Origin of the sequence: Rhodococcus sp. C-2 (assembly GCF_027854095.1) — a bacterium.
Taxonomy (GTDB): domain Bacteria; phylum Actinomycetota; class Actinomycetes; order Mycobacteriales; family Mycobacteriaceae; genus Rhodococcus_F; species Rhodococcus_F qingshengii.
The window spans coordinates 114,078-170,641 of sequence record NZ_JAQGFI010000013.1; the positions used below are offsets into that span (position 1 = coordinate 114,078).

Genomic DNA, 56,564 nt, shown 5'->3' on the forward strand with positions numbered 1-56,564 from the left:
ATTGCATGCCGCACACAACCCGGCACCGTTGGCTGCGCTGGTGAGGCCACCCCTCGAGTGATCGCGAATGTGGTCGCGGTGGCGAACCGGCGCGTCGCACCACGGAGTACGGCAGCTTCGATCACGGAGTTCGATCAATCGCGCCAACCCCTTCGGGAAGGTTCTCGCCGTGGATTCCATTGCGGTCAGTGCGCCCGTATCGGGGCGTGCGTAGAGCTTTCGGAGCGTTGCCACCGTTTCGGAGTCTTCGCTGGCCTTGGTGATCCATTCGCGTGCAATAGCGGCTGGTACAGGTCCGTACCCGTGGACGTACGCCGGGTCGGAATTTTCGCCCAACAATGACTGGTCGGAGACAACCAGATTCACGGTGACGGGTGTCGGTGTGGCGCGGCCGATTCCGGTAACTCGCTCGACCAGGAGATCAGCCATGATTTGCGCTCGGGTGCGCTTGTCCCCGCCGGCAAGTACGGAATCTGCGTCGCGCCTGAGCGTGGCGTGCACGGCGATACCTTCGGCCACGGGAAGAAATACATTGAGCCAGCACATCGTGTCGGGCGCAGGCCGTGACGTCACTCGTCTGTCTCCCACGGCTTTGCGTGCTCGTCTGGCAACACTGTCGGAGTCTATTTCGGCAGTGCGTGCGCGGATTCTTTGTGTCAGTTGGTGGTTGCCGCATCCGTCCAAGATTGCAGCGTCGCAGCAGAACTCGCGATCCAATGTAGCGCGATCCTGGGCGGTGAGACATGAAGTCTCGCGCATGAGGATCGTCGCTTGATGCTCACTGATGGAGCCGTCGACGAGTAGTCGAAGTGTGTGAGGCATCTCGTCGTTCAGTGCGCGGGCCAGGTTCAGATGCTGAGTTCCGAACCAAGCCGACTCTCGCCGTGCGAGGGCAATCTGCGCGTTGATTCCACGGCCTTGGTATGCGCGCGGCACTCCCCGTTCGCCGCGGTCGTTGCGGGTGAACGCGTCGAGATCGGCAGCCAGCAATGCCTGGGCACCAGCGCAACTGGCCTTCAACTCTTCCAATGCGCGCAGAAGATCCACGCGTGCTGCGTTGTCGATGGATCGATCCATGCTGGCGAGTGATGCCCGGAATTGTCCGATGGTCTCTGCGGATATCGCCTGTTTGGATATCGCCTGTTCAGATACTTGCGTCGTCACTTTTACCCCCCGGTAGTGTCGAACGTACATTCGATACTAGCCTCGACAGCGAACGGACGCAACGCCTTTCTCCGTTGGCGTCTGAAAGTTCCGACAGTTCGGTTTTCGTGGTTGACTGGTCCTCATGATCGAGCTGAGGGGATTGACCAAGGTTTACGGACCGACGAAAGCGGTGGACGATTTGTCGTTCACGGTCAAGCCGGGCATCGTGACGGGCTTCCTGGGCCCGAACGGTGCCGGTAAGTCGACGACGATGCGGATGATCCTGGGTTTGGATCAGCCGACGTCGGGTGCGGCGTTGATCGAGGGCAAGCCGTACCGGGAGCTCAAGACGCCGTTGCGGACGGTGGGTGCGTTGCTGGATGCGAAGTGGGTGCACCCCAATCGCAGTGCGCGGGCGCATCTGCAGTGGATGGCTGCTTCGAACGGGATCCCGAAGTCCCGCGTCGACGAGGTGCTCGGGTTGGTCGGATTGTCCGAGGTGGCGGGCAAGAAGGCCGGCGGGTTCTCGCTGGGTATGTCGCAGCGTCTGGGGTTGGCGGGTGCGTTGTTGGGGGATCCGAAGGTGTTGTTGTTCGACGAGCCGGTCAACGGTCTCGATCCGGAGGGCATCGTCTGGATTCGTAAGTTCATGCAGCGGTTGGCGGCCGAGGGCCGCACGGTGCTCGTGTCGAGTCACCTCCTGTCGGAGATGGCGCTCACGGCGGAGCAGTTGGTGGTGATCGGTCGGGGTCGGTTGATTTCGGATTCGACGGTGGCGGAGTTCGTGGATCGTTCGTCGGAGTCGACGGTGCGGGTGCGTAGTCCTCAGCTCGATGCGTTGCGCAGTGTGTTGCTCTCGCAGGGGTTGACGGTGCGTGAGGACGGTTCCGGTGTTGCCCCGGCATTGGTGGTGGTGGATTCGACCACCGATGTGATCGGTGGGTTGGCTGGTTCGCAGGGAATCGTGTTGTACGAGTTGGCTTCTCAGCAGGGGTCGCTCGAGGATGCGTTCATGAAGTTGACCGGGGACGATGTCCAGTACCACGCATCCGGTATCGATCCGGGTGTCGGTGCCCACCACGCAAATACACAGCAGGCAAACACGCAGCAGGCTATGGGAGGTGCACTGTAATGGCTGTTCTCAGTGCGGAACGTATCAAGATCACCACGACCAAGTCGCCGCTGTGGTGCACGATCATCATCATCGTGCTCGGGTTGGGACTCGCTACCGTTTTCGGACTGAGCGCCAAGTCGTCGCTCAGCAACCCCAACGGTGCAATGATGCCGACAGTTTCGGGGGCACTCAGTGGAGTGACCGGCTTCGGTGTGTTGGTTCTGATGATCATGGCGGCTCTCGCGATCACCAGCGAATATCGTTTCGGGACCATCCGCACCACCTTCCAGGCGGTTCCGAACCGCGCCTCGGTGCTCATCGCCAAAGCGGGCCTCATCGGTGGGTTCGGAGCGGTGCTGACTCTCGTGTTGTCGTTCGGCGCCTTCGGCCTCACGAAGGCCACATCAGGTGACGCCGGAAGATTCCTGACTCTGTCCGGTGACGAGAACTGGCGGGTCGTCTACGGAACACCGATCTACGCGTTCTTCTGCGTAGTTCTAGCAGTCGGAGTGGGCGCGTTGCTCCGGCAGTCTGCAGGTGCGATCGCGCTTCTGCTGTTGTGGCCCTTGCTGATCGAGAATCTTTTCAACCTGTTCGGAAGTATCGGCGCGAAGATCATGCCGTTCCTGCCGTTCATGAACGCCAACAACTTTCTCGGTTCCAGCGGTGGCGTCGATTTCCACTGGGGACCCTGGGGCAGCCTGATCTACTTCGCCCTCTTCGTGCTCGTCGTATTCGGTCTCAGCATCGTCGTCGTGAACAGGCGGGATGCATAGGCACACGGATCAGGCGGGCTGATTCTGCTTACGCCAACGGGCGTTGAGGAAACCCAATGCCGCGATCACGAGGAACAACACGGTGGTCGAGATCAACTGTGCACGGGCATCGGCGTCGAAGAGCATGAGGACGACGAACACACCGAGCATCGCGAGTGTCGCGTAGCTCAGATACGGGAACAGCCACATCCGAACCGTCAGCTTGCCCGACGCTTCGAGTTGTTTTCGCAGTCGCAGATGCGAGACGACGATGAAGATCCAGATGACGAGCAGCGCAGCGCCGACTGCGTTGAGCAGGATGCCGAGCAGGTCGTCGGGGAGCAGCCAGTTGAGCAGGACGCTGACGAAACCGAAGAACACCGACAGCAGAACGGCATTGGTCGGAACTCCGGTGCTCGACAGTTTCGCCATGAAGGCGGGTCCGTCGCCGCGGCGCGAAAGTGAGAACGCCATGCGAGAGGTGCCGTAGATGTTGGCGTTGAAGGCGGAAAGCAACGCCACCACTACGACGAGTTCCATGAACCCGGCAACGCCTGGAATGTTCGCCTTGTTCAGGACGGCCACAAACGGGCCGCTCTCGAGTTCGGGGTCGTTCCAGGGCAGCACCAGAACCATGATCGAGATGGCGCCGATGTAGAAGACGCTGATGCGCCACACGACGCTCCGGACAGCGACGGCGATGGAGCGTTCCGGATTCTCGGATTCGGCTGCGGCGATGGTGACGATCTCGATCCCACCGAAGGCGAATGCCACGACGAGAAGTCCTGCGGCTATGCCGGACAATCCATTGGGCATGAAGCCGCCCTGCCCGAACAGATTGCTCGTACCGACCGGATCGGTATCGGGGAGGATGCCGAACACCAGCAGGACGCCGATGACGAGGAAGGCGATGATGACGGTGACTTTGATTGCGGCGAACCAGAACTCGAACTCGCCGAAGTTGCTGACCTTGGCCAGGTTCACCACGGCGAAGAACACCACGAAGACCAGGGCGACAACCCATTGCGGGATCGACGGCACCCAGTCGTTCACGATCGCCGAAGCCCCGGTGATCTCGGCGCCCAGCACCATGATCAGCATGAACCAGTAGAGCCAGCCCATCACGAAGCCGGCCCACTCGCCGATCCCCAGGCGCGCGTAGTGAGAGAAGGAACCGCTGGCCGGGATCGCGGCGCCCATCTCGCCGAGCATTCGCATCACGAACACCACGACGGCGCCCGCAAGGATGTAGGAGATCAGGACGGCCGGCCCGGCCTTGGCGATACCGACGCCGGTTCCGAGGAACAGGCCGGCGCCGATGGCCGAGCCCAAGCCCATCATCGTCAGATGGCGGACCTTGAGACCGTGGCCGAGAGCAGTGGTTGTTCCGTCGGAGACGTCGGTGCTACTCATCAGTCGTTAGCGTGCAAAGCAGCGTTCAGTTCGACGCCGGTGCCCTTCCACGGCACGACCTCGACGGCACCCGAGACCGAGTTACGACGGAAGAGAAGGTTCGACTTGCCGCTCAGTTCCTTGGCCTTGACGACGGTTCCGTCCGGGCCGGTGACCTTGGTGCCGGCGGTGACGTAGAGGCCCGCTTCGAGGACGCAGTCGTCGCCGAGCGAAATGCCGAGGCCGGCGTTTGCACCGAGGAGGCAGCGCTTGCCGAGGGAGATCGTTTCCTTGCCTCCACCGGAGAGGGTGCCCATGATCGAGGCGCCGCCGCCCACATCGGATCCGTCGTCGACGACGACGCCCGCCGAGATGCGACCTTCGACCATCGAGTTGCCGAGGGTGCCGGCGTTGAAGTTGACGAAGCCCTCGTGCATGACGGTCGTTCCGCTGGCGAGGTGTGCACCAAGTCGGACACGGTCCGCGTCACCGATGCGAACTCCGGACGGCACGACGTAGTCGACCATGCGGGGGAACTTGTCGACGCTGAACACGGTCACGACGCCGCGGATGCGCAGACGCGAGCGAACCTGCTCGAAACCTTCGACGGCGCACGGGCCGAAGTTGGTCCACACGACGTTGCTGAGCAGGCCGAACTGGCCGTCGAGGTTGACACCGTGGGGTGCGACTAGACGGTGCGAGAGGAGATGGAGGCGCAGGTAGACGTCATGTGCGTCGACCGGCGCCTTGGAGAGATCGGCGATGGTGGTGCGCACGACGACCTGCGATACCTCGCGAGCGTCATCAGTGCCTGCCAGCAGTGCAAGATCGGAAGGAATATCTGTTCCCTCGACGTTCTCGGTACCGGTCTTGTCGAATGTTCCCAGCTCCGGTGCCGGGAACCAGGTGTCGAGGACGGTTCCGTCCGCGGTCACGTTGGCGATACCTACTGCTGTTGCTCCCTGTGCGCTCACGGGACTAGAGATTACTGGGTGGTGGGTGCACCGGCCTAGGCTGGTGCGTGTGAGCATCCTCGATCTTGCTTCGGACCCCATCGACTTGACGGCCGCCCTGGTCGACATCCCCAGCGTCTCGCACGACGAATCCGTCATTGCGCAGGCTGTCGAGGATGCGCTGCGTGAGCAGACTTCGGGCTTCGAGATCATCCGCAACGGCAATGCCGTGTTGGCGCGTACGTCGCGTGGTTTGCCCAGTCGGGTCATGCTCGCCGGACATCTGGATACGGTGCCGATCGCGGACAACGTTCCTTCGCGGCGTGACGGCGACATCCTGCACGGCTGCGGGACCGTGGACATGAAGTCGGGCGACGCGGTCTTCCTACACCTTGCGGCCACCATCGAGAACCTGGCCCACGATCTGACCCTCGTCTTCTACGACTGCGAAGAGATCGCCGCAACGTACAACGGCCTGGGACGGATCGAACGCGAGATCCCGCAATGGCTCGCGGCGGACGTCGCAATTCTCGGTGAGCCGACGGCCGGTTTCATCGAGGCCGGGTGTCAGGGCACGATGCGGGTGCGGTTGACGGCTTCGGGAACTCGCGCCCATTCGGCCAGGTCCTGGCTGGGGGACAATGCCATTCACAAGTTCGGCGGAGCGTTGGAGCGGTTGTCGAGTTACCAGCCGCGCTCGGTCGACATCGACGGTTGCGGCTACCGCGAGGGCTTGTCGGCGGTGCGGATCTCCGGTGGCGTCGCCGGAAACGTCGTCCCGGACGAAGCCGAGATGGACGTCAACTTCCGATTCGCGCCCGATCGCAGCGAGGTACAAGCCGAGGCGCACGTGCGCGAAGTGTTCGACGGTCTGGGCCTCGGATTCGAGGTCACCGACTCCTCGCCCGGCGCGCTGCCCGGCTTGGCGAACCCGTCCGCTGCCGCCCTGATCGAGGCGGCCGGTGGTCAGTTCCGTGCGAAGTACGGGTGGACCGACGTGTCCAGGTTCTCGGCGCTCGGCATTCCTGCCGTGAACTACGGACCGGGTGATCCGAACCTCGCGCACAAGCGCGACGAGCACGTTCCGGTGCAGCAGATCACCGACGTCGCGGCCGTGCTGAGGAAGTATCTGTCGGCCTGACCGTTAGCCTTGCCGCATGGCACCAGAGAAGAATTCGGCTTCGAAGAAGCAGAGCTCGTCGATCAAGCACCGCGGGCCGGTTCAGCTTCGACGCAAGCGCAAGGACGAGAAGACCACGACGGATCAGCGCTTGCTCGACAAGCGCGGACCCACGGATTGGGTACACACCGATCCGTGGCGTGTGCTGCGTATCCAGAGCGAATTCATCGAAGGTTTCGGCGCACTCGCGGAGGTCCCGCGTGCGGTGACGGTGTTCGGTTCGGCCCGCACCACGGTCGATCATCCCGAGTACCAATCCGGGCGCGAGCTGGGAACGGCGTTGGCCGAGGCCGGGTACGCCGTCATCACCGGTGGTGGGCCAGGAGTGATGGAAGCTGCCAACCGCGGTTGCAGTGAGGCCGGCGGGTACTCGATCGGCCTCGGCATCGAGTTGCCGTTCGAGCAGGGACTCAACGAGTGGGTGGATCTCGGAATCAACTTCCGGTACTTCTTCGCACGCAAGACGATGTTCGTGAAGTACTCCCAGGCATTCATCTGCCTGCCGGGTGGCTTCGGAACACTCGACGAGCTGTTCGAGGCACTCACCCTGGTGCAGACCCACAAGGTCACGCGCTTCCCGATCGTCCTGTTCGGTACCGAGTACTGGTCCGGACTCGTCGATTGGATCCGCGGCACCCTCGAGCGTGACGGCAAGATTTCCGAAGGTGACGTGAACTTGCTGCACGTCACCGACAGTGTGGAAGAAGCAGTACGAATCGTCCTCAACGCCGACAAGGGCGTCGACGAGGCCGCAGATCTGGGGAAAGAAGAAGAATGGTGACCGATTCCGACAAGAAGTACTCGATCTGCGTCTACTGCGCGTCGGGTCCGGTGGACGAATCGTTCCTGGCGTTGGCTGCCGAGGTGGGAACCGCGATCGGTCGACGCGGATGGCAGTTGGTCTCGGGTGGCGGCAACGTGTCGATGATGGGCGCTGTCGCCGAGTCCGCTCGCGCGGCGGGTGCCTGGACCGTCGGCGTCATCCCGAAGGCCTTGGTGCACAAGGAAGTTGCCGACGTCGATGCCGACGAGCTGATCGTCACGGACACCATGCGCGAACGCAAGAAGCTGATGGAAGACCACGCCGACGCGTTCATCACGCTGCCCGGCGGAATCGGGACGCTGGAAGAGTTGTTCGAGACGTGGACAGCCGGCTACCTGGGAATGCACGAGAAACCTGTCGTGATGCTCGATCCCGTCGGCCACTTCACCGGCCTGCTCGAGTGGTTGAACAAGCTCGACGGGACCGGCTTCGTCGGGCGTCAGGCGCTGGACACTCTGCTGGTGAGGACGGACGTCGAGGCCGCGCTCGACGCGTGCGTCAAATCCTGATCAGACGCGTGCGTGAAACCCTGACCTGGGGCATGGCGGGCTTTATTACCGTGCAGTAAGGTGGCCGCAGACTGGGCGGCCGAATGGGCGCCGGATACGTGTTAGGGGAGCCATGAGTTCGGAAGCCCGTTCGACCGTCGGCCTGCTCGATCTGGCGGCAAAACTGCCGTCGATGATCACCGAGGTGCCGATCCTGGCGCGGGGGGCCGCCGGGCTCACCCGTAAGCCTTCGGCCAAGGAATCGATCGGGTTGATCTTCCAGAAGGCCGCGCACGCGCACCCGTCGCGCCCGTTCATCCGGTTCGAGGGCCACGCGACCAGTTACGCGGAAGCCAACGAACTGGTGAACCGCTACGCGGACGTTCTCCGTGGTCGAGGAGTCGACCGCGGAGACGTCGTCGGAGTGCTGGCAAAGAACACTCCCGAAGCGCTGCTGATCGCCTTGGCCGCGGTAAAACTCGGCGCGGCAGCGGGCATGCTGAACTACAACCAGCGCGACGACGTTCTGGCACACAGCCTTACGCTTCTCGATGCGCGCGTCCTGGTGGTCGCCGACGAGTGCGAAGAAGCCCTCGAATCGTTGCCCGCCGGATTTAGCGGACCGAACCAACTTCTCGTCAGCGAACTCGCGGATCTGGCGAAGACGGCTGATCCGTCCAACCCCGCGGTCACCGCCGAGGTGCTGGCAAAGGAGAAGGCGTTCTACATCTTCACCTCGGGCACCACCGGAATGCCCAAGGCCAGCTTGATGACTCACTTCCGTTGGCTGAAGTCGATGTCGGGCCTCGGGTTGATGGGCGTGCGCTTGCGCGGCTCGGACACCCTGTACTGCTGCCTGCCGCTCTACCACAACAACGCGTTGACGGTCTCGCTGTCCTCGGTGCTCGCGTCCGGTGCGACAATCGCGATCGGACGTCAGTTCTCGGCCTCGCGGTTCTGGGACGACATCGCACTGAACAAGGCGACCGCGTTCACCTACATCGGCGAACTGTGCCGCTATCTGCTCAACCAGCCGGTCAAGCCGACCGACAGCGACAATGCTGTTCGGCTGATGGTGGGTAACGGTCTGCGCCCTGAGATCTGGGCCGAATTCACCCAGCGGTTCGGCATACCCCGCGTCGCCGAGTTCTACGGTGCGAGCGAATGCAACATCGCGTTCGTCAACGCACTCAACGTCGACAAGACCGCAGGCATCTGCCCGTTGCCGCACGCCGTCGTGGAGTTCGACGAGGACACCGGAAAAGCGTTGCGTGGAGCCGACGGTCGACTCCGCAAGGTTTCCACGGGTCAGGTCGGACTCCTGCTGTCGAAGGTCACCGACCGGTCGCCTTTCGACGGTTACACCGACGAAGCGGCGAGCAACAGCAAACTGGTACGCGGCGGATTCAAGGACGACGACACCTGGTTCGACACCGGAGACCTGGTGCGCAAGCAGGGATGGGGCCACGTCGCCTTCGTCGACCGTCTCGGCGACACCTTCCGTTGGAAGGGAGAGAACGTCGCCACCACGGAGGTCGAGGGCGCGCTGAGTTCGCACCCGGCCGTCGAGGAAGCAGTTGTCTACGGCGTCGAGATTCCGGGCACCGACGGTCGCGCGGGCATGGCGGCGGTCAAGCTGCGGGACGGTCAAAGCTTGGAGGGAAGTGAAGTCGCGGCACACCTCTACGGCAAGCTCCCCAACTACGCGGTCCCGCTGTTCATCCGCATCGTCGACTCACTCGAACACACCAGCACTTTCAAGTCGCGCAAGGTGGAATTGCGCAACGAGGGTTACGACGTCGGCGCCGACACTCTGCACGTTCTCGAAGGCCGCGAGGGTGGTTACGTGGACTCGTACGACGAATACGTCGGAAAGGTCGCGGCGGGCTCGGTACCCAAGGGCTAGACCGAGTTCCGTCATGCCAGTATGAGTGGCATGTCTTCACTCCCCGGTTCTACCGCGCAGCCAGGTCCGGCGCCCACCCTGTGTGGGCGTCCGGTCGCGGTCGACCGTGCACTGGTGATGGCCATCGTCAACCGCACTCCCGATTCCTTCTACGACCAAGGCGCGACGTTCTCGGATTCGGCAGCGATGGCTGCCGTCGACAGGGCCGTCGACGAGGGCGCCGATCTGGTGGACATCGGGGGAGTGAAAGCTGGGCCCGGTGACCTCGTCGACGCCGACGAAGAGGTCAGGCGAGTCGTTCCGTTCGTCGCCGCGATCAGAGCCAAGTACCCCGAGCTGATCATCAGCGTCGACACCTGGCGGAGCGGCGTCGCGCGGTTGGCACGCGTCGAAGGCGCCGACCTGATCAACGACACGTGGGCGGGTGCGGATCCCGACCTCGTCCTGGTTGCTGCCGAGACTGGTGCCGGGATCGTCTGCTCGCACACGGGTGGCGCGGTTCCGCGCACCCGCCCGCATCGTGTCCGCTACGACGACGTCGTCGCAGATGTGGTCACCGAGGTCGTGTCGGCGGCAGAGCGCGCCCTGGCACTCGGGGTTCCGCGTGACGCGATCCTGATCGATCCCACCCACGATTTCGGTAAGAACACCTTTCACGGGCTCGAGTTGTTGCGGAAAGTGGACGTTCTTGTAAACACCGGGTGGCCAGTGCTGATGGCGCTGAGTAATAAGGACTTCATCGGGGAGACTCTTGGTGTGGAGCTTTCCGAGAGGTTGGAGGGAACATTGGCAGCGACAGCAATGGCCGCGGCGGGCGGCGCCCGGGTGTTCCGTGTTCACGAGGTGGCGTCCACCCGTCGAGTCGTCGACATGGTGGCCGCGATCCAGGGACGCCGTGCCCCGGTACGTACGGTTCGAGGTCTGGCATGAGCATCACCGGTGCGGGCCCGACCCGCGTATGGGCAGACGCCAACAGTTGGGACCATCCGAGTTGGACGGTCGCCGAGCTCGAACGGGCGAAGGGTGGCCGAACCGTCTCGGTGGTGTTGCCCGCACTCAACGAAGAGGACACCGTTGCCGCGGTGGTCGACACCATTCATCCGTTGCTCGGTGGCCTGGTCGACGAGTTGATCGTTCTCGATTCCGGTTCGACCGACAGAACCGCCGAGCGTGCTCGCGCTGCTGGAGCAACGGTGATCAGTCGTGAGAGCGCGGTCCCGTCCATCCCGCCGACTGCGGGCAAAGGTGAGGTGCTCTGGCGTTCGGTCGCCGCAACGACCGGTGATCTGATCGCATTCGTCGACTCCGATCTCATCAATCCCGATCCGGCGTTCGTGCCCAAACTGCTGGGGCCACTGCTCACGGTTGACGGCATCCATCTGGTGAAGGGCTACTACCGCCGTCCGCTGCGCGTGAGCGGCACGGAGGATGCCAACGGCGGCGGGCGAGTCACGGAATTGGTTGCGCGGCCCATGTTGGCCGCGCTGCGGCCTGAACTCACGTCGGTACTGCAACCGCTTGGCGGTGAATACGCGGGCACCCGTGAGCTGCTGTCCGCTGTCCCGTTCGCGCCCGGCTACGGCGTCGAGATCGGTTTGCTGCTCGACACGTACGACACGTTGGGGCTGGCGGCGATCGGTCAGGTCAATCTCGGCGTGCGCAAGCATCGCAACCGGCCGCTCGCCGACCTCGGCGTGATGAGCCGGCAGATCATCGGAACGATGCTCAGGCGGTGCGGGATCGAGGATTCGGGTGCCGGGTTGACCCAATTCCTGGTCGACGGCGATTCTTTCGTGCCCGAGACCACCGAGGTTTCGCTACTCGATCGACCCCCGATGAATTCGATAGTGCGCACCGCGGGGGTCTGACCGCTCACACTCGGGTATGGGAGTATCGGTCCATGATGACGATCCTCCTGTACCTGATTGTCATGGCTCTGGTCGGCGCGATGATCTTCCTCGCCGCCAGCGCTGTGTTCGGGCGCTCGGAAGAGCTGCCGCCGCTGCCTCCTGGCACGACGGCGACCGTACTCCCGGCAGAGGACGTCACCGGGGCGGATGTCGACGCGCTGCGTTTTCAGCAGGTGCTGCGTGGCTACAAGGCGAGTGAAGTGGATTGGGCCCTGCATCGCCTCGGGTTGGAAATCGATTCTCTGCGTGCACAACTGGGCCATGACGAGCGGTCTGAGGTCCTGGTGAAAGCGGATGCTCCGGCCAAGGCAGAAGCATCGCAGGAGGAGCCTGAGACCGTATCCGAATCGAAGGATTCCCAGGGCTGATGGCCGACGGACTGGTTCGGTGCGGCTGGGTGGTCGAGACGCCCGGCGACACGCTCTACCGCGACTATCACGACGAGGAGTGGGGGCGTCCGCTGCACGGGCGCGACGAACTGTTCGAACGACTCGCCCTCGAAGCATTCCAATCGGGACTTTCGTGGATCACGATTCTGCGCAAACGCGAGGCGTTCCGCGAAGCCTTCGACGGGTTCGATCCGGACAAGGTCGCAGCGTACGGAGTTGCGGATGTCGAGAGATTGCTCTCCGATGCCGCGATCGTCCGCAATCGCGCGAAGATCGAGGCGACGATTTCCAACGCCCGAGTGCTCGTGAATTCGCCCGATCTGGACCTCGATTCGTTACTCTGGTCGTTCTCGCCGCCTCGACGCACCAGAAGACTGACATCAATTGCAGAGGTTCCCGCGGTCACTCCCGAGTCGACTGCCATGGCTAAGGAACTCAAGCGGCGCGGGTTCAAGTTTGTGGGTCCTACCACGGCTTATGCGCTCATGCAGGCCACCGGAATGGTCGATGATCACGTGGCTGATTGCTGGGTTCCGGCGCAGGTGTGACGGTCGACTGAACACCCCTAAATGTGACTCAGATTCCCGGTTCCCGCATCCATAGGGAACAATGGAGGGTACGAGCCTCGCTGATTGTTGGCGGGGCGCACCGTTAGTCGAGGCGCAGAGCAATGCAGCGCAGATCTGGAGGGAGCAGAGGATGGCGGCCATGAAGCCCCGGACCGGGGACGGTCCCCTCGAAGCAACCAAAGAGGGACGAGGAATCGTCATGCGGGTTCCACTCGAGGGTGGCGGACGCCTCGTCGTCGAGCTGACCCCGGATGAAGCTGCAGCGCTCGGTGTGGAACTCACGAACGTCACCAGCTAGTCGGGTCCAGGTTGTAGCAGTACGAACAACAGCACGTGATTGCACGCAGGCTCCGTATCCGTTTCGGTACGGGGCCTGAAGTGTGTGCGCACCGCCGGTAGCCGAAAGGACGGATCAATGCTTGCCGCCGTGATCGATCTTCTGTCCTGCCCGCAGTGTGCTGCTGATCTGGAATTGGTGGACGGCGCCGCCGAGTGCGACCGCGGACATCGATTCGATATCGCTCGTCAGGGTTACGTGAGCCTGATCAGTGGCGGTGCCACGAAGTTCACCGGCGACAGTGCCGAGATGATTGCCGCGCGTGCACGATTGCTCGGCGCCGGCCACTTCGGCCCGCTGATGGATGCCGTCACCCGGGCCTGCGCGACGACGGCGGGGTCGGACCCCGCGCGGATCGTCGAAATCGGCGCAGGCACAGGACAATACCTCGCACACGTCGTGGATTCGCTGCCTGATTCTCGGGCGATAGCGTTGGACGTGTCCAAGTTCGCGGCCCGGCGTACCGCGAAGGTCCACGAAAGAATCGGTTCGATCGTCGCAGACGTCTGGCAACCACTGCCCATTCGCGACGGAGCGCTCTCTCACGTGCTCTGTGTGTTCGCTCCTCGTAACGGTCCGCAGTCCCATCGAGTTCTCGCCGAAGACGGCGTTCTGGTGGTCCTGACGCCCACCGACAGGCATCTGCGCGAGCTGATCGACCTTCTCGCGATGGTCCGGGTCGACGACCGCAAAGTGGAACGTCTCGAATCGTCGATGGCCGGATACTTCGAGCGTGTGAGTAGCGACGAGGTCGAGTTCACGATGTCACTCTCACACCAGGACGTCCTCGACTTGGTGGGGATGGGACCGTCGGCGAGACACCTGACGCCCGCCGATCTGGCTGCCGCCGTGGCGAAGCTGCCGCAGCCGAGCACCGTCACCGCGTCGGCGACGGTCTCGACCTATCGCAAGATCTGACGCGGATCAGCGTCTCGTGACGGCGTCCGCGTAGACCTCGAGCGTCTGCTTGGCGATTTCGGCCCAGGAGAACTCGTCGATCGCACGGATCCTGCCCGCACGACCCATCGCGTCGGCGCCTTCTCGGTCGGCGACAACGGCATTGACGGTGGCCGCGAGCGATTCCTCGAATGCGTTCGGCTCGTAGGCGTTGTAGTGCACGAGTCGACCGGTGACGCCGTCGGCGACCACCTCGGGGATGCCGCCGACGTCGGAAGCGACCACGGCGGTCTCACACGCCATGGCTTCGAGATTGACGATCCCGAGGGGTTCGTACACCGAAGGGCAGACGAATACCGTTGCTGCCGAAAGTATTTCCCTGATCTGCTCGGTCGGGAGCATCTCGCGCACCCAGTAGACATTGCCCCGGTGCCGGGCGAGTTCGGCCACCGCCTTCTCCGTCTCGGCGGCGATCTCCGGCGTATCGGGAGCGCCGGCGCACAGCACGAGCTGAATCTCCGGGTCGAAGTGGTGGGCTGCCGCGACGAGGTGCCCGACGCCCTTCTGCCTCGTGATGCGTCCGACAAAGGCCACGATGGGTTTTGCCGGGTCGACGCCGATCGACGCGAGTGCGGACTGTGCTCCCGGCGCAGATCCCCCGGGATGCCATACCTCGGTGTCGATTCCGTTGCGGACTACGTGAACGCGACTCGGATCGACAGCGGGGTACGCGTCGAGGACGTCGAGTCGCATACCGGAACTGACGGCGATGATCGCGTCTGCGTGCTCGACGGCGTTGCGTTCGGACCACGACGAGATCCGATAGCCGCCGCCTAGCTGTTCGGCCTTCCACGGGCGTCTGGGCTCGAGTGAGTGCGCGGTGAGGATGTGCGGCACGTCGTAGAGAGCCGACGCGAGATGCCCGGCCAGTCCGGTGTACCAGGTGTGGGAGTGGACGATGTCGACACCGGCCGCGGCGTCCGCCATGCGCAGTTCGGTGGAGAGCGTCGTCAGGGCCGGGTTGGATCCGGCGAGAGCGGGGTCGGGGGAGTGGACGATCGCGCCTTCGCGCGGGGCGCCCATGCAGTGCACGTCGACCTCGCACAGCCGTTTCATCTGAGCGACGAGCTCGGTTACGTGTACTCCTGCGCCGCCGTAGATCTCCGGCGGGTATTCCTTGGTCATCATCGCGACTCGCACGCGCTAAACCTAACCGCCCGTGGTCGATCCGGCTACCGATCACGTTATCCCCGACCGTTCGGAGGGGGACACGATCGGACCTCTCGGACTGCTTCGCTAGCGGGAGTTCACCAGTGCGGATAGGTTAGCGGTGTGAGAAGCCAGCCGCATGTGCTTGGAATCGTGCTCGCCGGGGGCGAGGGCAAACGCTTGTATCCGCTGACCGCGGACAGAGCGAAGCCCGCAGTGCCCTTCGGAGGTGCATATCGACTTATCGACTTCGTGTTGAGCAACCTTGTCAACGCGGGATATCTGCGTATTTGTGTGTTGACGCAATACAAGTCACATTCACTCGACCGCCACATTTCGCAGACGTGGCGATTGTCCGGGTTCGCGGGTGAGTACATCACCCCGGTCCCGGCCCAGCAGCGGCTCGGGCCGCGCTGGTACACCGGCAGTGCCGACGCAATCCTGCAGTCGCTCAATCTCGTTTACGACGAGGACCCCGAGTACATCGTGGTTTTCGGTGCCGACCACGTGTACCGGATGGATCCGGAACAGATGGTTCAGCACCACATCGAATCCGGGGCAGGCGTGACGGTCGCGGGTATTCGTGTACCGCGAAGTGAGGCTTTTGCTTTCGGCTGCATCGACAGTGACGAGTCCGGACGCATCACCCAGTTCCTGGAAAAGCCCGCCCATCCTCCCGGGACACCGGACGACCCCAATTCGACGTTCGCGTCCATGGGTAACTATGTGTTCACCACCAAGGTACTCGTGGACGCCATCCGCGCTGATTCAGAGAATTCCGATTCCGATCACGACATGGGCGGCGACATCATTCCCGCCTTGGTCGCCGCGGGTGAGGCGTCGGTCTACGACTTCAAGGACAACGTCGTTCCCGGTGCCACCGATCGAGACCGCGGCTACTGGCGTGACGTCGGTACCCTCGACGCCTTCTACGACGCTCACATGGACCTGGTGTCGGTGCACCCGATCTTCAATCTCTACAACCGTCGCTGGCCCATCCGCGGCGCCACCGAGAATCTCGCGCCCGCAAAGTTCGTGAAGGGCGGACTCGCGCAGGAATCGGTCGTCGGTGCGGGGTCGATCCTGTCCGCGGCGACCGTGCGCAATTCGGTACTCAGTTCCAACGTGATGATCGAGGACGGTGCGACCGTCGAGGGCAGCGTGCTGATGCCGGGTGTGCGCATCGGCAAGGGTGCCGTCGTACGGCGAGCGATCCTCGACAAGAACGTCGTCGTCGGTGACGGCGAAATCATCGGCGTCGATCTCGAACGTGACCGCGAACGATTTGCCGTCAGTCAGGGTGGCGTCGTCGCCATCGGTAAGGGCGTCTGGATCTAGAGCTTGCTCGCGCAGAGGAGGCCGTCACCGAGGGGGAGGAGGACTCGAATGAGTCGCTCGTCCTCGGTCACGGCCTTTGCCGCTTCTCGGACCGCAACCGTTGTCGCGTCGCGTGCGGAGCTGTCTGCAACGCGGCCGTCGGCCAGGGCGTTGTGCAGAACGATGACACCGCCGGAGCGCAGCAGGCGGACACCTTCGCGGACGTAGTGCGGGTGGTCGATCGCGGCGCAGTCGACGAATACCAGGTCGTAGCCGCCGTCGGCGAGCCGGGGAAGCACGTCGAGAGCCCGTCCGTTGATCAGGCGAGTGCGTGCCGGAGCGATTCCGCTTTCGCGGAAGGTCAGCTTGGCGGCCCGCTGATGTTCGGGTTCGCTGTCGATCGTGGTCAGGACGCCGTCGTCGCGCATTCCGTGCAGAAGCCACAGACTGCTCACGCCGGCTCCGGTACCCACCTCGACGGCCGTCTTCGCGTCGAGCATCCTCGCGAACATCGCGAGCGTCGCACCGACGGCGGGCGTCACCGGATGGGCTCCGAGATCCAGCGCTCGATCTCGCGCCGCGGTCAAAATCTCGTCCTCGGAAACTACGTCCTCGACGTGGCGGAGTATCTGTTCGGCGTGGGTCACGCTCATGAGGTTATCGGGCGGTTCGGATTGTCGCTGCAAGGCGCGCAGTCACCAGGATTCTCAGGAATCCCTCAGGCTCCTCATATGGCGTGCACACCGCGATGAGAAAAGGTGTATACATCGCCGGATCGAAGATCGCACGGCGGTATCGATTTCTACCAAGTTGATCTTTCGCAGCTCGGTGATCGGGAACAAATCACAGCATCGGCTGGTTCTCCCGAATATCGCGCATCACGTGATTCGGACAACGCGGTGATCGAACTACGCGATCCCGAGCAGGAGGATCAACTTATTTACCAGGTCAACGACGAGCCTCGCCCTCGAGAGTCGGAAGTTTTGACGACGGAATCGGCTGTGGATTCCGAGTTGATTGGCACTGCTGTGTTCGATGCAACTGGTGAGAAGTCCTCCATGCCGTCTTGGGACGAACTCGTGCGTCAGCACGGTGACCGGGTGTACCGCCTGGCCTACCGGTTGTCAGGCGATGCCCAGGATGCCGAGGACTTGACGCAGGACACCTTCATCCGGGTGTTCCGCTCGCTCTCCGATTATCAGCCCGGAACTTTCGAGGGCTGGTTGCACCGCATCACCACAAACCTGTTCCTCGACATGGTTCGCCGACGCAATCGCATCCGTATGGAAGCTCTGCCCGAGGACTACGACCGCGTTCCCTCGCCCGGTCCCGACCCCGAGCAGATCTACCACGACGCGCGCCTCGACGCAGGTCTGCAAGCCGCACTGGACTCGCTCGCACCTGAATTTCGTGCCGCTGTCGTGCTCTGTGACATCGAAGGTCTGTCGTACGAGGAAATCGGTGCCACACTGGGAGTGAAGCTCGGAACGGTTCGTAGCCGTATCCATCGTGGGCGACAGGCGATTCGTGATCATCTGGCAGCGCAGCGCGCAGCCGAATCCGAACTCGTCGGTTTCTGACGGTCGGGTTCGAGCTACAGAGCGGGACGTGGTCAATCACCTGGAGGGACGAATGACGGAGGCGCGGGCACATCGCCAGTTCGGTTCGACCGAACATCTGGCCAGCGAGGCAATCGCTGCCTACGTCGACGGAGAACTCCGAATGCAGGCCTACTTGCGGGCCTCGCATCACATCTCGATCTGTGCCGAGTGCGCTGCGGCCGTCGATGCTCAGCAGCAGGCACGTGGTGCGCTGCGTCGAAGCGGCGAGATGACGATGCCGTTGTCCCTGGTGGGACTTCTCAGCCAGATTCCTTCGTGCAACAGTCCGACTACCGGGCCGAATTCGGAAAACGCCGACAGTTCCGTCGGTAATCAACCCGCCGGCTTCTCCACCATCAGCAAGAGGTTGTCCCGTCGCTGGCGCAAATGACGCCGCGCGCCAGCTTCCCGGCGCGGATCAGTGATACTGGACCATGTGACTGACGGAAAAAGGGGGCACTCCGGAGTGAGTTCGGATTCTTCGGCAAACGGTTCGGTGGACAGACCGGCAGATGCGCCGGTTCTCGACCCCCGTCCGGTCTATCGACCCCAGATCGATCCGGCCTCGCGCCAGGTGTTCGGTCGGCCGAGTGGAGTCGAGGGCTCGTTCACTCCGGTGGCCGCGCGATCGACTCCGTCCTCCGATGTCGTGATCGGGACTCCGGACCCGGTTCTGGCCGAAGCGTTCGGTCGACCCGCAGACGCCACCGAGTCGATCGGTCGCGATCCCGATGCGACGGCGAACAACACGCCCGACGAAGAACCGCCGCGTGATCCGTGGCGTGATCCTGAATCCGCCGTCTCGCTCGGCAAGCCCGCAGAGTCCGAGGCGCCGGTGCAGTTGCCTCCCGCCCAGAAACTCGACGTGCGTGAGCTGTTGTTCGGTCGCAAGGTCGCCCCCTCGGCACTGGCCGCGCTTGCGGGCATGGCGCTTGTCATCGCTCTCGTCGGTGGGTTGCTTGCCACTGTCATCACTGCCGATCGCAGTTCACTCACCAGCTCACGTGTCACGCTCGTTCAATCCGGCGGTGGGGAACAGCCGGAGTCTCAGGTGGCGAAGGTCGCCGACGCGGTACTGCCATCAGTGGTGTCGATTCAGGTCGCCGTCGGCGACCAGGGCAGCACGGGTTCCGGTGTGGTCATCGACGGCGCCGGATACATCGTCACCAACAACCACGTGATCTCCTCGGCCGTTCCGCCCGCTCAGGACGCGAAGATCCAGGTGATCTTCTCCGACGGAACCAAGACCGACGCCCAGATCGTCGGACGTGACGTCAAGACAGACCTCGCAGTGCTCAAGGTGTCGGCGAACAATCTGACGGTCGCTCAGCTCGGAAAATCCGAGGATGTTCAGGTGGGCGACGACGTCGTCGCGGTCGGCTCACCGCTCGGATTGAGCAAGACCGTCACCCGCGGAATCGTCAGTGCACTGAACCGGCCTCTGCGGTTGTCGGGTGAAGGCACCGACACCAACGCCGTCATCGACGCCGTCCAGACCGACGCGGCGATCAATCACGGCAACTCCGGTGGTGCGCTCGTCGACGATGAAGCCCGCGTCATCGGCATCAACACCGCAATGCTCAGTGAGTCCGGCGGTTCGGTCGGGCTCGGCTTCGCGATTCCGATCGACACGGTGACCGAGGTGGCGCAGACCATCATTCGCGACGGCAAGGTTCATCACCCCGACATCGGCGTGAATGCCCGCACCGCGGTCAACGACGCGACCAGTGGTGCTGCGGTGGCCAACGTGCGCGACGGCAGCCCAGCGCAACGTGCGGGGATCGTCGAGGGTGACGTCATCGTCAAGGTCGGTGACCGACCGGTGACAAGCGCCGACGAATTGGTGGTTGCGGTCAACGCGACGACCGTCGACCAACCCGTCAACGTTCAGTTGATCCGCGACGGACGGCAGGTCGACATTTCGGTCACGCCGGTGTCGGACTGATCGGACCCTGCGATCTTCCTGTGAGGTTGATCCGGACATGCGCGCACCGAGCGAGCACACAGTAGGCTGACCCTGTGTTTGGCAACATCGGTTGGGGCGAGTTCATGATCCTCCTCGTAGCGGCTCTGGTCATCTTGGGACCCGAGCGGCTTCCTGGTGCGGTCTCCTGGGTCACGAAATCCCTGAGGCAGGTGCGCGAATATGCTTCGGGCGCTTCCAATCAGCTCAAGGAAGAACTGGGCACCGATTTCGAGGATCTGCGTAAACCGCTCGCAGATCTGAACAAGCTGCGCGGAATGACGCCGCGCGCTGTGATCACCCAGCACCTCCTCGACGGCGACGACTCCATCTTCACGGGCAACTTCGACAAGAAGCCGCAGAGCGGAGTGCAGGAGCCGAAGACGCTGTCGAAGGACAAGCCACTCACCGCCGGCGAACGTCCTCCTGTGGACTTCGACGCCACCTAGATTCGACATACGCAAGGGCGCCTGTCACCGATCGGTGACAGGCGCCCTTCCGTATGAGGGGGTTCTACAGGTTGCGAACCGTGTTGATACCGAGCGACATTCCGGCCAGCCCGCGCTGACGGACGGCCAACTTGTCGGCGATGTCCTTGAGTGCGATGGCTGCGGGTGAATCGGGAGCGCTGAGGACGATCGGCGTCCCGGCGTCGCCTGCCTCGCGGACGGACGGATCCAGCGGGATCTGTCCGAGAAGCGGAACCTTGGCGCCGACGGCCTTCGTGAGGCGATCGGAGACGGTCTGCCCGCCGCCTTCGCCGAAGACGTCCATACGGGTGCCGTCGGGAAGTTCGAGCCACGACATGTTCTCGACGACGCCGGCGACGCGCTGGCGGGTCTGCAGGGCGATCGCGCCCGCGCGCTCGGCGACCTCTGCAGCAGCCTGCTGCGGTGTGGTGACGACCAGGATCTCGGCGCTCGGGATGAGCTGAGCCACCGAGATGGCGATGTCACCGGTGCCGGGCGGCAGATCGAGCAGCAGCACGTCCAGATCGCCCCAGAACACGTCGGCGAGGAACTGCTGGAGCGCGCGGTGCAGCATCGGTCCGCGCCAGACGACAGGTGTGTTGCCCTGGGTGAACTGCGCGATGGAGATCATCTTCACGTCGTGGGCGACGGGCGGCATGATCATGCGCTCGACCTGAGTCGGCTTGGCGTCAGTGCCGAGCATGCGGGGGATCGAGTGGCCGTAGATATCCGCGTCGAGTACACCCACGGACAGTCCGCGCGCGGCCATTGCTGCCGCGAGATTGACTGTCACGCTGGACTTTCCGACGCCACCCTTGCCGGAGGCCACGGCGTAGACGCGGGTGAGTGAACCTGGCTGGGCGAACGGGATGACGGGCTCGGCGGAATCGCCGCGAAGCGACTTGCGGAGCTCGGTTCGCTGAGCGTCGTCCATGACGTCGAGTTCGACGCGAATCGCACCGACCCCGGCGACATCGGCGACGGCCTTGGTGACGCGTTCGGTGATCTCGGTGCGCATCGGGCAGCCGGCGGTCGTGAGATAGATGCCGATGTCGACGCTGTTGTCACTGGAGAGGGAGATCCCCTTGACCATCCCCAGTTCGGTGATGGGTTTGCGGATCTCTGGGTCCAGAACTCGCGCGAGCGCGGAGCGAACGTCGGACTCGGTCAGTACAGACATGACTCCATGGTAAGTCCAGGTAGGTCAGTGGATGCGCGGCAGGTCCGATGCGGCGGGCACGATGCCGGTGGAGTACCCGAGCGACCAGGCCAGAACGTTGGCGACGTAGGCGGCCGAGTTGTTGTAGCGGTGGATCGCGGAGGCAACCTGGGTGACGTCCTGCATGTTGAGTCCGCCGTCGCACAGGTACTTGCCGGTGGTCAGTGCGGAGTCGAAAAGGTTCTGGGGGTCGGCGATTCCGTCACCGTTGCCGTCACCGGCGTATTGGTTCCACGTGGACGGGATGAACTGCATCGGGCCGACTGCGCGGTCGTAGACGGTGTCGCCGTCGAGGGCGCCGCCGTCGGTGTCCATGATGACGGCCTGGCCGGGGAGGCTGCCGTTGAGTGGCAGGCCGATCACGGGCTTGTAGAGGTTGCCGTTCGCGTCGGCGTCCTTGCCGTCGTTGGCGTGGCCGGATTCGACGCGGCCGATACCGGCGAGGAGCGTCCAGTGCATGTTGCAGTTGGGCTTCTCGACGGCGAGGATCCGCTCGGCGTTCTGGTAGGCGGCGACGCTCACGCTCGGGATTCCGAGTGCTCCCTCGGCCATGGACGCGGGGAGCGGGGGAGTGGCCTGCACGGGAGCCAGCGGCGCGGGTTCCGGCGCGGGGGCGGGAGCCGGCTCGGCGATTGCTTCGACGGCGGGCAGAATCTGCGCCTGCGGCTCCTGCGTGGCTTGTGCGGCGGTGTCCACCGTTTCGGCGGAGCTGGTGTTGAAGAACGGGACCTTGGGAGCGGCGCCGGCCGTGTTGGCTGCGGTGACGAGTCCGATAGGGATGAGTCCGGTGAGCGCGATGACCGAATTTCGACGGATGTGCGAATCTGTCTTCTTGCTGTGCCGACCCACTGTGTATGCCTCCTGAACCTCCGCGAGGAGGTTTTCCGTTCAACTGACGGAGTCGAGGCTACCTGATTTGTTGCGTTTCCGTTATTCAACCGTGATCTAGAAGGGCAGTTTGGGGCATATGCACTGTTCTTTCGTGATTTTCGGTTACAGAGCGGGCATGCCGGGCAGGCCTGGGAAGAACGGCACGAATGCCGGAGCCGGGGCCGGAGCGGGCTCCGGTGCGGGTGCGGGTGCCGGTGCCGGTGCGGGCTCCGGAGAGGGGGCGGCGGGTGGAGAGGATTCCGCGGGAGCCGCGTCGGTGGTGGCGGGTGCCGTGGCGGCCACTGCCATGCCCGGGATCGTGCACGGCAGAAGGATGCCGTCCTGCAAGGCGTCGAGGGCTGCGGGGTCCGGAAGGATCACACACATGTCGTCGGGCCAGCGCCATCCCTCGGCCGTCAGAATCGGCCACACGAGACCCCGTGAGGTGAGGACGGGGAGCGGGATGATCGGACCGGGAGCTGCGTTCCGGGCGGCGTTGGGTCCCGGAGCGGGGCTGGTCGGCATGACGCCCGGCGGGATCAGTGCCTGGATCTCGGGTGAGAGTGCAGGCATGTCCGGCAGACCCGGGAAGAGGGGAGTGGTGGTCGGGGTCGGCGTCGTCGACGCTGATTCCTTGTCGCCGGCCGCCGGATCGGTAGCCGCAGCCGCGGCGAGTACGGCCGAAGCGGCGGAGTCTGCCGAGGCGGCGGCGTTGATCGCGGAGCTGCCGGTGTTGATGCCCGAGGTGTACGGCAGCTGACCGGAAGGAATGACACCGTTCTTGTATGCCGTCGACCACATGATCACGTTTGCTGCGTAAGCGGCCGAGTTGTTGTATCGCAGAACAGCTTTGGTCTCCTGGGCGACATCGCGCAGGTTGAGTCCGCCGCTGCAGAGGTACTTCGCTGCCGAGAGTGCCGCATCGAAGACGTTGTTGGGGTCCTTGATTCCGTCCCCGTTGCCGTCGCTGGCATATCCGGCCCAGGTGGCCGGAATGAACTGCATCGGCCCGACGGCGCGGTCGTGAGTGGGGTCGCCGTCGATTGCGCCCTTGTCGGTGTCCCGAATGACCTCGTTGCCTGCCAGCCGTCCGTCGAGGACGGGGCCGAGGATCGGGGTGACCGTCGTACCCACCGAGGTCGTCTTGCCGCCGTTGGCGTGACCGGATTCGATGCGTCCGATGCCGGCCAGAAGATGCCAGGGGATTCCGCATCCCGGTGCCTCGGTCATCATCACCAGCTCCGCGGAGCGGTACGCGTTCAGGACGATCTCGGGGATGCCCAGAGAGGTGAGGACGACGGCCGCAGCGTTGGGCGCTGCCGGGGCGCCGGCGACCGTATCGCTGGGCGGGGCAGATCTTTGCGTTCGGACCGTGCGGGGCGTCGGGAGGAAGTCGACAGAGTCCGGCTGCGCAATCGAGGCGGAGCCCGCCAGTGCGATCGGAACCTGTGACCCTCCGGTCGGTGCGCTTCCGGCAGTGAGGGCCGCTGGACCTGTTACGACGAGCAGTCCCCCCACCAGTGTGGATGCTGCAATCATTCCGCGTACTCGCACGATTCCCCTTTGCTGGCGCTCCCGCTCCGGAGTACCCACCGTGATATCCATATTGCTGTGACTTACGTTACATATCGGTCACGGTGCGTGCAGCAAAACTCAGCGAACGCTCAGCTAGTTGTGACTTTGTTTCGCAGTATTCGAGTCACGGTGCTTCTTCTTCGGGGTCGGTTCGCCGTCGGCAGCAAGGATCGACTTGATCTCCTCGAGCTCCCGTCGCAGGTAGTCGCGGGTGGCAACCTCGCCGACGGCGATACGCAGAGCTGCGAGTTCTCGGGCGAGGAATTCGGTATCCGCCTTGGTTTGCTCGGCGCGTGAGCGGTCCTCCTCGAGCGAGACCCGGTCGCGGTTCTCCTGACGGTTCTGGGCCAGCAGGATAAGCGGCGCCGCGTAGGCGGCCTGGGTGGAGAAGGCCAGGTTGAGCAGGATGAACGGGTACGGGTCCCACTGCAGGGCCACCGCGAACACGTTGATCAGGATCCAGACGATCACGATGATCGTCTGGATTGCGAGATAACGCCCGGTGCCGAGGAAGCGGGCGATGCGTTCACTGACGCGCCCGACAGCTTCGACGTCGAAATCGAGATTGAACCGGCGGCTTCCGCGGGGCGTTTCCAGTCGTTGCCGTGCGGTCGTGCTCGACGCCCGTTCGCTCATCGGAGTAGTTCCTCGTCGTCGGAGTAATCCTCACGCCAGTCTTCCGGCAGGAGGTGATCGAGCACGTCGTCGACCGTCACGGCCCCGATCAGGTGGTTCTCGTCGTCCACGACCGGCCCGCATACCAAGTTGTACGTCGCGAAATATCGGGTGACCGACGCCAACGAGTCGTCCGGGGCCAACCGGGGCATGTCGGTGTCGAGTAGTCCGCCTACCAGGCTGGCGGGAGGCTCGCGGAGAAGCTTCTGCAAGTGGACGCAGCCGAGATACCGCCCGGTCGGAGTCGCCGTCGGCGGACGTACGACGAAGACCATGCTCGACAGCGCCGGGGTCACGTCGTAGTTGCGGGCGCGGGCAAGGGCCTCCGCGACCGTCGTCGAGGCCGTCAGTACCACCGGTTCGGGCGTCATCAGACCACCGGCAGTGTCCGGGGAATGCTCGAGCAGGCGTCGAACAGGTTCGGAATCCTGCGGGTCCATCAACTGAAGCAGTGACTCGGCCTCGGTTTCGGGCAGCTCGCCCAACAGGTCGGCGGCGTCGTCGGGATCCATCGCTTCGAGTAGATCGGCGGCGCGTTCGACTTCCAGGTGCATCAGCAGATCGGTCTGGTCGTCCGCCGGCAGTTCCTGCACGACGTCGGCGAGGCGTTCGTCGTCGAGCGCCACGGCCAGTTCGTGGCGGCGCTTCTCCGGCAGTTCGCGCATGGCGTTGGCCACATCGGCGGGTCGCATGCCTTCGTACTGGAGAAGCAGGTGAGCTACGCCCTGGCCGGGGAGTGAGAGATCGCTCTGGGTGAGGCCGGCGACGTGCTGCCAGTCGACGATGTGAATCGCCGCGCGTCGACCGAGGCGTCCGCGATGGCCGCGAACCGCGACCTTGGAGACCACCCAGTCTCGCGTCCGCGTCGATTCGATTCCGAGATCGACGACTATCGTGTCGACGCCGTGAAGCTCCTCGAGTTCCGGGTCGTCCACGCGCACATGCGAATCGAGTACCTGCGCCAGAGCGAGTACTTCGCCCGGGCGCTGGTTGAAGCGCCGCAGACTGACGTTGCCCGTCGTGAGGGTGACTGCACTCGGTTCGATGGCTGTCACACGCAACATCGGAACGAAAATACGTTTGCGCGTGAACATTTCGATCACCAGACCGAGAACCCGCGGTTGCTGGCGTCCGATACGGACTGTGATGACGACGTCGCGCACACGACCGATCGATTCGCCGTCCGGGCCGAGTACAACCAGGCCGGCAAGCCTGGCTGCAAATACCTTGCCTGCTGCTGCCATGATTGCAAGGCTAATTCGTCCAGCGTCAAAATCTGCAACGGCGCCACCGAAAATCGAGAAGGGCAGTCCGCAATGACTTCACGCAACCGTTCCCGTCGATCGGTATTGGCAGTTCCCGGCAGCAGTCGGAAGATGATCGACAAGGCGAAGGGATTGCCCGCCGACGAGATCTTTCTCGACCTCGAAGATGCGGTGGCGCCGCTGGCGAAGCAGGCGGCCAGGGAGTCGATCGGCGACGCGTTGGCCGAGGACGGGTGGGGCAAACAGGTCAAGGTCGTCCGGGTCAACGACTGGACCACCGAATGGACGTATGCCGACGTCGTGGAGGTGGTGGGCCGCGCCGGAGCGCATCTGGACGCCATTCTGCTGCCCAAGGTTCCCGATGCGAGTCACGTCCAGGCGCTCGATTTGTTGTTGACGCAGGTCGAGAAGGCCAACGGTCTCGAGGTCGGCAAGATCGGGATCGAACCGCAGATCGAGAACGCGATCGGCTTGACCAACATCGACGCGATCGCCACCGCGAGTCCCCGCGTCGAGGCGCTCGTGTTCGGCCCGGCCGACTTCATGGCGAGCTTGAACATGCGAACTCTGGTCGTCGGTGAGCAACCGGACGGCTACGACCGCGGTGACGCGTATCACCACATCCTGATGACCATCTTGATGGCCGCGCGGGCGCACGGCGTCCAGGCCATCGACGGGCCGTACCTGCAGATCCGCGACGTCGAGGCTTTCACTCGGTCGGCTGCGCGAACGGCAGCGCTCGGTTTCGACGGCAAGTGGGTTCTGCACCCCACGCAGATCGAGGCGGCCAACGAGGTGTTCAGTCCGCGCCAATCCGATTACGACCGTGCGGAACTCATCTTGGACGCGTACGCGTTCCACACCTCGGCCGCCGGGGGAAGGCGGGGCGCCGTCATGCTCGGCGACGAGATGATCGACGAGGCGAGTCGCAAGATGGCACTGGTGATTTCGGCCAAGGGCCGCGCCGCGGGGATGGCGCGCACGTCGGAATTCACGCCGCCCGAACACGCCTGACGCTCGCATAGCCGAACGAATCAGGTCTGTAAAGGGCACAATAGGGGGTAGATGTACTTGCGTCATCCGCGTGGATGACGTGCCCGAAAAGAGGAGCGCAGCCAGCCATGTCCAATCCGCTCGGTCAATCGTCGAATGGGTCGCGCCGTGGAGCGTTGCCGACACCGCCTTCGGGATGGCCCATCGGGTCGTACCCCACCTACGCCGAGGCGCAGCGCGCAGTCGATTACCTCTCCGATCAGGAATTCCCGGTTCAGGACGTCACGATCGTCGGCGTGAACCTGATGCAGGTCGAGCGAGTTCTCGGTCGGTTGACGTGGGCCAAGGTGATCGGTGGCGGCATCGTCTCCGGTGCTTGGCTCGGTGTCTTCTTCGGCCTGGTGCTCGGAATCGTCACCGGTGGTTTCCTCGCTCCGCTGATCGCGGGCATCGTGGGCGGCATCATCTTCGGTGTCATCTCAACGACGATTCCGTACGCCGCGACGCGTGGGCAGCGGGACTTCGCCTCGACGATGCAGTTGGTCGCCGGACGTTACGACGTACTGTGTGAGCCCAAGACGGCGGAGTCGGCGCGCGACCTGCTCGCCAAGCTCGCCATCTGACATTCTCGCTCGGGCTGCCAACTTGTGTGATCTCGGTTACTTTATGTACACGCGGGCGAGGTAGTACTCGCTTCCCGTGACCGTTTGCCGGACAAGGAAATAGGTCCCTTCTCCGGCAAAAGTGCCGATGTGTGGTGCGTCGGCCAGCCGTAACGACTGCGCCGTCTCGCCGCCCGAGGAGGACGGCTGTGCAGAACAAGAGATCGCGGGCGGGGCAGAACGAGAGATCGCGGGCGGGACAGAAGAAGAAATTGCGGGCGGGGCTGCTCGGCGCGGCAACATTGTTGTTGGCGCCCTTGCTCAGTGCGTGCGGATCGGACAATGACGACGGCGTGGTGCTGTCCTTCTACACCGCTGCCGACGGCGCCGAGCAGTATGCGGAGGCCGCCGCCAATTGTTCGGCGGCGTCGAACGGCGCGTACCGGGTCGAGCAGAAAACTCTGCCCAAGGGTGCCGACGACCAGCGACTTCAGTTGGCCCGGCGTCTGACCGGCAATGACAAGTCACTCGATCTGATGACGCTCGACGTGGTGTGGACTGCCGAATTCGCCGAAGCGGGATGGGCATTGCCGCTTCCTGACGACGTGGCGGCCGAGGTCAGCAACGGGACGCTCGAGGGTCCGCTGGAGTCGGCGAAGTGGCAGGACCAGCTCTATGCGGCGCCATTGAACACCAACACCCAATTGCTCTGGTATCGAAAGGATTTGATGCCGGACGGGCAACCACCCCAAACCTGGGATCAGATGATCGACATCTCCGAAGGCCTGGCCGCGGAGGGGCGCCCCAGCTGGATCGGTGTGCAGGGCAAGCAGTACGAAGGATTGATGGTCTGGTTCAACACCCTTCTCGCCAGTGCCGGCGGATCGGTGGTGGGGCCGGACGGAACAACCGTGACGGTGGCCGACGGTGATGCTGCCCAGCAGGCGCTGACCGTCATGAAGCGCGTCGCTACCGCCAAGGGTGCGGATCCCTCGATCTCGCAGGGGGATGAAGCGTCGTCGCGACTGGGTATGGAGAGCGGCAAATCTGCCTTCCAGGTCAACTGGCCGTTCGTGCTGCCCGGCATCATGGAGAATGCCGAGAAGGGCGATCTGCCGTACATCGACGACAAGGGCAACGTCACCAGTGAGAACACCGGAAACACGGTGCTCACGGTGAACGGAGAACGGAATTTCCTTGCCGCTCCGTATCCCTCGGTGATCGAGGGTAAGCCGGCCGAGGTCACGATCGGCGGCTTCAACGTAGCGGTGGCCAAGACCAGCCAGCATCCGGACCTCGCGTTCGAGGCGCTCACCTGTCTGCGTAACGAGGAGAATCAGCGCAACAACGCGGTAGCCGGTGGCGTTCCGCCGACTCTCGAGAGCCTGTACGACGACCCGGCGTTCCAGGAGGCGTACCCGGCGTGGCGTGAGGTTCGCGACAGCCTGGACACCGCTTCGGTTCGTCCGGTTTCTCCTGCCTATCAGAGTATTTCGACGCTCATCACTGCCACGCTGAACCCTGTGGGAAACATCGATCCGGAATCGACCGTGAACGATCTTGCCGAGCAGGTACGCAAGGCAGTCAATTCCGAGGGGCTGATTCCGTGACGATCGACAGCGAAAATTCGGGAGCTGCACCAACAGTCGCGACGGCATCGCCGGAGCCGAAGCACTCCGCGAAGTCGAAGATGTCGGACGGAAAGGCGGCCGAGCGTCGCCTCGGTCTCTGGCTGGTGGCCCCGGCCGCGATTCTCATGATCGCGGTGACCGCATATCCGGTGGTCTACGCCGTTTGGCTGAGTTTGCAGCGCTACGACCTGCGCTTCCCGGATCAACGAAAGTTCGTGTGGTTCGACAACTACGTGTCGGTGCTGACCGACGGTTACTGGTGGCAAGCGTTCGCGGTGACGACGTCGATCACGGTTGTCTCGGTCGTCATCGAGTTCGTTCTCGGACTGACCATCGCACTGGTGATGCACCGAACGATCGTGGGTAAGGGGCTCGTCCGCACCGTTGTGCTCATCCCGTACGGCATCGTCACCGTCGCGGCGGCATACAGCTGGTACTACGCGTGGACGCCGGGGACCGGCTACCTCGCCAATCTCCTGCCCGACGGCAGTGCGCCGCTCACCGACCAGATCCCGTCGCTCGCGATCATCGTCCTTGCCGAGGTCTGGAAGACGACGCCGTTCATGGCGCTGCTCCTGCTCGCCGGCTTGGCGCTCGTGCCCGATGACCTTCTCAAGGCGGCTCAGGTGGACGGCGCCGGCGCGTGGACCCGGTTGGTACGCATCATCCTTCCGCTGATGAAGCCCGCCATCCTCGTCGCTCTGCTGTTCCGCACACTCGACGCATTCCGCATCTTCGACAACATCTACGTGCTCACGAAGGGAGCGAACGACACCGGGTCGGTGTCGATTCTGGGTTACGACAATCTGTTCAAGGCATTCAACTTGGGCATCGGATCCGCGATCAGCGTGTTGATCTTCGTGTGTGTGGCCGTGATCGCGTTCATCTTCATCAAACTTTTCGGTGCTTCGGCTCCTGGATCCGATACGGAAGGACGCTGACATGACCGTGACTCCCAGACTCAAGATCAGCTGGTCCGTCGTCAACCTTCTGGTCTTGCTGTACGCGTTGGTTCCCGTCCTGTGGATTGCGAGCCTGTCCTTCAAGCCCGCCGGAACCATCAAGGACGGCAAGTTCATTCCGGAGAAGTGGACCCTGGACAACTACCGAGGAATCTTCGACACCAGCGCCTTCACCAGTGCTCTGATCAACTCCATCGGCATCGGACTCATCTCGACGGTCATCGCCGTGGTGATCGGAACCATGGCTGCTTACGCGATTGCGCGCCTGGATTTTCCGGGCAAGAAGCTGCTGGTGGCTGTTGCCCTGCTGATCGCGATGTTCCCGCAGATTTCATTGGTGAGCCCGCTGTTCGACATCGAACGACGGCTCGGACTCTTCGACACCTGGGCCGGACTCATCCTGCCGTACATCACCTTTGCGTTGCCGTTGGCGATCTACACGCTCTCCGCGTTCTTCAAAGAGATTCCTTGGGAACTCGAAAAGGCGGCGCAGATGGACGGCGCGACGCCGGGGCAGGCGTTCCGGAAGGTGGTAGCTCCGCTCGCCGCGCCCGGCATCGTCACGGCGGGCATTCTGGTGTTCATCTTCTGCTGGAACGATCTGTTGTTCGCGATTTCGCTGACGTCGACCGAACGCTCCATCACCGCCCCTGCGGCCATCGCGAACTTCACCGGCGCTTCACAATTCGAGGAGCCCACCGGGTCGATCGCCGCGGCCGCCATGGTCATCACCATTCCGATCATCATCTTTGTTCTGTTCTTCCAACGTCGTATCGTGGCCGGGCTTACTTCCGGCGCAGTGAAGGGATAAGCCTGTGGCCGAGATCGTGCTGGACAAGGTGACCAAGCTGTACCCGGACGGAGCCAAGGCGGTCAGTGATGTCGACATCACCATCGCCGACGGAGAATTCATCATTCTCGTGGGCCCGTCCGGTTGTGGAAAATCCACGACGCTCAACATGATTGCCGGGCTGGAAGACATTTCGACCGGTGAGTTGCGGATCGCGGGTGAACGCGTCAACGAACGCGCCCCCAAGGACCGCGACATCGCGATGGTGTTCCAGTCGTATGCGCTGTATCCGCACATGACGGTGCGTCAGAACATCGCTTTCCCACTGACATTGGCGAAGATGTCCAAGGACGAGATCAACGCCAAGGTCGACGACGCTGCGCGGGTCCTCGACCTCACCCAGCATCTCGATCGCAAACCGGCGAACCTGTCGGGCGGTCAGCGTCAGCGTGTCGCGATGGGACGCGCAATCGTGCGCAGCCCGAAGGCGTTTCTCATGGACGAGCCGCTTTCCAACCTGGACGCCAAACTGCGCGTGCAGATGAGGACGGAGATCGCCCGTCTGCAGCAGCGACTCGGTACGACAACGATTTACGTGACCCACGACCAGACCGAGGCGATGACGCTCGGCGATCGGGTAGTCGTGCTGCGCGGCGGAATCGTGCAACAGATCGGTGCGCCGCAGGAACTCTACGATCGTCCGAACAATCTGTTCGTGGCGGGATTCATCGGGTCCCCGTCCATGAACTTCTTCCCCGGACAGCTGACGGCCGACGGTGTGAGCACGCCGATCGGCGATGTTCGCCTGCCCGCGGCGGCGCAGTCGAAGATCTCGGGCAGCGGTTCGGGCAAGGACGTGGTGGTCGGTATCAGACCGGAGCATTTCGAGGACGTGGCGCTGGTCGATGCAGCGCAGAAGCCGCACGGCGGGACGTTCACCGTCGACGTCGACGTGCTGGAATCGATGGGTTCGGACAAGTACGCGTATTTCCTCGCTGGTGGCCCCGCCGTCAACTCTCGTGAACTCGAGGAACTCGCTGCCGATTCGGGAACGGCCGTCGCTGGTGGAGGTCAACTGGTTGCCAGGCTCTCGTCCGAGTCCACGGTGGCCCAGGGCAGGTCTGTCGATCTCTGGTTCGATCCCGCCAAGATCGCGGTGTTCGACGGCGGTACGGGAGCCAATCTGCTGCTGTGACCTTTACCCGGGCAAGGTGACCGAATACGTCGCGCCCCAGGGAAGCGGTACCTGTTCGGGGCCGGGCGCTGCATCGGCTGGTTCGGGTAGGGGGACCAGGCGGCCGAATTGTTCGTGATGGGTGGAGGCCGGGGCGGCTTGCGCTGTCCCGGCGACCACGGCGATCGGCGCCGCTGCCAGGGCGCCGGCGACGGCAAATCGAGTGGCGATGCGGCGCTTGCTTGCTCGGGTCGAGATCATGAGCACTCCTGCGTGGTTTCGAGGTTCGGTGAATGCTGTGCCATTCACGGTATTGCGGGTTGATTGTGAAATCTCGTGTGCGAAGCTCATTCACAGGGAACTGGGATGGGCGGCACAGGAGGACAGATGAACGAATCCTCGGTACGAACCGAGCACCTGCCCGGTGGCCCGGACCTCGAGCGGATCATGCGCGAACACGCCTACCGCGGTGCGTACCTCCAACTGACGGTGCGCGGCGCTCTGGTGCTGTTCATCGCCCTGACACTGATTTTCGTCCCGCCGATGAACGACGCGGGATGGTGTTTCGCGATTCTGGGCACCTATGCCCTCTGGTCGGCAGCCGTGGCGCTGTGGATCCGCAAGGGCGGCACCGGCCCGGTGACGATGATCTGGCTCGGCTTGTTCGTCGACCTCGCCGTGCTCGCAACTCTGACATTGCTGACCGGTCTCGCAGCCGAGCAGAGTTGGACCGCCGACATCTTGAGCAACGGGCTCTTCGTCATTCCGGTTCTTGCGTGTACGCAACTGCGGACGGACGTGTGTGTCGGCGTCGTTGCCTGCACGATCGGGGTGTTCTTCGTTTCCAGCTGGGCAACGATGACCTCGAACTCCGAGCCGTGGCCGTCGATCCTGCTGAGCACCATGGCCCTGGCCGGAGTGGGCGCAGGCGCAATCGGACTGACTCGGATTCAAAGATCACGCGTGTTGACCATCGGGCACCTCGTCGAGCATCGAACCAGCCTTCTGGCCGAACTCATGGGGCTGGAGCAGCGTGAGCGCACGGAACTATCCGAGCAATTGCACGACGGGGCGCTCCAGTACGTCCTCGCGGCGCGGATGGATCTCGACGAATTGGCAGACAGCGCGGAGCCTGTCGCCCTGGCGCGAGCCGCGAAAGCGCTCGGTGAAGCGACAACGCTGTTGAGATCCTCCGTCTCGGAGTTGCATCCCACTGTCCTTGTTCACGTGGGTCTTGCCCGCGCAATCGGGGACCTCGCGCGATCGGCGCAGGGACGCGGCGGAGTAGTGGTCGACGTCGACACTTCGGGCTGGAACGACGATCTGCGCACGTCCGCGGACGAAGTCTTGTTCGGTGCCGCCCGAGAGCTCCTTGGCAACGTCGTCAAACATGCCGGCGCGGACAATGTTCGGATCGAGCTTGCACGACTGGACCACCGTGCGGTGCTCGTGGTCTCGGACGACGGTCGGGGGATCAGCGCCGATCGGATTGCCGAACGACGGGCTGCCGGGCACATCGGACTGCTCTCGCACGAACTGCGGGTTGTTGCCGCGGGTGGCTCGTTCTCGGTCGGACCGGGTGAAGAGTCCGGAACCCTCGCGCGAGTCGAGATACCGTTCGAGATCGTCACCGCCACTGACCACGATCGTTGAGGAGTTGTCGATGGCTGCACTGATCACCGATCGCGAGCTCAACCTGGCGACTCTGGCGCGGCAGTTCCTGCTGCGGAGGGCCGAGGTCAGTGCGTTGGATGCGATCGAGCACCTGGCAGGTCTGCAGGCCCAGGCGCCGAACCCGCCCTACCTGGCGCTGTGGGCGCGGCTGAAGAACTTTGCGGCAGAAGACCTCTCCACCCTTGTCGAGAAGCGCCAGGTGGTGCGGCTTGTTGCCATGCGGGGCACGGTCTTTGCTCTTTCGGCCGCGGATGCGGGTCCCTTCCGGGCCACGGTTCAGACGATCATGGAACGCGATCTCCACACCAACAGCACACAGCGTGCGGCGCTCACCGGGTTGGATCTCGACGCTCTGGCGCGGGCGGGACGGGACCTCGTAGCGGACGGGCCGCTCACCCAGATGCAGATGAGACCGATACTGGCAGAGCGCTTTCCCGGTCACGCGGCCGAGGGACTGGCGCACGGAGTTCGAGGACTTCTGCCGATGGTGCAGGTCCCACCGCGAGGCCTGTGGGGACGATCCGGAGTACCGGCACTGACGACCTTGGAGAATTGGCTTGGCACGGAAGTGAGTTCATCGCCGGATCCGGATGCGATGGTGCTTCGTTATCTGGCGGCCTTCGGGCCCGCCAGTGTGAAAGATGCGCAAGCGTGGTCAGGGCTCACGAGACTCGCCGAAGTCTTCGAGAGGCTACGTCCCGGCTTGATCACCTTTGTCAACGCGAAAGGGGCCGAGGTGTTCGACCTGCCGGACGCGCCACGACCGACCTCCGGAACACCGCCGGTCAGAATCCTTGCTCCGTTCGACAACATCCTGCTCTCGCACGCCGACCGCTCGCGAATCATGGACGAGCAGTACCGAACTCGCGTCTTCACCGTCAACGGCATCATCAAGCCCGCCATCCTGGTGCGCGGAAAGGTGGTGGGATTCGCGACGGTGACGCCGGACAAGGAGACGGTCGAATTGGGCGCGACTCTGTTTGCGCAGCAACCGAAGACCGCGCTCGCATCCATCGAGAAGGAAGCGCGTGCGTTGCTGAAATTCATGCACCCGAAGATCCCGAACCGAGAGGTGCGGTTCGCTGTCGCTACGTAGCGGGCTTGTGCTTTCGCGGTGCTCGATCGCGTAGTTCGGCCACGATCTCGTCGTTCCACATGTGACGCCGCACCAGTCGGTACCGCTCCCGGGCGATCCACAAATAGGCCTCGGCGTCGGTGTGCTCGGGCAACATGTCGGCACCCCGCAGCATTCGCACGACGGGCAGAAACTCCTCGCCGAACCAGCGGCGGGCGACGGTGTCTCGGCCGAGGAACTCACCCTTCTCCTGCATGAGCCGAAAACCCCACGCCTCCACACACTCACTGAGTTCGGCGTACTCCCACGGGTCGGTGACCTGGACGGCTTCGCGTTGTGAACCCTGCAGCGGAACGCGGGTGAGGAAGAGTCGACGATGATCCTTGATGAGCAGATCAGCGCGCTGAGTGATGCCTTCCGGCGAGATACGCGTGATGATCTCGGTGACGTACGCGTCGATTGTCTTCTGGTGCATCGCACACGCAATGGACACTCGGTGGTGCCCGTCGATCACGAAATGCATGGAGCCGACGCGATACAACTGAACAGGTGGTACCGATTCGCCGCGTCGTTGCGCCACCGCAAGTCGCTCCCAACGAGCGCGCGAGTGAGTGGACGTCGGACGGAAGTACCTGTCGAAATCACCTGTGCGGTCGACACTTCCGACTATTGATTCGATGGTGACGACCTGCAGCCCCAGAGACTTCTCGCCGACCTTGCCCAGAGCTGCGACAACCTCGTCGAACGGCAGGATCGCGTTGACGTCGTCGGGTTCGCGTCGTAGCCAACTGACCAGACGGGCAACGTCGGCACGTCGACGCTGACGAGCGAAGTCGTTTTCCGCGTCGGCTGTGGGAAATCCGGTGTCACGAGCCATGTCGGCGCCTCACGATCGTCGGCGGAGTACCTGGGGAAATCTCCATCAGCGTGAAGCCGACGGTATTGAGCACGATAGTCCGGCCTACCTCCAGATCGAGAGGGGTTCGCCCGTGCGGGTGGATGTGTCCGTGGACCATCACCGTCGGATCGAGGTTGTGAATCAAAGGCGTGAAGCATTCGAACCCTCGATGTGGCCGATCCTCGGCGTCGCCGACACCGCGGGCGGGACTGTGGGTGAGCAGCACATCCACGCCCGCCCGGCCGCCGGGAAGCCGCGATTGCCAGGCGTTTCGCCAGGCGAGCGAGCGAGCGCGTCGGCTCTGCTGGCGCTCGGACCATTGATTGGGACCCGTGTTGTATCGGATGGAACCACCGAGGCCCGCGATCCGCAGACCGGCGACGGTCACGATGCGTCCGTCGGCGTTGACTGCGCCGGTAGGCCCCGGCCACTGCGCAGGCATCCCGGCCCGCGTCCAACCCGATCTCTTGTTCGAATATCCGGACAGATCGGCGTCGTGGTTTCCGGGAACGAACACGCAAGGCGCATTCAGTTGGTCAGACAGGTACTCCAGATACGCAAACGGCAGATCGCCCGCGCCCAGGATCACGTCGACTCCGAGTGAACGAACTTGACTGCTCCACAGGAATTCGACGGTCTCGTCGCTGACAGCGAGAACGGAGACCATTTCGACGACGCTACCGCCACCGCGAGGTATCTGCGCTGCGAACCTCGCGGGCACGGTGTTTAGATGGACGAGTGTCAGACAGCGTCGTATCTTCCGTCCGGGCCCATCTCGTCAGCAGCATCGAGGGGCCGGACCCCACCGCGGCCTCGGTGACGTTCCTCGGTGTCGAACCGCTGGACGTGCTGCGTTTCGAATCACCCGACGGCCTGGTCCGCTACGTCACACTGGGGTGCTCGCGTCATCCGATGGGCGACCCCAACGAACTGGTCGCAGACCCCACACGCGGACCCCGCGCCGAGTTGGTACTCACGCTGCGCGGTGGCACCGGTGTGGCGTCAGGTGTGGCCAGGACGCTCGCGGTGCTGGCCGCGGCGCCGTCCGTCGAAGGCGTCGTGCTGCTCGAGGACGCACTGTTGGACCTGGGCGAGCCGCTGTGGAAGGACACTGCGTTCACGGCGGTGCTTCTCGGTGACAGCGGGATCGAAGACCTGACGCTGCCGGAGCCGTTCGACCCGGTGCGCTTCCTTGGTGTGGTCCCCCTGACCGGTACCGAAGCCGCCTGGGTGCGTCTGCGCGGCGCGGAGGCACTGAGGGAAGCGTGGACCGAGGCGGGGATCGACATCCGCGATCCGCACCGTTCCGCTGCCTCGCTCTAGCTGCGCTGGCGCTTTGTCCGTCAGATCATTCGGCGTGCACGAGGATGTCCGCCAAGTTCTCGAGACTTACCCGAACCGTCCGTGAAAATGCTTTCGTGACGATCGGGTCGGCCATCTTGCCGAATACTCCTCCCAGGCCGCTTTCGCTGTCGAGTCGGTAGGTGACCCGAGTGCCGTCACCGACTTCTTCGCAGGTCGTGGTCTGCGAGAAGCTGACCGGACTTTCGACGGACGTCGATTTCGACGATCTCGGTGGGTCGTACTCGGTGAATTCGGATGTCCACTCGAGACGCTTGCCCAGGATTCGCGAGACACCGTGCCAGCGGCTTCCCACGCCCATCGGGCCGTCGGTGATCTGTTTGCACTCGACCATCGAATTCTCCCAGTTGGGCCAGTTCTCGGCGACGGCGATGTACTCCCAGACGTCCTTGGGTGGCAACGCGATCTCCACGGATTGCTCGACTGTAGGCATGGTTGCTCCTCCACTTCTCCTTGGATCTGAATTTGCTTGTCGCAAAATGGATTTCGGGAACGGAATGAAAATGCGTACCCGTATCCATTGTCCGCCTGCGACGGTGGCAAGTACAGGGAGTCAGCGTGCGAGGTTCACAGCCAGTTGTTGCGACGGAAGAGAAAGAACAAGCCGACACACACCGACGCGATGAGGAACAGGATGGACTGATAGCCGTACTTGTAACCGAGTTCCGGCATGTTCTCGAAGTTCATCCCGTAGATACCGGCAACGCCGGTCGGCACGGCGGCGATAGCGACCCACGCGGAGATCTTGCGCATGTCGGTGTTTTGCTGCACCGCGATCTTCGCGAGTGCGGCGTCGACCAGCGAACTCAACACCTCGTCGTATTCCGAGATACGTTCGGCCACGATCGTGTGGTGATCTCGTACGTCACGGAAGTATCGCCGGATCTCCTTCGGGACGAGGCCGCCCGCGGGCTGGGTCAGCTGGAGCAGTGGCAATCCGAGTGGAGTGACCGAGCGTCGTAGTTCGACGATTTCACGTTTGAGCAGGTAGATGTGCTCGACGGCAACGGTGTTCCGCGGGTTGAACACCAACTCTTCCATGCTGTCGACGTCCTGTTCGACGAGTTGGATGACGGAGAGATAGCTGTCTACGACGTGGTCGGTGATCGCGTGCAACACCGCGAACGGGCCCATGGTGAGGCGCTCGGGGTTCTGCTCGAGTGACTTGCGCACGCTTGCCAGTTCGGAGTGATCCCCGTGCCGGACGGTCACCACGAAGTCGGGGCCGACGAACACCATGATCTCGCCGGTTTCGACGATCTCGCTCGCCGTCGCGACGGACTCGTGCGGCACGTAGACGACCGTGCGCAGCACCAGGAACATGACGTCGTCGTAGCGTTCGAGTTTCGGGCGCTCGTGTGCATGGACGGCATCCTCGACCATCAGCTCGTGGAGTCCGAAAGTTGCTGCGACATCTTGCATCTGACCTTCGTCGGGAGCGTGCATGCCCACCCAGACGAACGCGTTGTCGCGACTACGAACCTCGGCCAACGCAGCGCGGTGCGTGTACTTGCCCGGCAACCGCACGCCGTCCACGTAGACCGCGCAGTCGACGATCGCGCGGGCTGCCGGAACGGGGATCTTGGGCGCATCGGCTTGCGTCGATTTGCCGTTCGACCAATTCGGCAGTGACGGCATGGTTGGCACGCTCGCTCCTTCTCGGTCTGTAATGCAGGGGAACGGCACTACAGCGACACCTGATCGAATTGCGCTGCCGCTGCGGCGTAATCGTACGTCAGCTTCCGGCTCGCCCACCGGAGCGCGATGAAGTTGCCGATTGCTGACACACTGGAACAGTGCGAATAGACCTTCACACCCACTCCAACGCATCGGACGGCACCGACACCCCGGCTGCCCTCATGCGCGCCGCAGCCGACGCCGGACTCGACGTCGTCGCCATCACCGATCACGACACGACTTCGGGCTGGGCCGAGGCGGCGCAGGCCTTGCCGGCCGGCGTCAGCCTGGTTCGTGGAATGGAGATGTCGTGTGAAGGTCGGGGTGAGCGTGGCTGGCCGGTCGCTGTACATCTGCTTGCGTACCTGTTCGATCCGACGCACCCCGAATTCGCAAAAGAACGTGAGCGACTGCGCGCCGAACGCGTCGAACGTATCCGGGTGATGACGACCATGATGGCGCGTGACGGTCTGCCCGTCGATCCCGATCAGATCCTCGCCGACGCCGGTCCGTCCGTCGGACGCCCGCACGTCGCAGCGGCCTTGATGCGAGCGGGAGTGGTGTCGAGCATCAGTGAGGCTTTCTCCGACCTGTTGTCCAGTCGAGGGCGATACGACGTTCCCAAGTACGACACTCCGCTCGAGTACGCCGTCGAACTGGTGGCAGCGGCCGGGGGAGTAACTGTCCTTGCGCATGGACGGGCCCGTTCGCGCGGCGGATTGCTTGCGCTCGACCACATCCGTGATCTGGCCGAGCTGGGTCTCGGGGGTCTCGAAGTCGATCACCCGGACCATCGCAGCGACGATCGTGACGTCCTGCGCCGCCTGGCTGTCGACCTGGGTTTGGCAGTCACCGGATCCTCGGACTACCACGGCGAGAACAAGACGATCGGACTCGGCGACGAGCTCACGGACGAAGCCGAGTTCGACAAACTCGTCTCGGCTGCCACCGGCGTGGAGGTACTGGGGCGCTGATGCTCGACACCACGCTCTACCTCACCGTGTTCATCACGCTGTTCGTGATCATGGACCCGCCCGGAGTCATCCCGGTGTTCTTGTCACTCGTCGGACGTAAAAGCCGTGAAGATCGCAATCGAGCGGCATGGCAGGCCCCCGCCGTCTCCCTGGCGGTCATCTCGGTCTTTGCCATCGGCGGGCAGGCGATCCTCAACTACCTCCACATCGGCATTCCGGCGTTGCAGGGCGCCGGCGGATTGCTGCTGCTTCTCATCGCACTCGAACTGCTGACCGGCAAGGCCTCCAACCGTCCGCAGGGAGCCGACGACGTCAACGTCGCACTCGTTCCTCTGGGAACGCCGATGATGGCCGGTCCCGGTGCGATTGCAGCCGTCATCGTCTTTGTCGCCCAGGCCGACGGTGAAGCGGCGTCGTATCTGGCCATCGCGTTGGCGATTCTGTCCATCCACCTCGTGCTGTTTGTGGTCCTGCGCTTCTCGACCGCACTGATCCGGATACTGGGCGAGGGTGGCATCAGTCTGCTGGCACGCATCGCCGGTCTTCTGCTCGCCGCCATCGCGGTTCAACTCATTGCGGAATCAGTCCGCGGATTCGTCGCGGGAGCGTAAGAGATGACATACGACGACAGGTACGACCGGAACGACAGGTACGAGGACGACTACCAGTACCAGGAATATCAGGACTATCAGTACGAAGACGGTTACGACTATCCCGCCGACAAACGACAATGGCTGCTGGTCCGCGCTCTACGCGCCCTGAGTGGCACCGTGGCGGCCGGAATCGTGGTCTTGACACTCGTGATCATCGGTTCGGCATATCTGGGCGGCAACCGCGGATTCCCGGGTCCGGGAACAACGTCGATCACCGCGCACATTGCGGCCTCGGTGGTTGCTCTCGCCGCGCAGATCTGGTGCGACCGCAGGCGGGGTATCGCGGCGGTTGCCGGATCGGTGGTCGTGCTCGTGGTGGCGGGGCTGTTGTTGGTGACGCAGTGGTGGGGATGACTGGGTGGGGATGACTGGGTGGGGATGACACGGTGGGGATGACGGCTCGGGTTCGAGTGTGGTGAGGAATCCGACCGCTTGGAGGATTTGATTGTGATCCGACTCTGGTGGCAAACTGGAGTTACTTCGAGGCGGCGCCACAGCCCGGCCCCGAAGTGCAGGTTTCGTCAGAATTTCTCCCGAAACCTAGATTGCATGGATACGCCAGGGCTCACCCGCCCCACACCATGACGCTTCGGATGTATTGCGGCCCACTTTCTCGCGCACGCCGAATGCTCTTCTTCTCAGTAGTCGTTCGCGGAAGAAATGATCTCTGACCGTTGTGAACGTAGTTTCGCACCGGTCCGAAGGATTACTTCCCAGTAACCCAGCCCCGCTTGAGGCTGGACTAATCAGGAGTGTCATCGTGTCCCTCGTGACTGAAGCCATCAACGTACCCAAGGTCGAGTTGACCGACGAAGAAATCTTTGCCGCTCACGTCGGTGGCAAGCTCTCGGTCGAGACCACAGCACCGCTCGATACGCAGCGGGCCCTCTCGATCGCCTACACGCCGGGTGTTGCTCAGGTGAGCCGCGCCATCGCTGCAGACGAAACCCTTGCCGATCGATACACGTGGACCAACCGACTCGTCGTCGTGGTCAGCGACGGCACCGCGGTTCTCGGACTCGGCGACATCGGCCCTCGCGCGTCGCTGCCCGTCATGGAGGGCAAGTCGGCGCTGTTCAAGAACTTTGCCGGACTGAACTCCATTCCGCTGGTTCTCGACACCAAGGATCCCGACGAGATCGTCGAGACACTCATCCGACTGCGTCCGAGCTTCGGCGCGGTCAACCTCGAGGACATCTCGGCGCCGCGTTGCTTCGAGATCGAGAAGCGCGTTATCGAAGCTCTCGACTGCCCCGTCATGCACGACGATCAGCACGGAACCGCCATCGTGGTCCTCGCGGCACTCAAGGGCGCCGTGAAGGTCCAGAGCCGCGACATCACCACACTCAAGGTCGTCATCTCCGGCGCCGGCGCTGCGGGTGTTGCCTGCGCGAACATCCTGCTTGCCGCCGGAATCAGCGACGTCATCGTGCTGGACTCGAAGGGCATCATCTCGGGTGAGCGCAGCGACCTCAACGACGTGAAGGCAGAACTCGCGGCCCGCACCAATCCCCGTGACCTGCATGGTGGTGCCATCGAGGCTCTCGAAGGTGCTGACGTGTTCCTCGGTGTCTCGGCGGGCAAGATCCCCGAGGAGCTCATCGCTTCGATGGCTCCCGAGTCGATCGTGTTCGCACTCTCCAACCCGGACCCGGAGATTCACCCCGAAACCGCGTCGAAGTACGCGGCGATCGTGGCGACGGGCCGTAGTGATTTCCCGAACCAGATCAACAACGTTCTTGCCTTCCCCGGTGTCTTCAAGGGCGCGCTCGACGCCGGCGCCCGTCGCATCACCGAAGGTATGAAGCTCGCTGCCGCCGAGGCAATCCTGTCGGTGGTCGGCGACGAGTTGGCGGCGGACAAAATCGTCCCCAGCCCACTCGACCCTCGCGTGGCACCCGCAGTAGCGGAAGCCGTCGCGGCCGCAGCGCATGCTGAGGGCGTGACCAGCTAAGAGGGACTACGAAAGCCCCGATCGGAACCCGCACACAAGGTTCCGATCGGGGCTTTTTCGTGTGTACCGAGAGCTACAGACGAGTGAGGTCGGGTGTTCGGCGCAGCCTGCCGGTCCCGGGAACCGATGCCCAGACCACCAGCGCCAGTAAGCCGTCCACGACGAGAGCCACAACCGCGACCAGGATTGCGCCGACGACGACTCGGTCGTACTTGTAGAGTGCGAGACCGTCGAAGATGTACCGGCCGAGGCCGCCGAGGTTGACGTAGGCGGCGACCGTTGCCGTGGCAATCACCTGCAGTGTTGCGTTACGCAGTCCGCCGAGAATCAATGGCAGCGCATTGGGTATCTCGACGCGGAAGAGCACTTGGAGTTCGGTCATACCCATCGCCCGTGCGGCCTCGACGACGCCGCGGTCGACGCTGGCGATTCCGGCGTACGTGCCGGCGAGTAGTGGGGGAATACCAAGAATGACGAGGGCGAGAATCGGCGGCATCACTCCCAGACCCATGAGAAGAACGAGGAAGGTCAGCAGGCCGAGAGTGGGCAGTGACCGCAGTGCGTTGACCAGACTGACGACCACGATCTCACCGCGACGCAGATGGCCGATGAGTAATCCGATGGGCACCGCGATCACAGCCGAAAGTGCCACGGCCAGAACGCTGTACCAGAGGTGCTGGAGGATGCGGGTGCCGATTCCGGTGTCGCCGCTCCAATTTCCGGGATCGACGATGAAGTCCCAGGCCCCGGTGAAGATGCTCATACGGGTTCCCCCTCGGCTGACAGGACGGCGGGAACCTTCGACGAGGTCGACGTTCTGGTCCACGGGGTCAGGAATCGGCCGATCAGATACAGGATCAGATCGAGCGCCAGTGCCAGCACGACGATCGCGATGATGCCCGCAACGATCTGGTCGGGATAGTCGCGGTCGTAGCCTTGTTTGAACAGGACTCCAAGCCCGCCGATTCCGATCAGAGATCCGACTGACACCAGCGAAATATTGGTAACGGCAATAACTCTGATGTTCGCGATCATCACCGGCAGCGCCAATGGCAACTCGACCGTCAGAGCGCGTCGTAGTGGTGTGAAACCGACGGCGGTGGAGGCGTCGATGACGTTGTCCGGCACCGAGTCGAGTGCTTCGGGTACTGCCCGGATGAGCAGTGCCGTCGCATACACGCTGAGTGCGATCACGACGTTGAGAGGATCAAGGGTCTTGAGTCCGAACAACTGGGGGATGGTGACGAACAGCGCGAGCGACGGAATCGTGAACGCAATGCTCGCCAGGGTCAACGTGATTCGGCGCAGCCATCTGACGTTGCGGATCGCTGTTCCGACCGGAACGGCAATCAGGAGACCGATCAGCAAAGGAAGCAGTGCCAGATACAGATGGGTCTTCGAGTAATCCACGACCGTCGAGAAATTGTCGATGAGCCAGCGCATGCCGCTACGACCCGAATCCCTCGGTGAAGGCGACGCGGTTGCGTTCCTCGTCCTCGCGTCGACGCTGATCTGCCAATTTCGCCACGACTTCGGAACCGAGGATCCCGCCGATGACCGCGCCCTCGCCGTCGACGGCAACGCCGATACCGGAAGGCGACGAGATTGCCGCATCGAGTGCTTGGCGGAGATCGCCGCCGGGGGAGAACAGCGAACCACCGGCAGACGTCGACTGAGCAAGGGTTCGTCCCGAGCGCAGGCCTTCGACGCCGGTCACGTCGATCCATCCCTGCGGAGTTCCGTTGTCCGTGACCACGAGAACCCATTCGCCCAATTCGAGACGTAGAGCCTTCAATTCGTTCTCGACGGCCGTGCGTACAGGGTGCAACGGAACCTCGTCGGCAGCGCGGAACGACAATCCCCGATAGCCGCGATCGCGTCCGACGAATCCGGCGACAAAATCCGTTGCCGGAGTGGCCAACACGTCGCGAGGTGCCGCCACCTGCTGAAGCCGCCCGCCGGGACCGAAGACGGCAATGTGATCACCGAGTTTGACTGCCTCGTCGATGTCGTGGGTGACAAAGACGATCGTCTTCTTCAGTTCGCTTTGCAGACGGAGCATTTCGGTCTGCAGATCCTCACGCACGACGGGGTCGACGGCGCTGAACGGCTCGTCCATCAACAGGATCGGCGGATCGGCCGCCAATGCACGCGCAACTCCCACACGCTGTTGCTGTCCACCCGAGAGTTGCCCGGGGTAGCGGGTGGCAAGTGAGATGTCCAGACCGACTCGTTCGAGCACACCCAACGCGGCTTTACGGGCGGCGCGGCGGGACTCACCGCGCAGCACCGGAACCGTTGCGACGTTGTCGATCACGGTGCGGTGCGGAAGCAGGCCGGCGTTCTGGATGACGTACCCGATACCGAGACGCAGTTTCACCGCGTCGGTCTGGGCGATGTCACGACCGTCGACGAAGATCTTGCCCGACGTCGGTGTGATCATCCGGTTGATCATGCGCATCGACGTCGTCTTGCCGCACCCGGACGGCCCCACGAACACCGTGAACGACTCGGCCTCGATGGTGAGATCGAGACGGTCGACGGCGGTGGTGCCGTCCGGATACTGCTTGGTGACGCCCTCGAAGGTGATCACGTGACTACGAGACCGGCTTGTCGAGGCCCTGCGCCGTCACCCACGCCTTGGCCGCCGCTGCCGGCTCCGTCTTGGTGTCGCCGGACACCTGGACGTTGAGTGCCAACAACTCTTCGGTGGTGAGCTTGGCGGACACCGCATCGAGGACTGTCTTCAACTTGTCGGAAGACTTCGACGCGCGCAGCACCGGCACCACGTTCTGAGCCGGGAAATTGTTCTTCGGGTCTTCGAGAACCACGAAGTTGTTCTCCGGGATGGAGGCCGACGTCGTGAAGATGTTTGCCGCGGTGATGTCACCGGAGGAGAGAGCCTTCACGGTTGCCGGTCCACCGCCGTCGGCGATCGGAACGAAGTTGGCTGCCGAGATGTCGAGGCCGTAATTGGACTTCAAACCGGGCAATCCGGCTGGACGTTCCTGGAACTCGGCCGGAGCACCGAACTTGACCTCGGCGGAATGCGGAGCCAGATCGGCGATCGTCTTCAGGTTCCACTTGTCAGCGGTTTCCTTCGTGACGACGACGGCGTCCTTGTCCTCGGCGGATGCAGGCGTCGCAATTGCCAATTCCGACCCGAGAGCTGCGGGAAGAGCAGCGAGGACGTCAGCGGAGCTGGTGGCCGTGCTGTCGGGATCCAAGTACTGCAGGAGATTTCCCGTGTAATCCGGAATGACACTGATGGACCCGTCCTTGAGTGCCGGAATGTACGCCTCGCGGCTGCCGACGTTGAACGACGTGGACACATCGAACCCGTTGACACGCAGTGCTTCGGCGTAGATGTTGGCGATCGTCTCGGATTCGGTGAAGTTGGCGGAGCCGACGACGATCGCGTTGGGATCGCTGTTGGAGTCACCGTCGCTGCTACCGCACGCTGTCAGTGCAGTCAGAGAGACAACGGTTGCCGCGGCTACGAGCCAACGGTTGGAACGAAATCGTGAGGTGCGCATGAGCGTCCTTCCGGTTTTTCGGGCGTCCCGTGTTTCGGGCGTCGGAAACCATTCCCTTGTGGCGAAGCCACCCGAGTGACTCCGACGGCGCCGCCACCGAGTGGCTGCGTCAGGACTGGTTACCGCGCATCGCCCGACAAGTGTAACGATAGGTACCGACATGGCACGGTTTTCGATCCATGGGATTGGATGTGAGGATTTCGGTGAAGAGCACACGCACGAAGTATTCGACTGTTGTTGCAGCACTGATGGTCCTGCCGATTCTCAGCGGATGCGCAAACGGTGATTCGGTGGTAGAGGGTGCCGAAGCGGAGTCTCGTGACCAGATCGTGGTGGCTGCTGACGCATCGGTGGAGAGTTCGGTGTTGGCCGAGGTGTATTCGACGGTGCTCTCCTCCTCCGGCCTGTCGGCTCGCGTCGAATCGGTGGGTGGTGGCCGAAACCAATCACTCGAGGCTCTGGACGCAGCGCGAGTCACTTTGGTGCCCGAGTTCACCGGCGCGCTGCTCGATCACTACGACCCTTCATCCCCGGCCCGCAAGGCCGACGACGTCTTCGAAGCCTTGAGTCGCTCTCTGCCGGAGGGTCTTTCGGTCTCCGACTATGCGATGGCCGAAGATCGTGCGGTCCTCGCACTCGACAACGGATACGCACAGTCGTTGGGAGCGAAGACGATAGAAGCCTTTGCTCCTTCGTGTGCCGCGGCGACGCCGCTCGTCTCCGCGAGATTCGTCGAGGACGGGGCAGTGGAACAGTTGGCCGAGGGCGCCGAGTGTGTCTTCGCCGGTGTCGATCAGGCAACGCCGGCAGACGTACCCGGTGCACAAGTATTCGGAACCACGACGCTGTCGGCGTTGGCACAATCCGATGCCGTCACAGTGCTCGCTGATTCGAATCACGTTCTGGCTGCGCAGAATGTCGTTCCGCTCTTTCGAGCGGGCGCACTGGGAGATTCGGCTGTCAAGGCGCTCAGCGTCGTTGCCGGTGAACTGTCCACCACCGATCTCGCCGCAATGATCGAGCAGGTGCGGACCGGCAAGGCGTCAGCCTCGGAAGTCGCCCGCACCTGGTGGGACACCCGTCAGTGACTGTTCGAGCCCACTGCTGAACTCGAATCATCCTTGGCACGAATCAGTTTCGATGCGATGAACTGCCCGAGGTCGGAAACGGCGTCTGCTGCTTCCTTCACCAGTGACGCCTGTGCGTGAGCCACGTGCCACAGTCGCGCGTACTCCACCAGGGACACGTCGACGCCGGCAGCGGAGAGCTTGTCGGTGAACGTCATGATCTGCGGGTAGAGGACTTCCTCGGAACCGACGTGAATTCTGGTGGGTGGCAACCCGTCGAGCTTGCCGTGCATCGGCGCGTAGCCAGGATCAGTACGGTCGCCTCCGGCAAGGTAGGCGTCGGCGGCGTCGAAGGACCACGCTGTGTTGACCACCAGGTCGGCCTTTTTGGTGGCACCCCGATCGCCGGGATCGACCCACGGTGAGATCAGTGCAAGCGCGCCGGGGGTCACGCCGTGACGCTCGATCAGACGGATAGCGGTCGCCGCGGCCAGGCCGCCACCGGCCGAATCGCCGGCGATGGCAACGCGGTCTTCCGAATAGTCGAACTCGGTGACCAACTGCATGAAGGCTGAGACCGCGTCGTCGAGAGCGGCGGGATACGGATTCTCCGGCGCGAGACGGTAGTCCAAGGTGAAGACCGCACTGGACGACTCACGGGCGAGATGAGCTGCGAGAGAACGGTGTGTGGACAGCGAACCCAGCGTGTACGCCCCGCCATGCAGGTAGAGAACTGCGGTGGGGCGCTCGGTTGCGCCGACGGTGATCTTCTCTGCCGGTCGGCAAGCCAGCTCCAGCGGGCGCACGACGGCGCCCGCTGGAACCTGCTGTAGCGGTGCCCCGGCCTCGAGCAACAGACGTTGAATCCGATACGGCAGCCGCGAGTTGAAAGCCAGACGGAAGTACGGCTTCAACAAGAATGCGACCACGGGCAGCGGAAGGGTGAACGTGCTCACCGGCAGGGCTCCTGACTCTTTGTGCGAACTGCGCTGTGAAACGAACTGCGCTGTGAAACGAACTCAGCTGGACTTGGGCATCATTCGGCCGGCGACGATCGCGACGATGCGCTGGTAGCCCGATCCTACGAGGCGAACCCAGGCGTCGAGTGCGATTGCGTCCATCCCGATGAGAACTCGCGGCTTGCTCTTCCGAACACCGTTGACGATCGTCTTGGCGGCGTCCTCCGGTGTGGTGCGCGCGAGCTTGCGGTCGAAGAACTCGGAGAAGACCGCAAGATCTTCACCCGGGCCTGCGGTGGCGTTGCGTGCGATGGCGGTCTTGATTCCGCCCGGGTGCACACAGGTCACCTTCACCGGGTGCTTGGCTATCAGCATTTCCTGGCGAAGCGACTCGGTGAAACCGCGAACGGCGAACTTGGCCGAGTTGTATGCGCTCTGACCCGGCATCGACAGCAGACCGAAGAGGCTCGACACGTTCACGATGTGCCCGTCGCCGGAGGCGATGACGTGGGGGAGGAATGCCTTGGTGCCGTTGACAACTCCCCAGAAGTCGACGTCCATGACACGTTCGAAGTCCTTGAATTCGGACTTCTCGAAAGTGCCGTGGTAGGCGATTCCGGCGTTGTTGTAGATCTGGTTGACCTTGCCGAAGTGGGCGACAACCGCGTCGGCGTACTCGAGAACCGCTTCGCGCTGGGTGACGTCGAGATGGTCCGACTTCACCTCGGCGCCGATGGCTTCCACCAGACGCGTTGTCTCGGCGAGCCCGATGGTGTCCACGTCGGAGATTGCCAACTTGGCGCCCTGGCCGGCCAGGTTCAGTGCTAGTGCGCGACCGATGCCCGATCCCGCTCCGGTGATGACTACGACCTTGCCTGCAAAATCACTCATTGTGCTACTGCCTTCTCGTCGTCGAGGTCGATCTGTGAAGTGGTCGCGGTGCCGACGGCGCCGAGATCCGAGGTGGCGACGCTGCGGTATGCCGCGAGGTCGAAATGCTTGGTGGCATTGCGGAACTGGAAGGTGAAGCCAGGCCACAGGGTGGTGTTGTTTCCGTGCTTGTCCATGTACCAGCTGGCGCAACCGCCGTTGTTCCACACGCTCTTGGACATAGCTGCCTGCAGGTCCTTGTTGTACTTGTCCTGCTTGTCCTTGCGCACCTCGATGGTGCCGATGTCGTACTTGTCGATGGTGGCGATCGCGTCGACCAGGTAGTTGATCTGCGACTCGATCATGAAGACCATCGACGAATGTCCGAGGCCGGTGTTGGGTCCGACGAGGAAGAACATGTTGGGGAAGTTGGCAACTGCCGCGCCCTTGTATCCCTGCATGCCGGTCTCTTCGAAGACCTCGGCGAGCGAGCGTCCGTCCTTGCCGAAGATTCCCGCGAAGGTGGGGGAGTCGGTGACGTGGAATCCGGTCGCCACGACGATGGCATCGATCTCACGCGTGGTGCCGGTCTTCGAGACGATCCCGTTGGCGGTGACCTCCTCGATGCCTTCGGTCACCAGGTCGACATTGTCCTGGGCGAGGGTGGGGAAGTAGTTGTTCGAGATCAGCATGCGCTTGCAGCCGATCTGGAAGTTGGGCATGACCTTCTTGCGAAGATCCTTGTCCTTGATCTGGGCCTTCAGGTGACGCTCGGCGGCGAACTGCAGCGGCTTCATGAAGACCGGCGCCTTGGCCAGGCCGACGACCTGCGTCTCTCGCATCCAGTAGATACCGGTGCGGCACAACTTCTGGAAGCCGGGGAGGAACTTGAACGCGAGGTGCTCGATCTTGGTGTACTCGCGGTCTGCGCGGGGCAGGATCCACGGCGCCGTGCGCTGGTACACGTCGAGATGCGAGACCTTCTTGCCGATGGCCGGCACGATCTGGATGGCCGAGGCGCCGGTTCCGATGACGGCCACACGCTTGCCGGTCAGATCGGCGTCGTGGTTCCAACGCGAGGAGTGGAAGATCTCGCCCTTGAAGCCGTCGATGCCCTTGATGTCCGGAAGTGAAGGCTCACACAAGGCGCCGACGGCCGAGACGACGATCTTTGCGACGAATTCGCCCTTGTTGGTGCTGACGTGCCACCGAGCAGACGCCTCGTCCCAGCGTGCGGAGAGAACGTCGCAGTCGAAGATGTGCTTGTCGAGCACCTTGTGGCGGTTGGCCACCGACTGGATGTACTTGTAGATCTCGGGCTGAGTGGAGAAGGAGCGCGTCCACTCCGGATTGAGTGCAAAAGAGTACGAGTACAAATGCGACGGCACGTCACACGCGGCGCCCGGGTAGCTGTTGTCACGCCAGGTCCCGCCGACGTCGTTGCCGCGCTCGAGAACGACGTAGTCGGTGATGCCGGCCTGTGCCAGTTTGATCGCCGCACCGAGACCGGCGAAACCACTGCCGATGATCAGTGTGCCGACGTGGCGAGTATCCGCGGCAGGTGCTGAGGTATCTGTAACTGGAAGACTCATGTAGGGAACGATATGCCTTTATTGAGTCACGGTCAATAGCTTATTGACGAATATTCAGTAGTCTATTGGGCATGGACGCAGTAAAGCGAACGCGGCTCGACCCTGCGCAACGCCGAGCGCAACTCATCGACCTCGGGGCGCGGATGCTGGCCGAACGGCCGCTCGAACAGATTTCCGTCGAGGACATCGCCGATCAGGCTGGTGTCTCGCGGGGGCTTCTGTTCCACTACTTCGCGTCGAAAAGCGAGTTCCATCTGGCGATCGTCCGACACAGCAGTGAACAGATGCTCCAGCGCACCGAGCCGAGCGAGTCGGACGATCCGATGCTCACCCTCCGCTCGGTGCTGGCGTCGTACGTCGACTACGTGACCGAGAACCGCAATACCTACGTCTCGCTGCTCCGGGGGACCGCCAGCGGGGATCCGCAGATGCGTGAGGTGTTCGAGCAGACTCGCGACATCATGGCCAAGAGAACCCTCGATCAGCTCCCGAAGATCGGCCTGACTCGAACACCTCAGGTGGAGTTGGCCGTTCGCGGTTGGATCGCGTTTGTCGAGGAAGCCACCATCAGTTGGCTCCGAGCGCCCGCCATCACCCGCGAGGAACTGATCGACCTGACGGTTCAGTCGTTACCTGCGTTGGCACTGGCCGCCGTCGGCTTCGATGCCGGGCCGGATCTGGGTCTGCTGCAATCGAATTGACGTGAACGCAGAAAGGCCGGGCCCCACACTCCTTGCGGAATGTGGGGCCCGGCCCTTGTCAAATTACTGAGATCAGTTGGTCGGCAGGAACGCCTCGTCCAAGATCTCCTGCTGCTCCACCGCGTGGACCTTGCTCGATCCCGAAGAGGGAGCGGACATCGGACGACGCGAGATGCGCTTGATACCGGTCAAGGTCTCCGGCAGAAGGTCCGGCAGAGCCAGCCCGAGGAACGGCCACGCACCCTGGTTTGCGGGCTCTTCCTGGACCCAACGGAACTGATCCGCATTCGGGTAACGGTCCAGGGTCTCCTTGAGGCGACGCTTCGGCACGGGGTAGAGCTGCTCCATGCGCACGATGGCGATGTCGTCACGCTCGTCCTTGTGCTTCTTCGCCAGGAGTTCCCAGTACAGCTTGCCGCTGACCAGCAGAACCCGCTTGACCGATTCGCGTGCGCTTTCGCCGCTCTCGTATGCCGGCTCCTCGAAGACCGAACGGAACTTGCCCGTCGTGAAGTCCTCGACGTTGCTGACGGCAGCCTTGTTACGCAGCATCGACTTGGGCGTGAAAACCACCAGCGGACGGCGGATGCCGTCGAGGTGATGGCGACGCAGCAGGTGGAAGTAGCTGGCCGGAGTCGACGGAACCGCAACGGTCATCGAGCCTTCTGCACACAGCTGAAGGAAACGCTCGATGCGGCCGGAGGTGTGGTCCGGACCCTGACCCTCGTGACCGTGCGGCAGGAGCAGCACGACGTCGGAGAGCTGACCCCACTTGGCCTCACCCGAAGAGATGAACTCGTCGATGATGGTCTGCGCGCCGTTGACGAAGTCACCGAACTGCGCTTCCCACAGGACCAGAGCGTCGGGGTTACCGACCGAGTAGCCGTACTCGAAGCCCAGACCTGCGTACTCGGTGAGTGCGGAGTCGTAAACCATGAACTTGCCGCCGTTTTCGGCGTCGGCAGCGATCTTGGCGATCGGGCTGTACTCGTTACCGGTCTTGCGGTCGATGAGGACCGAGTGACGCTGCGTGAACGTTCCTCGCTTGGAGTCCTGACCCGCGAGGCGGATCAAGGCACCCTGCTCGGCCAACGAGCCGAACGCGAGCAATTCTGCGAACGCCCAGTCGACATGTCCCTCACGGGCCATCTCGCGGCGCTTCTCGGCAACCGGCTTGACGCGCGGGTGAACGGTGAAGCCCTCGGGGACGTTGACGAACGCATCACCGATGCGCTCGAGGACCTCGGGAGCGACAGCCGTGGTCAGGCGAGCCGGGGGAGTCTGGTCGAGTTCGACGGACTCGGACGGTTCGGGCTGGAACTTCTCGAGTTCACGGACCTCGTTGAAGACCCGTTCGAGCTGGCCCTGGTAGTCGCGAAGTGCGTCTTCGGCTTCCTTGAGCGAGATGTCACCGCGGCCGATAAGGGACTCGGTGTAGCTCTTACGAACGCTGCGCTTGGTGTCGATGACGTCGTACATGGCCGGCTGGGTCATCGACGGGTCGTCGCCCTCGTTGTGACCGCGACGGCGGTAGCAGATGAGGTCGATGACAACGTCCTTGCCGAACTTCTCACGGAAGTCGACGGCCAGCTGAGCAACCCAGACGCAAGCCTCGGGGTCGTCGCCGTTGACGTGGAAGACCGGTGCGGCGATCATCTTCGCGACGTCGGTGCAGTACTCGGACGAGCGTGAATGTTCCGGAGCGGTGGTGAAGCCGACCTGGTTGTTCACGACGATGTGCACGGTGCCACCGGTGCGGTAACCGCGAAGCAGCGAGAGGTTGAGCGTCTCGGCGACAACGCCCTGACCGGCGAATGCAGCGTCACCGTGCAGCATGAGCGGCAGGACGGTGAAGCCTTCTTCACCCTTGTCGAGGATGTCCTGCTTGGCGCGGACCAGGCCTTCGAGAACCGGGTCGACGGCCTCGAGGTGCGACGGGTTTGCGGTCAAGGAGACAGCGATGTCGTTGTCACCGAACATCTGGATGTACGTTCCGCTGGCACCCAAGTGGTACTTCACGTCGCCGGAGCCGTGAGCGGCTGCCGGGTTCATGTTGCCCTCGAACTCCGTGAAGATCTTGGAGTACGGCTTGCCGACGATGTTGGCAAGCACGTTGAGACGGCCACGGTGCGGCATGCCGATGACGACCTCGTCGAGCTGGTGCTCGGCGGCCTGGTCGATCACGGCGTCCATCATCGGGATGACGGCTTCGGCGCCTTCGAGCGAGAAGCGCTTCTGGCCGACGTACTTGGTCTGCAGGAACGTCTCGAAGGCCTCGGCGGCGTTGAGCTTGCTCAGGATGTACTTCTGCTGAGCGACCGAAGGCTTGGCGTGATGGCCCTCGACGCGGTCCTGGATCCACTGACGCTGATCCGTCTCGAGGATGTGCGTGTACTCGACGCCGACGTGGCGGCAGTACGCGTCGCGCAGCACGCTCAACACGTCGCGCAGCTTCATCTTCTCTTGACCGTGGAAGCCGCCGACCTTGAACTCACGGTCCAGATCCCACAGCGTCAGGCCGTGGCTGATGACGTCGAGGTCGGGGTGGCTGTGGAACTTGTCCTTGACGAACTGCAACGGGTCCGTGTCGGCCATGAGGTGGCCGCGGTCACGGTATGCAGCGATCAGTTCGAGAACGCGGGTGTTCTTGTCGACAGCGCCTTCCGGCACGTCCTTGCGCCACCGCACCGGCTCGTACGGGTTGCCGAGCGCGTGGAAGATCTCGTCGTAGAACTCGTCGCTGATCAGCAGGTTGTGGATCGTGCGCAGGAAATCGCCCGACTCGGCACCCTGGATGATGCGGTGATCGTAGGTCGAGGTGAGAGTCATCAACTTGCCGACGCCCATCTCGGCCAGCTTCTCGTCGCTGGCGCCCTGGAACTCGGCGGGGTATTCCATCGCGCCGGCACCGATGATGGCGCCCTGGCCCTTCATCAGGCGAGGAACGGAGTGAACCGTGCCGATACCGCCCGGGTTGGTCAGCGAAATGGTGACGCCGGTGAAGTCTTCGCCGGTGAGCTTGCCTTCACGGGCGCGTCGGACGATGTCCTCGTACGCCGCGTGGAACTGGACGAAGTTCATCGACTCGGTGTTCCGGATGGCGGCAACTACCAGTGAGCGGTTGCCGTCCTTTCCGGGAAGGTCGATCGCGAGTCCGAGATTGGTGTGCTCGGGCGTGACCGCGTTCGGCTTGCCGTCGATTTCGGCGAAGTGCCGGTTCATGTTGGGGAACGCGTTGACTGCCTGGACGATCGCGTAACCCAGGAGGTGGGTGAACGAGATCTTGCCGCCGCGGGTACGCGCGAGGTGGTTGTTGATGACGATGCGGTTGTCGAACATCAGCTTCGCGGGGATGGCACGCACGCTGGTTGCAGTCGGGATCTCGAGCGAGAGCGACATGTTCTTGACGACTGCGGCTGCGGCGCCGCGGAGAACCTTGGTTTCCTCGGCTCCGCCGGCAGGGGCGGGCTTCGCAGTAGCGGCCGCGGGCTTGGCTGCTGCGGGCTGGGCCGGGGCGGCCTTGGCGGCGGGCGCTGCCGTCTTCGCGGGGGCCGGAGCGGCAGCCTTGGCAGGCGGCGCAGGAGGCGCGGTCTTGGGGGCGGGAGGCGTGGCCTTGGGAGCAGCAGGCGGAGCTACAACAGCGGCGGGTGCAGCCGCGTTGCCGTTCGAGGCAGTCCCGTTTCCACCTCCCGTGTTCGCCGAGTCCGGCGAGTAATCGGTCAAGAATTCGTGCCAACTGGGATCCACGGACGACGGATCGTCCTGGAAGCGTTGGTACATCTCGTCAACCAGCCACTGGTTCTGTCCGAATTGGGATGTAGAACTGCTGCTCACGGCAGGTGTTCGCCTCGTTTCTATTTCGGTACCCGATCAGAGCGCCTATATACATGAGATTAGCCCGAGCGTGTGACGAGCAATTGTGCGGCACACAATTTGTGAGCTGTCTCACGGAAGTCCGTGATCTTGCGATCGCGCACTACCTCTCGGCGGTACAAATCCGTGCCGACTGTCACGCGACGGGGTTGCCTTCGATGACAGTTCTCGACGTCAGATTATTCCCCTCACGCGCCTGCGATGCATCCCAGAGTCCCGAGTAGTGACCACCGGCATACCGCAGAACATCGTGCGGGCCGTATTCAACGATACGTCCCCGGTCAACTACGACAACGAGGTCCGCTCGGGCAGCTGTCGCGAGGCGGTGAGCTACGACGACGGAAGTCCGTTTCCGGGTGACCGACCGACTTGCTTCGAGCACCATCCGTTCGGTCGCGGGATCGAGCGTCGCAGTCGCCTCGTCGAGGAGCAGAAGGTCCGGGTCGACGAGTTCGGCACGGGCCAATGCGATCAGTTGGCGTTGGCCCGCCGAGAGCCCCTGGCCGCGCTCGCCGACGGGATGATTCATGCCTCCACGCATGTCGGCTATCGAATTCAGTGCGCCGACGGAACGCGCCGCTTCCTCGATCTCCGCGTGCGACGCCGACGGCCTGCCGTACGCGATGTTGTCGGCGACCGTGCCGGTGAACAGATGGGCTTCTTGTGGGACTACGCCGAGGCGACGTCGGTACTGCGAGAGGTGGAAGTTCCGGATGTCGGTTCCGTCCACGTCGACCGACCCGGACGTCGGGTCGTAGAAGCGGGCGAGCAACTTCACGACCGTCGACTTCCCGGCACCGGTTCGGCCGACCAGAGCGACGGTCGTGCCCGGCGGGATTTGCAGATCGAAATCGGAGAGGGCGTCGACGTCCGCACCCGAGTACCGGAACCCGACCCCGTCGAGATGGACGGCGCCGTCGAGTCGTCCGGAGATCGCGATCAAATCCTCGCTGTCGGCAGTCTCGATGGAACTGCGAGTGCGCAGCAGGTCGCCGATTCGTTGCAATCCGACGTTTGCCTGTTGGTAACCATCGAACACTTGTGAGAGTTGCTGAATCGGTCCGAACAGCAGACCGAGGTAGAGCACGAACGCGATCAGTACGCCGGGCGACGTCGACCCGTTGGCGATCTGGTGCGCGCCGACGAACACCACTGCGGCCAACGCGAGGTCGGACAGGAACGAGATGAACGGGAAGTAGATCGAAATGGCTCGCTGCGACCGCATCCGCGATCGGCGGTAGCTTTCGGAGCGTTCTGCGAACCTACGCGCCGCACCTTCTTCGCGGCGGTAGGCCTGAGCCGCTCGCAGACCGGCGATGTTCTCCTGGAAGTCGGCATTGACGAGCGAGATCCGTTCGCGGGACTGGCTGTAGGCAACCGAGGAGATCTTGCGGAAGATCACGGTCGCAACCACGAGCGGTGGGATGACGGCCAGCGCCACCAGGCCGAGCGTCACGTCGGTCGCCAGGAGCGCGATCGAAATTCCGCCGACGGTCAGAACGCTCACGATCGCCGTCGACATGC

General features: G+C 63.3%; 56 protein-coding genes (2 of these 56 cut by a window edge). 32 read left to right on the forward strand and 24 right to left on the reverse strand.

The window, feature by feature from the left end; all coding sequences use genetic code 11:
• Positions 1–1,077 carry the 5' portion of an HNH endonuclease gene (locus PCS43_RS25870; RefSeq protein WP_230691683.1) on the reverse strand. 144 nt of this gene lie to the left of the window's left edge, so the window shows 1,077 of its 1,221 coding nt (coding positions 1–1,077); the start codon lies at positions 1,075–1,077; its stop codon lies beyond the left edge, outside the window.
• 211 nt (positions 1,078–1,288) lie between these two features.
• Between PCS43_RS25870 and PCS43_RS25875 the strand changes: the two genes are divergently transcribed.
• The gene (locus PCS43_RS25875; RefSeq protein WP_058038516.1) at positions 1,289–2,278 is read left to right on the forward strand and encodes an ABC transporter ATP-binding protein; all 990 of its coding nucleotides are present in this window, start codon (positions 1,289–1,291) and stop codon (positions 2,276–2,278) included.
• Complete coding sequence (locus PCS43_RS25880; RefSeq protein ID WP_073513026.1) at positions 2,278–3,036, forward strand: ABC transporter permease; 759 nt, start codon at positions 2,278–2,280, stop codon at positions 3,034–3,036. Before PCS43_RS25875 ends, PCS43_RS25880 begins: the two co-directional genes overlap by 1 nt.
• Positions 3,037–3,045: 9 nt before the next feature.
• Here PCS43_RS25880 and PCS43_RS25885 read toward each other — a convergent pair whose 3' ends face one another.
• Entirely contained in the window at positions 3,046–4,428 is a 1,383-nt protein-coding gene (locus tag PCS43_RS25885; protein ID WP_073513025.1) for an amino acid permease, read from the reverse strand.
• Positions 4,428–5,381: a 2,3,4,5-tetrahydropyridine-2,6-dicarboxylate N-succinyltransferase gene (gene dapD / locus PCS43_RS25890; protein ID WP_019749368.1), complete on the reverse strand. Its 954-nt coding sequence runs from the start codon at positions 5,379–5,381 to the stop codon at positions 4,428–4,430. The genes PCS43_RS25885 and dapD overlap by 1 nt, the downstream gene beginning before the upstream one ends.
• Positions 5,382–5,430: 49 nt before the next feature.
• Between dapD and dapE the strand changes: the two genes are divergently transcribed.
• From dapE to PCS43_RS25940, 10 genes are all read left to right on the forward strand, one after another.
• Positions 5,431–6,501, forward strand: a complete 1,071-nt coding sequence (gene dapE, locus PCS43_RS25895) for a succinyl-diaminopimelate desuccinylase (RefSeq protein ID WP_030536946.1) — start codon at positions 5,431–5,433, stop codon at positions 6,499–6,501.
• Between the two features lie 16 nt (positions 6,502–6,517).
• Entirely contained in the window at positions 6,518–7,321 is an 804-nt protein-coding gene (locus tag PCS43_RS25900) for a TIGR00730 family Rossman fold protein (protein ID WP_003945176.1), read from the forward strand.
• Positions 7,315–7,872 (forward strand): TIGR00730 family Rossman fold protein, encoded by a 558-nt coding sequence (locus tag PCS43_RS25905; protein WP_003945191.1) that lies wholly within the window; start codon positions 7,315–7,317, stop codon positions 7,870–7,872. Before PCS43_RS25900 ends, PCS43_RS25905 begins: the two co-directional genes overlap by 7 nt.
• Before the next feature lie 112 nt (positions 7,873–7,984).
• Positions 7,985–9,757 (forward strand): long-chain-acyl-CoA synthetase, encoded by a 1,773-nt coding sequence (locus PCS43_RS25910; RefSeq protein ID WP_073513022.1) that lies wholly within the window; start codon positions 7,985–7,987, stop codon positions 9,755–9,757.
• A 30-nt stretch (positions 9,758–9,787) separates the two neighbouring features.
• The gene (gene folP, locus PCS43_RS25915) at positions 9,788–10,687 is read left to right on the forward strand and encodes a dihydropteroate synthase (protein ID WP_050656816.1); all 900 of its coding nucleotides are present in this window, start codon (positions 9,788–9,790) and stop codon (positions 10,685–10,687) included.
• On the forward strand, positions 10,684–11,625 hold the full coding sequence (locus PCS43_RS25920; RefSeq protein WP_003945188.1) for a glucosyl-3-phosphoglycerate synthase: 942 nt from the start codon (positions 10,684–10,686) through the stop codon (positions 11,623–11,625). The genes folP and PCS43_RS25920 overlap by 4 nt, the downstream gene beginning before the upstream one ends.
• A gap of 32 nt (positions 11,626–11,657) precedes the next feature.
• Entirely contained in the window at positions 11,658–12,035 is a 378-nt protein-coding gene (locus PCS43_RS25925) for a DivIVA domain-containing protein (RefSeq protein WP_209909321.1), read from the forward strand.
• Entirely contained in the window at positions 12,035–12,604 is a 570-nt protein-coding gene (locus tag PCS43_RS25930; protein WP_003945189.1) for a DNA-3-methyladenine glycosylase I, read from the forward strand. The genes PCS43_RS25925 and PCS43_RS25930 overlap by 1 nt, the downstream gene beginning before the upstream one ends.
• A 151-nt stretch (positions 12,605–12,755) precedes the next feature.
• Positions 12,756–12,923: a DUF3117 domain-containing protein gene (locus tag PCS43_RS25935; RefSeq protein WP_003945169.1), complete on the forward strand. Its 168-nt coding sequence runs from the start codon at positions 12,756–12,758 to the stop codon at positions 12,921–12,923.
• A gap of 117 nt (positions 12,924–13,040) precedes the next feature.
• Positions 13,041–13,880: a putative RNA methyltransferase gene (locus tag PCS43_RS25940; RefSeq protein ID WP_073513038.1), complete on the forward strand. Its 840-nt coding sequence runs from the start codon at positions 13,041–13,043 to the stop codon at positions 13,878–13,880.
• Between the two features lie 6 nt (positions 13,881–13,886).
• On the opposite strand, the gene glgA is transcribed toward PCS43_RS25940, so the two are convergent.
• On the reverse strand, positions 13,887–15,059 hold the full coding sequence (gene glgA / locus PCS43_RS25945; protein ID WP_003945186.1) for a glycogen synthase: 1,173 nt from the start codon (positions 15,057–15,059) through the stop codon (positions 13,887–13,889).
• A gap of 132 nt (positions 15,060–15,191) precedes the next feature.
• Between glgA and glgC the strand changes: the two genes are divergently transcribed.
• Positions 15,192–16,406 carry a glucose-1-phosphate adenylyltransferase gene (gene glgC / locus PCS43_RS25950; RefSeq protein ID WP_003945185.1) on the forward strand — a complete coding sequence of 405 codons (1,215 nt, stop codon included), beginning with the start codon at positions 15,192–15,194 and terminating at the stop codon, positions 16,404–16,406.
• On the opposite strand, the gene PCS43_RS25955 is transcribed toward glgC, so the two are convergent.
• Positions 16,403–17,038, reverse strand: a complete 636-nt coding sequence (locus PCS43_RS25955) for an O-methyltransferase (protein WP_007736091.1) — start codon at positions 17,036–17,038, stop codon at positions 16,403–16,405. The genes glgC and PCS43_RS25955 overlap by 4 nt on opposite strands.
• Before the next feature lie 330 nt (positions 17,039–17,368).
• Here PCS43_RS25955 and sigE point away from each other — a divergent pair, with 330 nt between their 5' ends.
• From sigE to tatB, 4 genes are all read left to right on the forward strand, one after another.
• Positions 17,369–17,965 carry an RNA polymerase sigma factor SigE gene (gene sigE / locus PCS43_RS25960; protein ID WP_029255812.1) on the forward strand — a complete coding sequence of 199 codons (597 nt, stop codon included), beginning with the start codon at positions 17,369–17,371 and terminating at the stop codon, positions 17,963–17,965.
• 52 nt (positions 17,966–18,017) lie between these two features.
• Positions 18,018–18,377: a hypothetical protein gene (locus tag PCS43_RS25965; protein WP_003945180.1), complete on the forward strand. Its 360-nt coding sequence runs from the start codon at positions 18,018–18,020 to the stop codon at positions 18,375–18,377.
• 30 nt (positions 18,378–18,407) lie between these two features.
• Positions 18,408–19,931: a trypsin-like peptidase domain-containing protein gene (locus PCS43_RS25970; protein WP_370852746.1), complete on the forward strand. Its 1,524-nt coding sequence runs from the start codon at positions 18,408–18,410 to the stop codon at positions 19,929–19,931.
• A 74-nt stretch (positions 19,932–20,005) separates the two neighbouring features.
• Positions 20,006–20,398 (forward strand): Sec-independent protein translocase protein TatB, encoded by a 393-nt coding sequence (gene tatB, locus PCS43_RS25975; protein ID WP_003945177.1) that lies wholly within the window; start codon positions 20,006–20,008, stop codon positions 20,396–20,398.
• Positions 20,399–20,462: 64 nt separating this feature from the next.
• Here the strand turns inward: tatB and PCS43_RS25980 are convergent, their stop codons facing one another.
• From PCS43_RS25980 to PCS43_RS26000, 5 genes are all read right to left on the reverse strand, one after another.
• Entirely contained in the window at positions 20,463–21,599 is a 1,137-nt protein-coding gene (locus PCS43_RS25980) for an Mrp/NBP35 family ATP-binding protein (RefSeq protein ID WP_003945178.1), read from the reverse strand.
• A 24-nt stretch (positions 21,600–21,623) separates the two neighbouring features.
• Entirely contained in the window at positions 21,624–22,487 is an 864-nt protein-coding gene (locus PCS43_RS25985) for a lytic transglycosylase domain-containing protein (protein WP_003945171.1), read from the reverse strand.
• 144 nt (positions 22,488–22,631) lie between these two features.
• Positions 22,632–24,101, reverse strand: a complete 1,470-nt coding sequence (locus PCS43_RS25990) for a lytic transglycosylase domain-containing protein (RefSeq protein WP_223304678.1) — start codon at positions 24,099–24,101, stop codon at positions 22,632–22,634.
• A gap of 75 nt (positions 24,102–24,176) precedes the next feature.
• Complete coding sequence (locus PCS43_RS25995) at positions 24,177–24,719, reverse strand: DUF1003 domain-containing protein (RefSeq protein ID WP_003945067.1); 543 nt, start codon at positions 24,717–24,719, stop codon at positions 24,177–24,179.
• On the reverse strand, positions 24,716–26,002 hold the full coding sequence (locus PCS43_RS26000; RefSeq protein ID WP_003945077.1) for a magnesium transporter MgtE N-terminal domain-containing protein: 1,287 nt from the start codon (positions 26,000–26,002) through the stop codon (positions 24,716–24,718). Before PCS43_RS26000 ends, PCS43_RS25995 begins: the two co-directional genes overlap by 4 nt.
• Before the next feature lie 72 nt (positions 26,003–26,074).
• Here PCS43_RS26000 and PCS43_RS26005 point away from each other — a divergent pair, with 72 nt between their 5' ends.
• From PCS43_RS26005 to PCS43_RS26030, 6 genes are all read left to right on the forward strand, one after another.
• On the forward strand, positions 26,075–27,037 hold the full coding sequence (locus PCS43_RS26005; protein ID WP_209909318.1) for an HpcH/HpaI aldolase/citrate lyase family protein: 963 nt from the start codon (positions 26,075–26,077) through the stop codon (positions 27,035–27,037).
• A 107-nt stretch (positions 27,038–27,144) separates the two neighbouring features.
• A complete protein-coding gene (locus PCS43_RS26010; RefSeq protein WP_003945065.1) occupies positions 27,145–27,639 on the forward strand; it encodes a general stress protein in 495 nt (164 codons plus the stop codon).
• Positions 27,640–27,890: 251 nt separating this feature from the next.
• Positions 27,891–29,228 (forward strand): ABC transporter substrate-binding protein, encoded by a 1,338-nt coding sequence (locus PCS43_RS26015; protein ID WP_037131899.1) that lies wholly within the window; start codon positions 27,891–27,893, stop codon positions 29,226–29,228.
• 80 nt (positions 29,229–29,308) lie between these two features.
• Positions 29,309–30,190 carry a carbohydrate ABC transporter permease gene (locus tag PCS43_RS26020; protein ID WP_044480569.1) on the forward strand — a complete coding sequence of 294 codons (882 nt, stop codon included), beginning with the start codon at positions 29,309–29,311 and terminating at the stop codon, positions 30,188–30,190.
• 1 nt (position 30,191) lies between these two features.
• Positions 30,192–31,022 carry a carbohydrate ABC transporter permease gene (locus PCS43_RS26025; protein WP_003945075.1) on the forward strand — a complete coding sequence of 277 codons (831 nt, stop codon included), beginning with the start codon at positions 30,192–30,194 and terminating at the stop codon, positions 31,020–31,022.
• Between the two features lie 4 nt (positions 31,023–31,026).
• On the forward strand, positions 31,027–32,196 hold the full coding sequence (locus tag PCS43_RS26030; protein WP_003945069.1) for an ABC transporter ATP-binding protein: 1,170 nt from the start codon (positions 31,027–31,029) through the stop codon (positions 32,194–32,196).
• A gap of 3 nt (positions 32,197–32,199) precedes the next feature.
• Here PCS43_RS26030 and PCS43_RS26035 read toward each other — a convergent pair whose 3' ends face one another.
• Positions 32,200–32,436 carry a hypothetical protein gene (locus PCS43_RS26035; protein ID WP_007736112.1) on the reverse strand — a complete coding sequence of 79 codons (237 nt, stop codon included), beginning with the start codon at positions 32,434–32,436 and terminating at the stop codon, positions 32,200–32,202.
• A gap of 126 nt (positions 32,437–32,562) precedes the next feature.
• Between PCS43_RS26035 and PCS43_RS26040 the strand changes: the two genes are divergently transcribed.
• A complete protein-coding gene (locus PCS43_RS26040; protein ID WP_209909316.1) occupies positions 32,563–33,828 on the forward strand; it encodes a sensor histidine kinase in 1,266 nt (421 codons plus the stop codon).
• A 10-nt stretch (positions 33,829–33,838) separates the two neighbouring features.
• Complete coding sequence (locus tag PCS43_RS26045) at positions 33,839–34,945, forward strand: winged helix DNA-binding domain-containing protein (RefSeq protein ID WP_209447806.1); 1,107 nt, start codon at positions 33,839–33,841, stop codon at positions 34,943–34,945.
• Here the strand turns inward: PCS43_RS26045 and PCS43_RS26050 are convergent.
• Positions 34,938–35,801: a hypothetical protein gene (locus PCS43_RS26050; RefSeq protein ID WP_003945080.1), complete on the reverse strand. Its 864-nt coding sequence runs from the start codon at positions 35,799–35,801 to the stop codon at positions 34,938–34,940. The genes PCS43_RS26045 and PCS43_RS26050 overlap by 8 nt on opposite strands.
• A complete protein-coding gene (locus tag PCS43_RS26055) occupies positions 35,791–36,489 on the reverse strand; it encodes a metallophosphoesterase family protein (RefSeq protein WP_042450375.1) in 699 nt (232 codons plus the stop codon). The genes PCS43_RS26050 and PCS43_RS26055 overlap by 11 nt, the downstream gene beginning before the upstream one ends.
• Before the next feature lie 71 nt (positions 36,490–36,560).
• On the opposite strand from PCS43_RS26055, the gene PCS43_RS26060 reads away from it, so the two are divergent.
• Entirely contained in the window at positions 36,561–37,145 is a 585-nt protein-coding gene (locus PCS43_RS26060) for a suppressor of fused domain protein (RefSeq protein WP_007736116.1), read from the forward strand.
• A 25-nt stretch (positions 37,146–37,170) separates the two neighbouring features.
• Here the strand turns inward: PCS43_RS26060 and PCS43_RS26065 are convergent, their stop codons facing one another.
• On the reverse strand, positions 37,171–37,617 hold the full coding sequence (locus tag PCS43_RS26065) for an SRPBCC family protein (protein WP_007736117.1): 447 nt from the start codon (positions 37,615–37,617) through the stop codon (positions 37,171–37,173).
• Positions 37,618–37,751: 134 nt separating this feature from the next.
• On the reverse strand, positions 37,752–38,822 hold the full coding sequence (locus tag PCS43_RS26070) for a magnesium and cobalt transport protein CorA (RefSeq protein ID WP_007736118.1): 1,071 nt from the start codon (positions 38,820–38,822) through the stop codon (positions 37,752–37,754).
• Between the two features lie 158 nt (positions 38,823–38,980).
• On the opposite strand from PCS43_RS26070, the gene PCS43_RS26075 reads away from it, so the two are divergent.
• The 4 genes from PCS43_RS26075 (at position 38,981) to PCS43_RS26090 (ending at position 42,442) form a co-directional block, all read left to right on the forward strand.
• Positions 38,981–39,835, forward strand: coding sequence for a PHP domain-containing protein (locus PCS43_RS26075; RefSeq protein WP_007736119.1), 855 nt, complete (start codon positions 38,981–38,983; stop codon positions 39,833–39,835).
• Complete coding sequence (locus PCS43_RS26080) at positions 39,832–40,446, forward strand: MarC family protein (protein ID WP_164490628.1); 615 nt, start codon at positions 39,832–39,834, stop codon at positions 40,444–40,446. Before PCS43_RS26075 ends, PCS43_RS26080 begins: the two co-directional genes overlap by 4 nt.
• A gap of 3 nt (positions 40,447–40,449) precedes the next feature.
• Positions 40,450–40,842 carry a hypothetical protein gene (locus PCS43_RS26085; protein WP_118603908.1) on the forward strand — a complete coding sequence of 131 codons (393 nt, stop codon included), beginning with the start codon at positions 40,450–40,452 and terminating at the stop codon, positions 40,840–40,842.
• A gap of 406 nt (positions 40,843–41,248) precedes the next feature.
• The gene (locus PCS43_RS26090; protein WP_003945072.1) at positions 41,249–42,442 is read left to right on the forward strand and encodes an NAD(P)-dependent malic enzyme; all 1,194 of its coding nucleotides are present in this window, start codon (positions 41,249–41,251) and stop codon (positions 42,440–42,442) included.
• A 73-nt stretch (positions 42,443–42,515) separates the two neighbouring features.
• On the opposite strand, the gene PCS43_RS26095 is transcribed toward PCS43_RS26090, so the two are convergent.
• From PCS43_RS26095 to PCS43_RS26110, 4 genes are read right to left on the reverse strand one after another with little or no spacing between them, the layout of a single operon-like run.
• Entirely contained in the window at positions 42,516–43,205 is a 690-nt protein-coding gene (locus tag PCS43_RS26095; protein WP_003945081.1) for an ABC transporter permease, read from the reverse strand.
• A complete protein-coding gene (locus tag PCS43_RS26100; protein ID WP_007736121.1) occupies positions 43,202–43,885 on the reverse strand; it encodes an ABC transporter permease in 684 nt (227 codons plus the stop codon). Before PCS43_RS26100 ends, PCS43_RS26095 begins: the two co-directional genes overlap by 4 nt.
• Positions 43,886–43,889: 4 nt before the next feature.
• Positions 43,890–45,035, reverse strand: coding sequence for an ABC transporter ATP-binding protein (locus PCS43_RS26105; protein WP_209909313.1), 1,146 nt, complete (start codon positions 45,033–45,035; stop codon positions 43,890–43,892).
• Positions 45,036–45,039: 4 nt separating this feature from the next.
• Entirely contained in the window at positions 45,040–45,978 is a 939-nt protein-coding gene (locus tag PCS43_RS26110; RefSeq protein ID WP_003945094.1) for an ABC transporter substrate-binding protein, read from the reverse strand.
• Between the two features lie 203 nt (positions 45,979–46,181).
• On the opposite strand from PCS43_RS26110, the gene PCS43_RS26115 reads away from it, so the two are divergent.
• Positions 46,182–47,066 (forward strand): ABC transporter substrate-binding protein, encoded by an 885-nt coding sequence (locus PCS43_RS26115; protein ID WP_042923402.1) that lies wholly within the window; start codon positions 46,182–46,184, stop codon positions 47,064–47,066.
• On the opposite strand, the gene PCS43_RS26120 is transcribed toward PCS43_RS26115, so the two are convergent.
• The 3 genes from PCS43_RS26120 to PCS43_RS26130 all read right to left on the reverse strand — a co-directional run bounded on the left by PCS43_RS26120 (position 47,060) and on the right by PCS43_RS26130 (position 50,466).
• On the reverse strand, positions 47,060–48,001 hold the full coding sequence (locus tag PCS43_RS26120; protein ID WP_007736126.1) for an alpha/beta hydrolase fold domain-containing protein: 942 nt from the start codon (positions 47,999–48,001) through the stop codon (positions 47,060–47,062). The genes PCS43_RS26115 and PCS43_RS26120 overlap by 7 nt on opposite strands.
• 63 nt (positions 48,002–48,064) lie before the next feature.
• Complete coding sequence (locus PCS43_RS26125; RefSeq protein WP_007736128.1) at positions 48,065–48,895, reverse strand: SDR family NAD(P)-dependent oxidoreductase; 831 nt, start codon at positions 48,893–48,895, stop codon at positions 48,065–48,067.
• Positions 48,892–50,466 (reverse strand): flavin-containing monooxygenase, encoded by a 1,575-nt coding sequence (locus PCS43_RS26130; RefSeq protein WP_209909311.1) that lies wholly within the window; start codon positions 50,464–50,466, stop codon positions 48,892–48,894. Before PCS43_RS26130 ends, PCS43_RS26125 begins: the two co-directional genes overlap by 4 nt.
• Before the next feature lie 71 nt (positions 50,467–50,537).
• Between PCS43_RS26130 and PCS43_RS26135 the strand changes: the two genes are divergently transcribed.
• Positions 50,538–51,167, forward strand: a complete 630-nt coding sequence (locus PCS43_RS26135; protein WP_007736130.1) for a TetR/AcrR family transcriptional regulator — start codon at positions 50,538–50,540, stop codon at positions 51,165–51,167.
• 72 nt (positions 51,168–51,239) lie between these two features.
• On the opposite strand, the gene PCS43_RS26140 is transcribed toward PCS43_RS26135, so the two are convergent.
• Both PCS43_RS26140 and PCS43_RS26145 read right to left on the reverse strand, forming a co-directional pair.
• Positions 51,240–55,001, reverse strand: coding sequence for a multifunctional oxoglutarate decarboxylase/oxoglutarate dehydrogenase thiamine pyrophosphate-binding subunit/dihydrolipoyllysine-residue succinyltransferase subunit (locus PCS43_RS26140; RefSeq protein ID WP_209909307.1), 3,762 nt, complete (start codon positions 54,999–55,001; stop codon positions 51,240–51,242).
• A gap of 175 nt (positions 55,002–55,176) precedes the next feature.
• On the reverse strand, positions 55,177–56,564 hold the 3' portion of the coding sequence (locus tag PCS43_RS26145) for an ABC transporter ATP-binding protein (protein WP_209909304.1). Its footprint extends 2,422 nt past the window's final position; the window shows 1,388 of its 3,810 coding nt (coding positions 2,423–3,810); the start codon falls outside the window, past its right edge; its stop codon occupies positions 55,177–55,179.

Excerpts from the sequence above, each read along its gene's own strand:
- PCS43_RS25875 (WP_058038516.1), top strand. The coding sequence starts at position 1,289 with ATGATCGAGCTGAGGGGATTGACCAAGGTTTACGGACCGACGAAAGCG.
- PCS43_RS25880 (WP_073513026.1), top strand. The coding sequence starts at position 2,278 with ATGGCTGTTCTCAGTGCGGAACGTATCAAGATCACCACGACCAAGTCG.
- PCS43_RS25885 (WP_073513025.1), bottom strand. The coding sequence starts at position 4,428 with ATGAGTAGCACCGACGTCTCCGACGGAACAACCACTGCTCTCGGCCAC.
- PCS43_RS25900 (WP_003945176.1), top strand. The coding sequence starts at position 6,518 with ATGGCACCAGAGAAGAATTCGGCTTCGAAGAAGCAGAGCTCGTCGATC.
- PCS43_RS25905 (WP_003945191.1), top strand. The coding sequence starts at position 7,315 with ATGGTGACCGATTCCGACAAGAAGTACTCGATCTGCGTCTACTGCGCG.
- PCS43_RS25910 (WP_073513022.1), top strand. The coding sequence starts at position 7,985 with ATGAGTTCGGAAGCCCGTTCGACCGTCGGCCTGCTCGATCTGGCGGCA.
- folP (WP_050656816.1), top strand. The coding sequence starts at position 9,788 with ATGTCTTCACTCCCCGGTTCTACCGCGCAGCCAGGTCCGGCGCCCACC.
- PCS43_RS25920 (WP_003945188.1), top strand. The coding sequence starts at position 10,684 with ATGAGCATCACCGGTGCGGGCCCGACCCGCGTATGGGCAGACGCCAAC.
- PCS43_RS25925 (WP_209909321.1), top strand. The coding sequence starts at position 11,658 with ATGATGACGATCCTCCTGTACCTGATTGTCATGGCTCTGGTCGGCGCG.
- PCS43_RS25930 (WP_003945189.1), top strand. The coding sequence starts at position 12,035 with ATGGCCGACGGACTGGTTCGGTGCGGCTGGGTGGTCGAGACGCCCGGC.
- PCS43_RS25935 (WP_003945169.1), top strand. The coding sequence starts at position 12,756 with ATGGCGGCCATGAAGCCCCGGACCGGGGACGGTCCCCTCGAAGCAACC.
- PCS43_RS25940 (WP_073513038.1), top strand. The coding sequence starts at position 13,041 with ATGCTTGCCGCCGTGATCGATCTTCTGTCCTGCCCGCAGTGTGCTGCT.
- PCS43_RS25955 (WP_007736091.1), bottom strand. The coding sequence starts at position 17,038 with ATGAGCGTGACCCACGCCGAACAGATACTCCGCCACGTCGAGGACGTA.
- PCS43_RS25965 (WP_003945180.1), top strand. The coding sequence starts at position 18,018 with ATGACGGAGGCGCGGGCACATCGCCAGTTCGGTTCGACCGAACATCTG.
- PCS43_RS25980 (WP_003945178.1), bottom strand. The coding sequence starts at position 21,599 with ATGTCTGTACTGACCGAGTCCGACGTTCGCTCCGCGCTCGCGCGAGTT.
- PCS43_RS25995 (WP_003945067.1), bottom strand. The coding sequence starts at position 24,719 with ATGAGCGAACGGGCGTCGAGCACGACCGCACGGCAACGACTGGAAACG.
- PCS43_RS26000 (WP_003945077.1), bottom strand. The coding sequence starts at position 26,002 with ATGGCAGCAGCAGGCAAGGTATTTGCAGCCAGGCTTGCCGGCCTGGTT.
- PCS43_RS26005 (WP_209909318.1), top strand. The coding sequence starts at position 26,075 with ATGACTTCACGCAACCGTTCCCGTCGATCGGTATTGGCAGTTCCCGGC.
- PCS43_RS26010 (WP_003945065.1), top strand. The coding sequence starts at position 27,145 with ATGTCCAATCCGCTCGGTCAATCGTCGAATGGGTCGCGCCGTGGAGCG.
- PCS43_RS26020 (WP_044480569.1), top strand. The coding sequence starts at position 29,309 with ATGTCGGACGGAAAGGCGGCCGAGCGTCGCCTCGGTCTCTGGCTGGTG.
- PCS43_RS26025 (WP_003945075.1), top strand. The coding sequence starts at position 30,192 with ATGACCGTGACTCCCAGACTCAAGATCAGCTGGTCCGTCGTCAACCTT.
- PCS43_RS26035 (WP_007736112.1), bottom strand. The coding sequence starts at position 32,436 with ATGATCTCGACCCGAGCAAGCAAGCGCCGCATCGCCACTCGATTTGCC.
- PCS43_RS26040 (WP_209909316.1), top strand. The coding sequence starts at position 32,563 with ATGAACGAATCCTCGGTACGAACCGAGCACCTGCCCGGTGGCCCGGAC.
- PCS43_RS26045 (WP_209447806.1), top strand. The coding sequence starts at position 33,839 with ATGGCTGCACTGATCACCGATCGCGAGCTCAACCTGGCGACTCTGGCG.
- PCS43_RS26050 (WP_003945080.1), bottom strand. The coding sequence starts at position 35,801 with ATGGCTCGTGACACCGGATTTCCCACAGCCGACGCGGAAAACGACTTC.
- PCS43_RS26055 (WP_042450375.1), bottom strand. The coding sequence starts at position 36,489 with ATGGTCTCCGTTCTCGCTGTCAGCGACGAGACCGTCGAATTCCTGTGG.
- PCS43_RS26065 (WP_007736117.1), bottom strand. The coding sequence starts at position 37,617 with ATGCCTACAGTCGAGCAATCCGTGGAGATCGCGTTGCCACCCAAGGAC.
- PCS43_RS26070 (WP_007736118.1), bottom strand. The coding sequence starts at position 38,822 with ATGCCGTCACTGCCGAATTGGTCGAACGGCAAATCGACGCAAGCCGAT.
- PCS43_RS26085 (WP_118603908.1), top strand. The coding sequence starts at position 40,450 with ATGACATACGACGACAGGTACGACCGGAACGACAGGTACGAGGACGAC.
- PCS43_RS26095 (WP_003945081.1), bottom strand. The coding sequence starts at position 43,205 with ATGAGCATCTTCACCGGGGCCTGGGACTTCATCGTCGATCCCGGAAAT.
- PCS43_RS26100 (WP_007736121.1), bottom strand. The coding sequence starts at position 43,885 with ATGCGCTGGCTCATCGACAATTTCTCGACGGTCGTGGATTACTCGAAG.
- PCS43_RS26110 (WP_003945094.1), bottom strand. The coding sequence starts at position 45,978 with ATGCGCACCTCACGATTTCGTTCCAACCGTTGGCTCGTAGCCGCGGCA.
- PCS43_RS26125 (WP_007736128.1), bottom strand. The coding sequence starts at position 48,895 with ATGAGTGATTTTGCAGGCAAGGTCGTAGTCATCACCGGAGCGGGATCG.
- PCS43_RS26130 (WP_209909311.1), bottom strand. The coding sequence starts at position 50,466 with ATGAGTCTTCCAGTTACAGATACCTCAGCACCTGCCGCGGATACTCGC.
- PCS43_RS26135 (WP_007736130.1), top strand. The coding sequence starts at position 50,538 with ATGGACGCAGTAAAGCGAACGCGGCTCGACCCTGCGCAACGCCGAGCG.